The sequence below is a fragment of the Nocardia sp. NPDC049190 genome (assembly GCF_040648115.1).
GTDB lineage: Bacteria > Actinomycetota > Actinomycetes > Mycobacteriales > Mycobacteriaceae > Nocardia.
Map to the genome: position 1 here is coordinate 114884 of NZ_JBEZDE010000003.1, position 56247 is coordinate 171130.

Annotated in this window: 58 protein-coding genes, 1 other RNA gene and 2 pseudogenes (2 of these 61 only partly in view); 27 read left to right on the forward strand and 34 right to left on the reverse strand. The window is 66.0% G+C overall.

Annotated elements, in window-relative coordinates; translation table 11 throughout:
• Positions 1 to 368 carry the start of a DoxX family protein gene (locus tag AB0B25_RS04190; protein ID WP_357174424.1) on the reverse strand. The gene continues 697 nt to the left of window position 1, outside the view, so the window shows 368 of its 1065 coding nt (coding positions 1-368); its start codon is at positions 366 to 368; the stop codon falls past the left edge of the window.
• A 557-nt stretch (positions 369 to 925) separates the two neighbouring features.
• On the reverse strand, positions 926 to 2575 hold the full coding sequence (locus tag AB0B25_RS04195; RefSeq protein WP_357174427.1) for a class I adenylate-forming enzyme family protein: 1650 nt from the start codon (positions 2573 to 2575) through the stop codon (positions 926 to 928).
• Between the two features lie 544 nt (positions 2576 to 3119).
• Between AB0B25_RS04195 and AB0B25_RS04200 the strand changes: the two genes are divergently transcribed.
• Positions 3120 to 3890 (forward strand): DUF6319 family protein, encoded by a 771-nt coding sequence (locus AB0B25_RS04200; protein ID WP_357174430.1) that lies wholly within the window; start codon positions 3120 to 3122, stop codon positions 3888 to 3890.
• A gap of 1 nt (position 3891) precedes the next feature.
• Here the strand turns inward: AB0B25_RS04200 and AB0B25_RS04205 are convergent, their stop codons facing one another.
• Genes AB0B25_RS04205 through AB0B25_RS04215 form a run of 3 tightly spaced genes read right to left on the reverse strand, consistent with a single transcriptional unit; the run spans position 3892 to position 6556 of the window.
• A complete protein-coding gene (locus tag AB0B25_RS04205; protein WP_357174433.1) occupies positions 3892 to 5418 on the reverse strand; it encodes a GGDEF domain-containing protein in 1527 nt (508 codons plus the stop codon).
• Complete coding sequence (locus AB0B25_RS04210; RefSeq protein WP_357174436.1) at positions 5418 to 5987, reverse strand: hypothetical protein; 570 nt, start codon at positions 5985 to 5987, stop codon at positions 5418 to 5420. Before AB0B25_RS04210 ends, AB0B25_RS04205 begins: the two co-directional genes overlap by 1 nt.
• Positions 5984 to 6556 carry a pyruvoyl-dependent arginine decarboxylase gene (locus tag AB0B25_RS04215; RefSeq protein WP_357174438.1) on the reverse strand — a complete coding sequence of 191 codons (573 nt, stop codon included), beginning with the start codon at positions 6554 to 6556 and terminating at the stop codon, positions 5984 to 5986. Before AB0B25_RS04215 ends, AB0B25_RS04210 begins: the two co-directional genes overlap by 4 nt.
• A gap of 162 nt (positions 6557 to 6718) precedes the next feature.
• Between AB0B25_RS04215 and galK the strand changes: the two genes are divergently transcribed.
• The 3 genes from galK (at position 6719) to AB0B25_RS04230 (ending at position 10074) form a co-directional block, all read left to right on the forward strand.
• Positions 6719 to 7849, forward strand: a complete 1131-nt coding sequence (gene galK, locus AB0B25_RS04220; RefSeq protein ID WP_357174441.1) for a galactokinase — start codon at positions 6719 to 6721, stop codon at positions 7847 to 7849.
• Between the two features lie 257 nt (positions 7850 to 8106).
• Positions 8107 to 9804 carry a sodium:solute symporter family protein gene (locus AB0B25_RS04225; protein ID WP_357174971.1) on the forward strand — a complete coding sequence of 566 codons (1698 nt, stop codon included), beginning with the start codon at positions 8107 to 8109 and terminating at the stop codon, positions 9802 to 9804.
• A 12-nt stretch (positions 9805 to 9816) separates the two neighbouring features.
• Entirely contained in the window at positions 9817 to 10074 is a 258-nt protein-coding gene (locus AB0B25_RS04230; RefSeq protein WP_357174444.1) for a hypothetical protein, read from the forward strand.
• A gap of 210 nt (positions 10075 to 10284) precedes the next feature.
• Here AB0B25_RS04230 and AB0B25_RS04235 read toward each other — a convergent pair whose 3' ends face one another.
• The 10 genes from AB0B25_RS04235 to AB0B25_RS04280 form a co-directional block, all read right to left on the reverse strand.
• Complete coding sequence (locus tag AB0B25_RS04235; RefSeq protein WP_357174447.1) at positions 10285 to 10746, reverse strand: SRPBCC family protein; 462 nt, start codon at positions 10744 to 10746, stop codon at positions 10285 to 10287.
• A gap of 294 nt (positions 10747 to 11040) precedes the next feature.
• A complete protein-coding gene (locus AB0B25_RS04240; RefSeq protein WP_357174450.1) occupies positions 11041 to 12504 on the reverse strand; it encodes a PepSY domain-containing protein in 1464 nt (487 codons plus the stop codon).
• A gap of 331 nt (positions 12505 to 12835) precedes the next feature.
• Positions 12836 to 13399, reverse strand: a complete 564-nt coding sequence (locus tag AB0B25_RS04245) for a hypothetical protein (protein WP_357174453.1) — start codon at positions 13397 to 13399, stop codon at positions 12836 to 12838.
• A 49-nt stretch (positions 13400 to 13448) separates the two neighbouring features.
• Complete coding sequence (locus AB0B25_RS04250; RefSeq protein ID WP_357174455.1) at positions 13449 to 13586, reverse strand: hypothetical protein; 138 nt, start codon at positions 13584 to 13586, stop codon at positions 13449 to 13451.
• Between the two features lie 32 nt (positions 13587 to 13618).
• Positions 13619 to 15277 (reverse strand): acyl-CoA synthetase, encoded by a 1659-nt coding sequence (locus AB0B25_RS04255; protein WP_357174457.1) that lies wholly within the window; start codon positions 15275 to 15277, stop codon positions 13619 to 13621.
• Between the two features lie 174 nt (positions 15278 to 15451).
• Entirely contained in the window at positions 15452 to 17077 is a 1626-nt protein-coding gene (locus AB0B25_RS04260; protein WP_357174460.1) for an acyl-CoA synthetase, read from the reverse strand.
• Between the two features lie 198 nt (positions 17078 to 17275).
• Complete coding sequence (locus AB0B25_RS04265) at positions 17276 to 17776, reverse strand: winged helix-turn-helix domain-containing protein (RefSeq protein ID WP_357174463.1); 501 nt, start codon at positions 17774 to 17776, stop codon at positions 17276 to 17278.
• A 94-nt stretch (positions 17777 to 17870) separates the two neighbouring features.
• On the reverse strand, positions 17871 to 18503 hold the full coding sequence (locus tag AB0B25_RS04270) for a hypothetical protein (RefSeq protein ID WP_357174466.1): 633 nt from the start codon (positions 18501 to 18503) through the stop codon (positions 17871 to 17873).
• Between the two features lie 517 nt (positions 18504 to 19020).
• On the reverse strand, positions 19021 to 20250 hold the full coding sequence (locus tag AB0B25_RS04275) for an acyl-CoA dehydrogenase family protein (protein WP_357174469.1): 1230 nt from the start codon (positions 20248 to 20250) through the stop codon (positions 19021 to 19023).
• A gap of 32 nt (positions 20251 to 20282) precedes the next feature.
• Positions 20283 to 21674: an acyl-CoA dehydrogenase family protein gene (locus AB0B25_RS04280; protein ID WP_357174472.1), complete on the reverse strand. Its 1392-nt coding sequence runs from the start codon at positions 21672 to 21674 to the stop codon at positions 20283 to 20285.
• 443 nt (positions 21675 to 22117) lie between these two features.
• Here AB0B25_RS04280 and AB0B25_RS04285 point away from each other — a divergent pair, with 443 nt between their 5' ends.
• Together AB0B25_RS04285 and AB0B25_RS04290 are read left to right on the forward strand one after the other, a co-directional pair.
• A complete protein-coding gene (locus AB0B25_RS04285; RefSeq protein WP_357174475.1) occupies positions 22118 to 23326 on the forward strand; it encodes a hypothetical protein in 1209 nt (402 codons plus the stop codon).
• The gene (locus AB0B25_RS04290) at positions 23217 to 23780 is read left to right on the forward strand and encodes a recombinase family protein (protein ID WP_357174478.1); all 564 of its coding nucleotides are present in this window, start codon (positions 23217 to 23219) and stop codon (positions 23778 to 23780) included. Before AB0B25_RS04285 ends, AB0B25_RS04290 begins: the two co-directional genes overlap by 110 nt.
• Positions 23781 to 23952: 172 nt before the next feature.
• On the opposite strand, the gene AB0B25_RS04295 is transcribed toward AB0B25_RS04290, so the two are convergent.
• The 10 genes and pseudogenes from AB0B25_RS04295 to AB0B25_RS04340 form a co-directional block, all read right to left on the reverse strand.
• The gene (locus AB0B25_RS04295) at positions 23953 to 24522 is read right to left on the reverse strand and encodes a hypothetical protein (protein WP_357174480.1); all 570 of its coding nucleotides are present in this window, start codon (positions 24520 to 24522) and stop codon (positions 23953 to 23955) included.
• Positions 24523 to 24636: 114 nt separating this feature from the next.
• Complete coding sequence (locus tag AB0B25_RS04300) at positions 24637 to 25410, reverse strand: hypothetical protein (RefSeq protein WP_357174483.1); 774 nt, start codon at positions 25408 to 25410, stop codon at positions 24637 to 24639.
• Positions 25411 to 25567: 157 nt separating this feature from the next.
• Positions 25568 to 25891, reverse strand: a pseudogene (locus AB0B25_RS04305) (ATP-binding protein); the annotation flags it as partial.
• Positions 25807 to 26268, reverse strand: a complete 462-nt coding sequence (locus AB0B25_RS04310) for a hypothetical protein (protein ID WP_357174486.1) — start codon at positions 26266 to 26268, stop codon at positions 25807 to 25809. The gene AB0B25_RS04310 and the pseudogene AB0B25_RS04305, both read right to left, overlap by 85 nt.
• A gap of 482 nt (positions 26269 to 26750) precedes the next feature.
• Positions 26751 to 27656: a permease-like cell division protein FtsX gene (ftsX, locus tag AB0B25_RS04315; RefSeq protein ID WP_357174489.1), complete on the reverse strand. Its 906-nt coding sequence runs from the start codon at positions 27654 to 27656 to the stop codon at positions 26751 to 26753.
• A complete protein-coding gene (gene ftsE, locus AB0B25_RS04320) occupies positions 27656 to 28345 on the reverse strand; it encodes a cell division ATP-binding protein FtsE (protein WP_357174490.1) in 690 nt (229 codons plus the stop codon). Before ftsE ends, ftsX begins: the two co-directional genes overlap by 1 nt.
• 84 nt (positions 28346 to 28429) lie before the next feature.
• A complete protein-coding gene (locus tag AB0B25_RS04325; RefSeq protein WP_357174493.1) occupies positions 28430 to 28552 on the reverse strand; it encodes a hypothetical protein in 123 nt (40 codons plus the stop codon).
• A gap of 16 nt (positions 28553 to 28568) precedes the next feature.
• Positions 28569 to 29429, reverse strand: coding sequence for a mechanosensitive ion channel family protein (locus AB0B25_RS04330; protein WP_357174496.1), 861 nt, complete (start codon positions 29427 to 29429; stop codon positions 28569 to 28571).
• The gene (gene prfB, locus AB0B25_RS04335; RefSeq protein WP_357066196.1) at positions 29430 to 30545 is read right to left on the reverse strand and encodes a peptide chain release factor 2; all 1116 of its coding nucleotides are present in this window, start codon (positions 30543 to 30545) and stop codon (positions 29430 to 29432) included.
• 542 nt (positions 30546 to 31087) lie between these two features.
• Entirely contained in the window at positions 31088 to 31948 is an 861-nt protein-coding gene (locus tag AB0B25_RS04340; protein WP_357174498.1) for a helix-turn-helix transcriptional regulator, read from the reverse strand.
• A gap of 142 nt (positions 31949 to 32090) precedes the next feature.
• Between AB0B25_RS04340 and AB0B25_RS04345 the strand changes: the two genes are divergently transcribed.
• Together AB0B25_RS04345 and hisN are read left to right on the forward strand one after the other, a co-directional pair.
• Positions 32091 to 32687 (forward strand): NAD(P)H-dependent oxidoreductase, encoded by a 597-nt coding sequence (locus AB0B25_RS04345; protein WP_357174501.1) that lies wholly within the window; start codon positions 32091 to 32093, stop codon positions 32685 to 32687.
• 242 nt (positions 32688 to 32929) lie between these two features.
• Positions 32930 to 33715 carry a histidinol-phosphatase gene (gene hisN / locus AB0B25_RS04350; protein WP_357174504.1) on the forward strand — a complete coding sequence of 262 codons (786 nt, stop codon included), beginning with the start codon at positions 32930 to 32932 and terminating at the stop codon, positions 33713 to 33715.
• A 78-nt stretch (positions 33716 to 33793) separates the two neighbouring features.
• On the opposite strand, the gene AB0B25_RS04355 is transcribed toward hisN, so the two are convergent.
• Both AB0B25_RS04355 and AB0B25_RS04360 read right to left on the reverse strand, forming a co-directional pair.
• On the reverse strand, positions 33794 to 34237 hold the full coding sequence (locus AB0B25_RS04355) for a GNAT family N-acetyltransferase (protein WP_357174507.1): 444 nt from the start codon (positions 34235 to 34237) through the stop codon (positions 33794 to 33796).
• Positions 34158 to 35594, reverse strand: a complete 1437-nt coding sequence (locus tag AB0B25_RS04360; protein ID WP_357174510.1) for a hypothetical protein — start codon at positions 35592 to 35594, stop codon at positions 34158 to 34160. The genes AB0B25_RS04355 and AB0B25_RS04360 overlap by 80 nt, the downstream gene beginning before the upstream one ends.
• Positions 35595 to 35720: 126 nt before the next feature.
• On the opposite strand from AB0B25_RS04360, the gene recQ reads away from it, so the two are divergent.
• The 4 genes from recQ to smpB all read left to right on the forward strand — a co-directional run bounded on the left by recQ (position 35721) and on the right by smpB (position 39609).
• On the forward strand, positions 35721 to 37598 hold the full coding sequence (recQ, locus tag AB0B25_RS04365) for a DNA helicase RecQ (protein ID WP_357174512.1): 1878 nt from the start codon (positions 35721 to 35723) through the stop codon (positions 37596 to 37598).
• 84 nt (positions 37599 to 37682) lie between these two features.
• Entirely contained in the window at positions 37683 to 38762 is a 1080-nt protein-coding gene (locus AB0B25_RS04370) for a metallophosphoesterase (protein WP_357174514.1), read from the forward strand.
• A gap of 67 nt (positions 38763 to 38829) precedes the next feature.
• Entirely contained in the window at positions 38830 to 39072 is a 243-nt protein-coding gene (locus AB0B25_RS04375) for a hypothetical protein (RefSeq protein WP_357174516.1), read from the forward strand.
• A gap of 63 nt (positions 39073 to 39135) precedes the next feature.
• Entirely contained in the window at positions 39136 to 39609 is a 474-nt protein-coding gene (gene smpB / locus AB0B25_RS04380; RefSeq protein WP_327109688.1) for an SsrA-binding protein SmpB, read from the forward strand.
• 324 nt (positions 39610 to 39933) lie between these two features.
• Here smpB and AB0B25_RS04385 read toward each other — a convergent pair whose 3' ends face one another.
• Together AB0B25_RS04385 and AB0B25_RS04390 are read right to left on the reverse strand one after the other, a co-directional pair.
• Positions 39934 to 41193, reverse strand: coding sequence for an ABC transporter substrate-binding protein (locus AB0B25_RS04385; protein WP_357174518.1), 1260 nt, complete (start codon positions 41191 to 41193; stop codon positions 39934 to 39936).
• 50 nt (positions 41194 to 41243) lie between these two features.
• Positions 41244 to 42557 carry an ABC transporter substrate-binding protein gene (locus AB0B25_RS04390; RefSeq protein ID WP_357174521.1) on the reverse strand — a complete coding sequence of 438 codons (1314 nt, stop codon included), beginning with the start codon at positions 42555 to 42557 and terminating at the stop codon, positions 41244 to 41246.
• Positions 42558 to 43368: 811 nt separating this feature from the next.
• On the opposite strand from AB0B25_RS04390, the gene ssrA reads away from it, so the two are divergent.
• Positions 43369 to 43740, forward strand: a transfer-messenger RNA (tmRNA) gene (gene ssrA, locus AB0B25_RS04395).
• A 36-nt stretch (positions 43741 to 43776) separates the two neighbouring features.
• On the opposite strand, the gene AB0B25_RS04400 is transcribed toward ssrA, so the two are convergent.
• Complete coding sequence (locus AB0B25_RS04400) at positions 43777 to 44946, reverse strand: site-specific integrase (protein ID WP_357174524.1); 1170 nt, start codon at positions 44944 to 44946, stop codon at positions 43777 to 43779.
• Positions 44933 to 45382: a helix-turn-helix transcriptional regulator gene (locus AB0B25_RS04405; protein ID WP_357174527.1), complete on the reverse strand. Its 450-nt coding sequence runs from the start codon at positions 45380 to 45382 to the stop codon at positions 44933 to 44935. Before AB0B25_RS04405 ends, AB0B25_RS04400 begins: the two co-directional genes overlap by 14 nt.
• 11 nt (positions 45383 to 45393) lie before the next feature.
• Between AB0B25_RS04405 and AB0B25_RS04410 the strand changes: the two genes are divergently transcribed.
• The 11 genes and pseudogenes from AB0B25_RS04410 (at position 45394) to AB0B25_RS04460 (ending at position 51657) form a co-directional block, all read left to right on the forward strand.
• Positions 45394 to 45705, forward strand: coding sequence for a hypothetical protein (locus AB0B25_RS04410; protein WP_357174530.1), 312 nt, complete (start codon positions 45394 to 45396; stop codon positions 45703 to 45705).
• Positions 45706 to 45905: 200 nt separating this feature from the next.
• Complete coding sequence (locus AB0B25_RS04415) at positions 45906 to 46451, forward strand: hypothetical protein (protein WP_357174533.1); 546 nt, start codon at positions 45906 to 45908, stop codon at positions 46449 to 46451.
• Positions 46448 to 46693, forward strand: a complete 246-nt coding sequence (locus tag AB0B25_RS04420; RefSeq protein ID WP_357174536.1) for a DUF6011 domain-containing protein — start codon at positions 46448 to 46450, stop codon at positions 46691 to 46693. Before AB0B25_RS04415 ends, AB0B25_RS04420 begins: the two co-directional genes overlap by 4 nt.
• A complete protein-coding gene (locus tag AB0B25_RS04425) occupies positions 46690 to 48726 on the forward strand; it encodes an AAA family ATPase (RefSeq protein WP_357174539.1) in 2037 nt (678 codons plus the stop codon). Before AB0B25_RS04420 ends, AB0B25_RS04425 begins: the two co-directional genes overlap by 4 nt.
• Before the next feature lie 31 nt (positions 48727 to 48757).
• Positions 48758 to 48895, forward strand: a complete 138-nt coding sequence (locus tag AB0B25_RS04430; protein ID WP_357174542.1) for a hypothetical protein — start codon at positions 48758 to 48760, stop codon at positions 48893 to 48895.
• Positions 48896 to 48949: 54 nt separating this feature from the next.
• Positions 48950 to 49093, forward strand: a pseudogene (locus AB0B25_RS04435) (HNH endonuclease); the annotation flags it as partial.
• A 22-nt stretch (positions 49094 to 49115) separates the two neighbouring features.
• On the forward strand, positions 49116 to 49253 hold the full coding sequence (locus AB0B25_RS04440; RefSeq protein WP_357175035.1) for a hypothetical protein: 138 nt from the start codon (positions 49116 to 49118) through the stop codon (positions 49251 to 49253).
• A gap of 181 nt (positions 49254 to 49434) precedes the next feature.
• Positions 49435 to 49641 (forward strand): hypothetical protein, encoded by a 207-nt coding sequence (locus tag AB0B25_RS04445; RefSeq protein WP_357174545.1) that lies wholly within the window; start codon positions 49435 to 49437, stop codon positions 49639 to 49641.
• Positions 49638 to 50117, forward strand: coding sequence for a hypothetical protein (locus AB0B25_RS04450; protein WP_357174548.1), 480 nt, complete (start codon positions 49638 to 49640; stop codon positions 50115 to 50117). The genes AB0B25_RS04445 and AB0B25_RS04450 overlap by 4 nt, the downstream gene beginning before the upstream one ends.
• Before the next feature lie 128 nt (positions 50118 to 50245).
• Positions 50246 to 51088 carry a phage major capsid protein gene (locus AB0B25_RS04455; RefSeq protein WP_357174551.1) on the forward strand — a complete coding sequence of 281 codons (843 nt, stop codon included), beginning with the start codon at positions 50246 to 50248 and terminating at the stop codon, positions 51086 to 51088.
• Entirely contained in the window at positions 51088 to 51657 is a 570-nt protein-coding gene (locus AB0B25_RS04460; protein WP_357174554.1) for a hypothetical protein, read from the forward strand. The genes AB0B25_RS04455 and AB0B25_RS04460 overlap by 1 nt, the downstream gene beginning before the upstream one ends.
• Positions 51658 to 52130: 473 nt before the next feature.
• On the opposite strand, the gene AB0B25_RS04465 is transcribed toward AB0B25_RS04460, so the two are convergent.
• Positions 52131 to 53261: a helix-turn-helix transcriptional regulator gene (locus AB0B25_RS04465; RefSeq protein ID WP_357174557.1), complete on the reverse strand. Its 1131-nt coding sequence runs from the start codon at positions 53259 to 53261 to the stop codon at positions 52131 to 52133.
• A gap of 188 nt (positions 53262 to 53449) precedes the next feature.
• On the opposite strand from AB0B25_RS04465, the gene AB0B25_RS04470 reads away from it, so the two are divergent.
• Positions 53450 to 53614: a hypothetical protein gene (locus AB0B25_RS04470; RefSeq protein ID WP_357174560.1), complete on the forward strand. Its 165-nt coding sequence runs from the start codon at positions 53450 to 53452 to the stop codon at positions 53612 to 53614.
• A complete protein-coding gene (locus AB0B25_RS04475) occupies positions 53611 to 53787 on the forward strand; it encodes a hypothetical protein (RefSeq protein WP_357174563.1) in 177 nt (58 codons plus the stop codon). Before AB0B25_RS04470 ends, AB0B25_RS04475 begins: the two co-directional genes overlap by 4 nt.
• A 298-nt stretch (positions 53788 to 54085) precedes the next feature.
• Here the strand turns inward: AB0B25_RS04475 and AB0B25_RS04480 are convergent, their stop codons facing one another.
• Entirely contained in the window at positions 54086 to 54538 is a 453-nt protein-coding gene (locus AB0B25_RS04480; protein ID WP_357174566.1) for a nitroreductase/quinone reductase family protein, read from the reverse strand.
• A 190-nt stretch (positions 54539 to 54728) separates the two neighbouring features.
• Between AB0B25_RS04480 and AB0B25_RS04485 the strand changes: the two genes are divergently transcribed.
• Positions 54729 to 55757 carry an alpha/beta hydrolase family protein gene (locus tag AB0B25_RS04485; protein ID WP_357174569.1) on the forward strand — a complete coding sequence of 343 codons (1029 nt, stop codon included), beginning with the start codon at positions 54729 to 54731 and terminating at the stop codon, positions 55755 to 55757.
• Positions 55758 to 55820: 63 nt separating this feature from the next.
• Here AB0B25_RS04485 and AB0B25_RS04490 read toward each other — a convergent pair whose 3' ends face one another.
• Positions 55821 to 56247: the final stretch of a hypothetical protein gene (locus AB0B25_RS04490; protein ID WP_357174572.1), read on the reverse strand. Its footprint extends 518 nt past the window's final position; 427 of the gene's 945 nt are visible here — the last part of the coding sequence; the start codon falls outside the window, past its right edge; its stop codon occupies positions 55821 to 55823.

The window sequence follows — 56247 nt, forward strand, 5'->3', positions numbered from 1 at the left end:
AGCCCGAGGTCCTTGAGGAACGCGGTCCGCTTCGCCGACTTGCGCGCGGGGTCCTGCTCGTTCCAGAAGTCTTGTTCGGTGACGGCCGCGGGCACGACGGTCGCGGCGAGCACCAGAGCGGCCAGGCGCGGCGCCTTGCCCAGCGCCAACAACACACCGCCGGCGACCTGGGCGGCCGCGTTGATCTGGACCACGGTCGCAGGATCGGCGGGCAGCTTCGTAGCAATCCCGTCGGGGAGCTGCCGCTTCCCCTGTTGGACCAGTTCGGTCGCCACCTTGACCCGCGCCTCCGGGCGCCGCAGCGTGTCGACCCCATCCACGACGAATGCGGTGGCCAGTAATGGCCGGGCGAGTCGGCGCAACAACATGACAAAACCCCTTCTCTCGATGTCCGTACAGATCGGTTTCCCGGCGAACTCCCGGTCAAACACGCCGGCTCTCCGGTGCGGATCCGATGAAATTCACGGGAGTCAGCTAACTAACAGCATTGCTGTGTGGCCGGCGAAGCGGGCCCGGTGGCCAGATCGCGGGGAGTGGGTTTCGGCCCGGGATGTGTCCCTGCGCATCCACCGTCGCGCCCGGCACGGCCCGGACTCGCTCATGGTCCGCGCCTTGCCGAACTCGGCCCGACTGCAGGCTCGCCACCGGCGTGACGTCAGAGGTCGTCGCCTGTCTCCCGGACGGCCGCGGTGACGGTGGGACGGTGTGGTGGCCAGAAAGCCGGTGCTGAACGCGGTGGTGTGGCTGTCGGTCATGCCGGGGCCACACACTTCCTGGTCGCGGCCGGATGCTCGGACGACCATGATCGGCCGCGATGATCGAGAGCCGGCTTCGCGCGGCTCCGAGGCGCCCGGTGGCGCCAACGGCGCTCGCATGCTGTCGACTCACCGTCGGTTCGTGATGACGGCGTGTCGTATCCGGCTTCTCACACCTCGATCTCCGTGCGCACGACCTTGCCGGTCGCGTTACGTGGAAGTGCGGTCGTGGTGAGCCGCCAGTGTGCGGGCACCTTGTAGTAGGCGAGTCGGTCGGCGACGAACGCGCGGAGCTCATCCTCCTGTGTCGCGATGCCGCTGTCGACGACGACGAGGGCGGCGACTCGCTGCCCGAGTTCGGCGTCGGGCACGCCGACGACCGCGCATTCGCGTACCGCGGGATGTTCCTCCAGGCACTGTTCGATTTCGGTCGGATAGACGTTCTCGCCGCCGCGCAGGATGAGATCCGAACGCCGCCCGGACAATCGCAGCCGGCCGTGTTCCAGGATGCCGATGTCACCGGTGCGCAGCCAGCGGTCGGCGGTGATCGCCTCGGCGGTCGCTGCCTCGTCCTGCCAGTAGCCGAGCATCACGTACGGACTGCGTACGCAGATTTCGCCTTCGGTGCCGTCGGCGACGGTGTTACCCGTGCTGTCGCGGATCTCCAGTGTGACGCCGAGGACAGGTCGACCGACGGTGTCCGGAAACGCGGCGAGTTCGGCCGGACTCGCCAGCGTCGCCGCAGTGCTGCATTCGGTGAGTCCGTAGCTGGTCACCAGCGCGTTTCGCGCGACAGGTAGCTGATCGCGCAGTGCCTTCTGCAGTGCGGGGGACGAGGGCGCCGAGTTGAGCGAGAACGCGGCCAACGAGGACAAGTCGTAGGCGGACAGGTCGAGTTCGAGCATCCTGGTGGCCATGGTCGGCATAGCGCCCCAGTTGGTGATCTGTTCGCGCTCGATCAGCCGCAGCACCCGGTCGGCGTCGAACGATCCCTGGTGGATCACGGCCGCGTCGCCGGTGACCAGCCGGGGCGCCACCAGGTTGTGCAGGCTGGCGATATGGAACAGCGGCGAGGTGAGCAGGTAGCGGCGCCCGGTCGGCAGGTCGCCCGTCCCGGTGAGTTCCGCGGCGAGCGCGTCGTTGAACACGTGATAGTCGATGACCGCCAGCAGGTTTCGGTGCGAGTGCACCGCGCCCTTGGGGCGCCCGCTGGTGCCGCTGGTGTAGAGGACCACCGCCGGGTCGTCCTCGTCGATCGTGGCCTGCGGCAACTCGGCGGTGCGGTAATCGGCCAGCAGCGTCGGGACGTCGTGCTCCATCGTGAGCACGGGGATCCGAATGCCCAGTTGCGCCACCAGCGCGGCGCGCTTCGCATCGACCACGAGCACGGCAGGGCTGGTGTGGTCGAGGCCGTAGCCGATCTCGCGTGGCGCCCACCACGCGTTGTAGCCGACCGCGATGGCGCCGAGCGCCTGTGCCGCCCAGAACGTCAGAACCCATTCGGGTGTGTTCGCCGCGAGAATGCCGATACGGTCGCCCTTCCGGACGCCGTAACGTTCCCGCAGAGCCGTGGCCAGTGCCGCGACGGCGGCCGCGTGCTCGGTGAAGGACCAGCGGTGCTCCGTGGTGACCAGGTAATCGCGATCGCCGTGCGTGCTCGAAGCGGCGAGCACCGCGGCCAGCGAGCTGCTGCGGCGCCGCAGCACCGGCATCGGCACGCCCAGCACCTCCTCGACCACCATTTCGAAACGTCCGCCGGGCCCGGTCAGTCGGGCCGCCGCCTCCGCCACGGACTCCTGCGGATCGAAAGGCTTTGTCATATCGACTACTTCCTCGTCAGTGCGCGGGGTCGGTTCGTCATGACCGGGAGACCGAGACCTCGGCCGGTGGCTGGGCCGCACTCCAGTCGGTCGAGGGGACCGAGTCGGCCGGACCGCGGCACCGGTTCGATGTGCGGGATCGTCGGGTTGGGTTGCGAGGATGCTCGAGTACGCCGGGGCCGGTCGACCGCACACCGACACCATCCGTGCGCCGCCGTCGCGTGCGGGCAGGTGTCGCGATGATCGGTGCCGTCATTCACGGTCCTCGTGCCGGTGGTCGTCACCTACCCGTGGTGGCGCCCGAACCGGCACCGAACTGTCCAGCGCGGTCGGGCGTCGGAGTGACGTAGGTAACAGGTTGGAGCGTACGAAAGTTCCTCCTCGCGCGCCATCCCAATGCGGCCCACGGCATGTAGCCAAGGGTTCGCTGTCGGTGCTCCGTCACGTCTTCGCCGACTCGATTCGGTGGTGGCCGGAGAAACTGTCGGAGCCGTACGGCATCATCTGTGCACGCAGCCATCCACGAATACCGCTCGGAGTCATCATGCCGTCGCCCAGAACCAAGCCGCAGCCCTTGTCGGACAGCGAGATTCAACAGATCGCCACGGACATCGCCGGTGGCAGTCCGCCCATGGTGTGGTTCACCGCGGCTGCGGTCGGAGTGCCGGAGGGGCGGTCGGGAAAGGTGATCGCACTCGGCGACCCGGCGGACGGGGATTTCTTGCAGGTCCGGCCGACCGGCTCGAAGGATGTACTGTCCTTCTCTCCGACCGAGGTGACGCTGACCAAGCCGCCGCGCGGGGCGGCCGCCGTAGCCACTGCCCCATCGAAGTCGACAACAGGGAAGGAACCCACTGTGACTCAGCCGTCAACCGTGACGAGCATCGCGACACCGCCCGTGCCGGGGAGTGCCGTTACGCCGCCGAGTACCCCCAAGCCATTGGGGAGCGCGCCGGATTCGGGTGAAAAGGACGGTGCGGTCAAGGCCGCTGCCAAGCAGGGGTCGGCGGCGTCCAAGCCCGCCAAGGCGCCTGCCGCTCGGAAGACGAAGGCCCCCGAGGTCACCGTGACGCTGACCGGCACCGCCGACGGTGAATGGACGGTCGATGTGGTCAGCGGCAAAAAGCGGACGCTGCGCGGACTTCCGGTGAACAGTTCGGCGGTGGCGCAGGCCGCCAAGGTACTCCACCCCGAGGTCGCCGATGTAGTCGCCGGCATTCTCGACGCGGCGCGCGGCGTGCAGGAAGCCAAGGTTCAGCAGTTGCAGGCGGAGCTGGAGGAGGCCAGGCGCCTGCTGGAGGAGTTGAGCGACTGATTCACACCGCGGTGGTGGTGGATCGACCAGCCGGGTGCCCGATCGGGCGCCTCGGTTCGGCGGTCGCCTGCCGTACGTCGTCCTGGAAGGCGTAGCCGAGCGAGTACTCCTTCGCGAAATACATGGCCGCGTCCGCCTCGCGGATCAGGTCCTCGGTGCCGGTGTCCGAGCTGCGCGGACCGACGCACGCGATACCGATGCTCGCGGTGATCGGGATCTCGCCGGCGCTCAGCGCGAACGGTCGGACGAACGCGCCGATCAGGCGTTCGGCCAGTACCGCGGCTTCGTGCCGGGCGAGCTGGGACAGTACGACGAACTCGTCGCCGCCGTACCGGGACACCACATCCTCGCGGCACACCACATGCCGGATCCGGGCGGCCGCGGTCGCGATCAGCTCGTCGCCGACCGCGTGGCCGTAGCTGTCGTTGACCATCTTGAAGTCGTCCAAGTCGATGAACAGCAGGCAGATCGGCTGCTGGGTCCACTGTTCCGGATCGTGCAGCGCGCGCAGCAGCGCGGCCCGGTTCAGCAGGCCGGTCAGCATGTCGTGGTCGGCTTGATACTGCGCGCGTCGCTCGCTGCGGGCGCTGCGCACGATGGCGCGCTCGCTGCGCACCAATACACCAGTCAGCAGCAGCGCGAACAGCGAGGAGACCACCACACGGTCGAGCGGTTCCAAGCTGGACCCGACCGCAGGGACCAGCGCGGCCACGATCAGCGCGACCGCGATGAAGCTGGCACGCTGCCTGGAGTGGTGCGGATGGATTCGCCGGGGTGTCCCGAGCGCGGCCATGGTCGGGTGCAGTGCCGCGACGCCCACGGTGGCATAGGCGGCCAACAGCGGGGCGAGCAGGACCTCGCGCCGCACGGCAGTACCCACGGTCTCCAGGCTGTAGCCCAGGTCGCCGAGCAGCAGCGCGATCAGCCCGGCGTGCAACAGCCGCAGCGAGGTCTCCGAGCGGGTCGAGGTGGCAACCGAATGTGCGACCACCGTGAGCAGAATGGCGTCGAGCACCGGATAGAGTGCCGCCACCAGCGTGTCCATCATGGCGGCGTGCGACTGCAGGATCGGTGAGATGAGAAAGGTCCAGGAAGCCAGCAGCGCGCCGAGTCCGATCAATCCGGAGTCGAGCATCAGGTCGTAGTTACCGCGCACCTGGCATGGCCCGAGCCAGATCAGCGCGGCGAGGCCGACCCCGAGATAGCCGAGCAGGGTGAAGAGGTCATCGATCGGGTGGACCGAATGTTCGGACACGCCGCGCAGTGTGGTCCCCGTCGCGAACAGCACGGCGGAGGCGGCCAGCAGATACCAGGGCAGCGGATGGGTGGGCCGGTGGATGTGTAACCCGACGGCGATCATCGCGAGCGTCGAGCTGACGATCGCCACCATGGTCACGAAAGCGACCACCGGCGAGTCGACCGCCAGTTGTGTGGCGATCGCGGCCGCGCTTCCCCCCAGAAGCACTGCGTACCAGCGAAAACCGAGGCGCCGCCGCGGGCGAGCCGGATGCTCTTCGCTGCGTGTCATCAGCCCCCCTCGGTCGCTCCATCCCCTGTGAACCGGGCGGCATAGTAGATCTGTGAATCCTCTACCGCAACTTCGACATTCGCCTGCTCGTCGAGCGCCGCTCGAATGCTGTCGGCGAGCGAGTAGCGAGTGTTGTTGTACGAACAGATGTCCCAACCGACCGTCGCGCGTTCGGCAACCATGACCTGGACAACTGATTCGATCATGGCATGGAAAGCTGCCCCTTGTCGTGCACTTGGGACAACAAGGGTGAAACCGGCATAGTAGATCGCCGCGCGCGCCGCGTGTTCGGGATAGCGCGCCGCGAAGTAGTCCGGGCTGATCCACGGAACGGTCTCCAGATGCCTGGTCAGCGTGGTCACGCCGATGGGCTCGCCGGAGCCGAGGCGTGCCACGTGCTTGTGCACGCGGGGGTCGACCATCTCCGCATGGAATTCTTCGGGATGAAGCACCTGGCGTGCGATCGCCTTGGTCCGCAACGGGCCGAACGCCTCCTCGTAGAGGCGGGCGAACAGATCGATCCGCTCGTCCGGAATCGTCGTCTCGACGGTGACGTAGACCTCGCTCACCACGGGCTCCATGGCGCGGTGTGGTAGGCGGCGAGGACGAGCGCGCAGGTCGGATCGCCCGCCGAGGTGGTCTCGGTGGTGCACAGGTGCGGCGGGCCGAAGGGCCCCGGCCGGTGGCGAGTCATCGCGGTCAGGCTGGACCGGATCAAGTCGTTCACCTCTTCGGCGGTCTCGCCCTCGTGCTCCACGAAAAGCCCTGCGCCGGTGCCGTCGTCGCGCAGTGCCCAGCCGATGCCCGCGGCGGCGGTCGCGCCGGGCTCGTTCGTGTGCCGCACCGCGTACACGCAGTAGAGGCGGTCACCCCAGGAGATCGGGGTGCGCACCCGGCCGATGCGTTCCAGCGTGGCACGCGGCGGAATGACCGACGACAGTCGGATCAAGTTGGCCTCACCCACTCCCAGGCGGCGCAGCGCGGCGTCGAAGGCCGCCATGGCGGTCGGCCCGACCCCGGTCGCGGCGCCTATCTCGATCGTCAGCGATGCGCTCGGCATCGGCCCTGCCATCGGCGGGCCCCAGCGATCGATCCAGCGCCGTCCACTCGGACCGCCCAGTGGGGTGTTGTGCAGCATAATGCCCTCCGAAACAGCTCGACCCCGATGTGCAGGCTGACATCGCGTCAAAATCGACTGTGCGTCAGGAAGGCTCGCCGCGCATCTCGAGCGTCGCGACCGATCCTCGTGTGACCGGTCTCGTAACCTGACATGTGAGACGACGACAGCGAGGAACCAGGGTTGCGGACATGGGTGGCACCGGGGCGGGTCAACATCATCGGTGAGCACACCGATTACAACGAGGGCTTCGTCCTGCCGATCGCGTTGCCGCTGGTGGTGCGGTGCGCCGCCGCGGCGCGCGCGGACGGGCAGGCGCGGGTCGTTTCGCGGCAGCGCCCCGGCGAGCCGGTGCTCGTCGCGGTGTCCGAACTCGCCGCGCAGCGGGAGCGGGTGCCCGGGTGGTCGCGTTATCCGCTCGGTGTGATCGCCGGGCTCGTGCAGGGTGGCCATCGGATCCCCGGCGTGGACCTCGTCCTGGACGGCGCGGTGCCGATCGGCGCCGGGCTGTCGTCCTCGGCGGCGCTGTCGTGTGCGGTGGCGATCGCGCTGCGGGATCTGTTCGCGCCCAGCTTGACCGACCGAGCGTTGATCGATCTGGCCCGTGCCGCGGAGAACGACTATGTCGGCGTGCCGACCGGGCTGCTGGACCAGTCGGCGTCGATGCTCTGCACGGCCGGACACGCGCTGTTTTTGGACGTGCGTGCTCTCGCCGCCGATCCGTTGTCCGCGGCGCGCGGTGTCGCGTACGAGCAGATTCCGTTCGACCTGGATCGCTTCGGTCTCGAGCTGCTGGTGATCGACACCGGGCAGCCGCACGAACTGGTCCACAGCGGCTACGCCGAGCGGCGTGCCCACTGTGCCAGGGCGGCCACGGAACTGGGCGTCGCCGCCCTGCGCGATGTGGCGTCCACGGCCGTTCTCGACCGGATCCGCGACGACGTGACGCGACGCAGGGCCCGGCACGTGGTGACCGAGAACGCCAGGGTGCTCGCGGTTGCCAAAAAATTGCGAGGGGGTGCCGATCCCCGCGAGGTCGGCCCGATCCTGACCGCGGGCCACGTGTCACTGCGCGATGATTTCGAGGTCTCCACACCGGCTCTGGACGCCGCGGTCGCCGCCGCGCTCACCGCGGGGGCATACGGCGCGCGCATGGTCGGCGCGGGGTTCGGCGGGAGTGCGATCGCTCTGGTGGACCGCGAGCGGACCGCGGCCGTGGTGGCGGCCGCGCGGAAACACCTCGCTGCCGCGGGCTTCGCCGATCCGCGTACGTTCGTGGTGGTTCCCTCGGCGGGTGCGCACGCTGTCGGCTGAGCGAGTAGCCAGGTTTATCAGTGATTGTGCCTCGCGGGTGCGCCACTATCACCCACAGTAGGTATCAGTCGACGCCATTCGGCGGGTGACGAGGAAGTCGCGCGCCGCGCACAGCAGTACGACGCACGGTCTCGCAACCGCGACGAGCTCGCTCGACGCCCCGTTTTGCCGCTAGGAGGGACGCTGTGCCACTTGCCGATTCACCCGTTCTGGCCTTCGCGCTCATCGCCGCCGACGCGCGCCCGGTCGCCGCGACCATCCATGTCGACGCCGCAGCCACGCTGCGGCTGGACGCGGGAGCTGTCGACTATGCGCTGGTCGCCCTGTATTTCGTGTTCGTGCTCGGCATCGGCCTGCTGGCGAGGCAGCGCGTGTCCTCGAGCATCGACTTCTTCCTGTCCGGGCGGTCGCTGCCCGCCTGGGTGACCGGTCTGGCCTTCATCTCCGCGAACCTCGGCGCGGTGGAGATCATGGGCATGTCCGCCAATGGCGCCCAGTACGGTTTCCCGACCTTCCACTACTTCTGGATCGGCGCGGTACCCGCCATGCTGTTCCTCGGCGTGGTGATGATGCCGTTCTACTACGGTTCCAAAGTGCGCAGCGTGCCGGAGTTCATGCGCAGGCGTTTCGGCACCGGCGCGCACCTGGTGAACGCGACGAGCTTCGCGATAGCGCAGATCCTGATCGCCGGGGTCAACCTGTATCTGCTCGGCTCCATCCTGAACGTGTTACTGGGATGGCCGCTGTGGGTGTCGGTGGTCGTGGCCGCCGCGATCGTGCTGTCCTACATCACTCTCGGCGGCCTGTCCGCGGCGATCTACAACGAGGTGCTGCAGCTGTTCGTCATTGTGGCCGCTCTGTTGCCGCTCACCCTGGTCGGCTTGCACAAGGCCGGCGGGTGGAATGGGTTCAAGGACAAGATCTCCGCGTCGCCGGGCGGTGCGACGCAGTTGCACTCGTGGCCGGGTAATGCGCTGAGCGGATTCGGCAACGATGTTCTCTCGGTGATCGGCATCGTGTTCGGTCTCGGGTTCGTGCTGTCGTTCGGGTACTGGACCACCAACTTCGTCGAGGTCCAGCGCGCCATGGCGACGCACTCCATCTCGGCCGCGCGGCGCACCCCGATCATCGGCGCCTACCCGAAGATGTTCATCCCGCTGATCGTGGTGATTCCAGGCATGATCAGCGCGGTGCTGGTGCCGCAGATGGCCGAGTACAAAGCGGCGAAGACGGCGGATCCGGACTTCGAGGGCGACACCACTTACAACCAAGCATTGTTGTACTTGATGAAGGACGTGCTGCCCAACGGCTTGCTCGGCGTGGGGCTCGCCGGTCTGCTCGCCGCGTTCATGGCCGGCATGGCGGCCAACATCTCCGCGTTCGACACGGTGTTCAGTTACGACCTGTGGCAGCAATACGTGCGACGCGACCAGTCCGATGGGTACTACCTTCGGGTGGGCAGGCTGGCCACCGTCGGTGCGACCGTCGCCGCGATCTTCACCGCGTTCATCGCTTCCGGATTCAGCAATATGATGGACTACCTGCAGACGCTGTTCAGCTTCTTCAACGCGCCGCTGTTCGCCACCTTCATCCTCGGTATGTTCTGGAAGCGGATGACCCCGACCGCGGGCTGGATGGGCCTGGTCTGCGGGACCGGTTCGGCGATCGTGGTGTTCCTTCTGCACGAGGCCACCGTGTTCGAACTGTCCGGCCAGGGTGCGAGTTTCGTCGCGGCCGGTGTCGCGTTCGTGGTCGACATCGTGGTGAGCGTCGCGGTCAGCAAGGTGACCGAGCCCAAACCGGCAGCCGATTTGATCGGGCTGGTGTATTCGGAGACGCCGAAGGATGTGCGGACCGATCCCGAAGCCGATGCGCTGCCGTGGTATCAGCGTCCGGTCCTGCTGGCCGGCATCGCCCTTGTGCTCGTGATCGCCCTCGATATCTTTGTCGGATAAGGAGCTGGGTCGATGCTTTTCGATATCCGTACCATCGTCGCCGCATTGCTCGGGTGTTATGCGGTCGTCCTCGTCGTCACCGGTCTGGTGCATGACACCGCCGCCGATGAGGCCAAGACCGGTGGCATCAATGTGAATATCTGGTCCGGGGCCGGCATGGGCGTGGTGGCGCTGGTCTTCCTGGCCTGGGCGTTGCTTCGTCCGGTCCAGGCGCCGCCCGAACCGCAGGCGTCCGCGCAGGACGCCACACCGGGATCCGATGACATCTGATCAATATGGTGAGCAGGTCCCCACCGCCTTCCGGATCGCCGTCGACGCCGTGGAGTCCCAAGACCAAGTGCTGAACGGGGGGTCCGAACTCATGTGCCACTGACATCGAAATGCCGACCACCGCCACCGTGGCGGCTGATCCAGTGGCGTGAACATCGTTGGCGCCCCCGAATATCCGGAGGCGCCGCTCGCTGTCGGGGTGAACGTGGGTCAGGCGCCCCGGCGGGGAATGTCGCCGTGCCAAGCGCCGGTTTCGTGGCCGTGGCTCTCGACGAAGTGCTTGAACCGCTGCATGTCGCCGTGCACCCGGTGCTTCAGGACGCCCAGCTTGTCGGCGGCGGTCTCCACGAAGCCGTCCGGATCGACGTCCATCTGGGCGGTCACTCTGGTGCGGGAGTCGTCGAGCCGGTGGAAGGTGATCACGCCCGCGTGGTTCGGTCCGCTGTCGGATTTCCACGCGATCCGTTCGTCGGGATGCTGTTCGGTGATCGTCGCGTCGAATTCGCGCATCGACGGGCCGACGTGGATGCGCCAGTGCGTGTGCCGGTCATCGAGTTGCTGCACTGCCTCGACGCCCTCCATGAACTGGGGAAACGACTCGAACTGGGTCCACTGGTTGTAGGCGGTGCGTACCGGGACTTCGACGTCCACCGTGGCGGCCAATGTGCTCACGGACAACCCCTTCCTTCGCCTGACCCAGCGGCCGGGCGTTGTTCGGTCGGCAATCGCTCCCCGTGGGAGGCGACTCAGGTCATGGGCCGCTTACCCGAGCAGATCGAAGACAAACAAGCCACAGCGTGGTCGGTGCCGGATTGCGACAGTGCCGAACCGGGCGATGCGACGACAGTGGGGGCGGGCTGAGCGTCGGACGACCGATGGCGCAACCTCCGAAGATCGGGAGCGCCACCGGTTGTCGCCGGTGACGTCCTCCTTCCAGGCCCCGCGACCGGCGGGTCGATGGAAGGTCTACGCGGTGGCGCGAACCCGCCCGACGACACCGATCAGGACGTCGACAGCGAGGAACGCGAGCAGACTGAGTCCGACCAACGGGATGAACCAGCCGACCACCAGCGCGCCACCGAGCACCGGCACGAGTAGCCACGGTGTGGTCTTGCGCCACGCGCCGCGCCGTGGCGCCCGGCCCAGCGGGAAGCCGCCTTCCCGGGTCGGCCGCCGGCGCCACCACAGCAGGTAACCGCGCACGATCACAGTGATCAGCCCGAGCATCGCCGCGAGCAGCAACAGCTGATTGAGCAGTCCGAACAGCAGGCCCATGTGGAACTGGATACCCCAGTTGGTGAGCTTGGCCATCAGCGGCCAGTCGGCGTAAGCCAGCCGGTCGGTGACCGTGCCCGACGCGCCGTCGACGGCGACCGCATCGACGGTATAGATGCCCGGCATCCGTCGTTCCTTCACCACGAACGCCGCACTCGGTGTGGCCGGGACGACGATTTCGGCGGCCTGGACGACACCGTTGGAGCGGGCGATCTCGGATACCCGATCCAGCTGGGCGATCCGGTCCGCCGGGTCGGCCGTGGCGGGCATCTCGTGTCCACCGTTGTGGTGATCACCCGGATCATGGCTGGGCGCAACGGTTCCCGGCAGCACGGTGCTGACCTCGGGTGTGGTCCAGCTGAACTGCTCGCGCAGTTCGGTAATGGTCGTGCCCGCGTAGGTCGACCAGCTCATGCCGGTCGCCGACAGCAGCACTGCCAGCGGAAGCACCCACATGCCGACCGCGCCGTGCCAGCTCAGTGTGCGGCCGCGCCCGCTCTGTGTTCGGTCCGGCGCGAACAACCAGCCCGCCGAGTTGTGGTTGCGGCGTCCGCGCACCCGGCGCACCCACACGACGAGACCGGCCAGCGTGACGATCCACAGCCAGGACGCGGCCAGTTCGCTGTAGATCCGGCCGGGTTCGCCCAGGTGCAGATCCCGGTGCAACCGATCGATCCACGTGCGCAGCGGCAGCGCCCCCGAGCTGCCGTAGACAACGGAATCGCCGACCGGCCGCGCGGTATACGGGTCGACGAACACCGCCCGCCGTTCGGATTCGCCCAGCGACGGATCGTCGAACAGCACACGGGTAGCGTCCTCGGCGCCCGCTGCCGGGGCGACGGCGACCAGAGGCAGATCCGGCCGGGTGGCGACGGCCGCGGTGACCTGTTCGGACAACGGCTTCGATGTTTCAGCCGCCGCAACCGTCAGCAGGTCACGGGACACGATCGACTCGAGGGTCGGCGCGATCGCATACAGCGCGCCGGTGACAACAGCGACGAGGATGAACGGTCCGACAAACACGCCTGCGTAGAAATGCAGCCGCACGGCCAGCGCGTAGAGCCCGTCGCTGGCCGAAGGTCGGGGTTGTGCCGAGATTTCGGCCGTCGGCTCAGGTGACTCGGCGGCGGGGGTGGTGACGTCTATTGTGCTCATGGGTGTTTCATTTCTGCGGGTCGGGGACCGGACCGGTCGAAGGCCTTGTCGACGATGTGGCCGACGGCGGCTCGACGGCATAGGACAGCGCGTGTGTCGGATGGCGAGGGGCCCTGCCGTGGCGGACAAGCCGCTCGGTGTCAGGACACGGCTGCGGCGGGTCTTCACGCAGCGTCGCGAGTCGTTACGGCACGAGACACGGATACCTCGCCATCCCTACATCACCGCGCGATGCCGGGCAGGTGCAGGTGTGGTCGGCGCTCGGTTGCACGGTGAAATGCCGTGACCGTGAGCGGAACTCACGCACGAATGTCGCCGTGCACCGGACAGATCAGATACGGGCCGGGCTCGGCGGACCGCGGGTGCACAGGGACTCGGCGGCGAAAACACGCAGGATTATGCGGTCACGATTGCCGATGCGCACTGGCGCCGGACCCATGACGACGGGCGCTATGCGGCGTATCGCGGTGACGCGAGCCAGCGCCGCGGTCCCGATCCGATACGCGGTCTCCACGCCGTGGATCACGACGGCGGCCACGACCGCCGCGATGAGATGGGCGGTGAGCATGATGGGGGTCAGCTGCGCATCGCCGTGCTGCGGGTGCCCGGAGCTGAATCCCATGGTGAGGTGACCGAGCAGTTGACCGATCACCAGCGCGGCGACCAGCCCGATCGCGGTGTCACGCAGCGCGGTGAGTCCGGCGACCATGGAGCAGACCACAGCGGAACCGGCGGTGAGCAATGCCAGCGCAGTGGCGTTCGGTGGCATGCCGCCCGACGCCCAACCATGTGCCGCAACGGAAACGGCCCCGGAGATCGCACCGGCCGAACCACCGCGCAATCGCGCGACGGCTCCGCGACGCTGCGCGGTAGGCCGGTCGAACTCGAAACTCACCCGCTGATGATAGCCGACGAATTGCGCGCGACTCACGCTATCGCTCGCCTCAGAAAGAGGCCGACACCTGCGGTTTCCAGCCGGAAAACGGAATAGCCCATGGCGGTTCGGCCAACGCCTCACCGGTATCCCGGGCCATGATCAGGAGCGGGATGTCAGCGGGTGTCGCGATGCGTGTGTCACGCACGCGCGACCGCGTGGCCACCCTGCGCGCGGCGATCAGCTCGCGTCGATTTCCTTCTCGATCAGCGCCTTGCGCAGCAGTTTTCCGGTCGCGTTGCGGGGGAGTTCGTCGAGGAAGATGACCTCGCGCGGCACTTTGTAGCGCGCTAGGTTGGCCTTGACGTAGTCCTTGATCTCCTGCGCGTCCCGACGGGAGTCCGGGCCGGGAACGACGAAGGCACGTAGTCGTTTGCCGAATTCGCGGTCGTCGACGCCGATTACCGCGGCCTCGAAGATGTCGTCGCGACCGGCGATGAGGTTCTCCACCTCGAGCGGGAAGACGTTCTCGCCGCCGGAGACGATCATGTCGTCGTCGCGGCCGTCGATGTAGAGCAGACCGTCGTCGTCGAAGTGCCCGACATCGCCGCTGGACATCATGCCGTCCACGATTTCCTTGGTACGGCCGTCGGTGTAACCGCTGAACGCGAAGCCGTTGTCCACGAAGATGGTTCCGGTGGTGTTCGGTTCGGTGATCGGCTTGCGATTCTCGTCCAGCAGGACGATCCGGATGCCGACCGGCGCGCGCCCTGCGGTGGTCGGTGCTGTGCGCAGTTCTTCCGGGGTCGCGACGGTCATGACGGCGCACTCGGTGGACCCGTAGAGGTTGTAGAGGCTGTCGTTGAAGTAGTCCAGCGCGCGGATCACGATGTCCGGCGCGATGGCCGAACCCGCCGCGAAGACCACCTCGATGGTGCTCGGGTCGTACCGGGCCAGTATCTCCGGCTCCAGGTCCAGCATGCGTTGCAGCATGGTCGGCACCAGGACCAACGAGTTCGCTCGGTAGGCGGTGATGTTCGCCAGCGTCTTCTCCGGATCGAAACGGCGCTGCTGGAAGACCACCCTGTTGCCGAGCGCGAGACCGAGGGTGAACTGAGACAGACCGGTGCCGTGGAAGATCGGCGCTGCCATGAGCATGGTGCCGTTGGTGGGCAGCGGCACCCGGTCGATGAATTGGGCCGAGGCGAACGGGCTCACCCGGTCGCGCGGTGCACCCTTGGGGGTGCCGGTGGTGCCGCTGGTCAGGACGACCAGGCCGCCAGGCTTGGCCGGCGCGGGCAGCGGCCCGGTGTGGCAGTCCGCGCCCAGCGACTCGATGGTCGGAATCGACGGGTCGGCGTGATCTTTCTCGTCCACCCAGGTGAGCACCCGCGGGATCTCGGACGGGATCGCACCCATCAGATCGAGGAATTCGCTGTCGTGCAGCACTGCCTTCACTTTTTCGCGCTCGGCCACATAGGCGAACTGTGGTTTCGCGAAGCCGGTGTTCATCAGTACGCTGCGCACGCCCAGCTTGCCGGCCGCCAGCAAGGTCAGCACCATGCCGCGGTGGTCGCGCGCCAGCACGGCGATCACGTCACCCGGTTCGAGGCCCAGGTTCGCGAGGCCGCGCGCAAGTGCGTTGGACTGCTCGTCGAGTTGGCCGAAGGTCAGTTCGCCGCGTTCGTCGACGATGGCGCCCGCGTCCGGCCTGGTCCGCGCGGAGTGCATCACGACACCGGCGAAAGGGCCGAACTTGAGCACGTCGAGTGCCGACCGGACGGCGCGATCCGGGCGCAAGGGGTCGAACATCCGCCGCTTGAGCATGACATTCACGCCGAGGGCGAAATCAACCGCCCTACGAGCGGTTCCGATCAACGCGGGGAAGGACGGAGACATCGACAACAACCTTCCAGCGGTCCCACCTCAAACCCCGTGCGATGGCGCGGACCGCAACTCTGAGATCCAATGCTGCCGCTAACAGTAGCAAGCACCCGTAACCGCGTGTGTCAGCTATCCAATCGAATAATACCCGCGAGTTATCGGCGGGTCATGCACATGGCCTGCCGGCGCTCAAGACCGAACGTCGTAGTCCACCAGTGCGCGGCGCAGTAGCTTGCCGGTCGCGTTGCGTGGGAGGTCGCCGAGAAGGATCACGTCGCGGGGCACTTTATAGCGGGCCAGGTTGCTCTTGACGTATGCCTTGATCTCCTCGCCGTCGGGCGTGCAGCCGGGCTTGGGAACAACGAACGCGCGCAGCCGCTTGCCGAACTCCGCGTCGTCCACACCGATCACCGCGACGTCGAAGATGTCGGGGCGCCGCAACAGCAGGTTCTCCACCTCCTGCGGGAAGACGTTCTCCCCGCCCGAGACGATCATGTCGTCGTCGCGGCCATCGATCATGAGCAGGCCGTGCTCATCGAAGTGACCGACGTCGCCACTGGACATGTAGCCGTCGATGATCGGCTTGTGCCTGCCGTCGGTGTAGCCCTCGAACGGCGCGCCGCTGCGGACGAAGATGCGCGCGGTCGTGTTGATCGCGCGGATCCGCCTGTCGTTGTCGTCGTAGAGCCGCACCTCGCAGGTGATCGGCGGCCGACCGACGGTCCCGGGCGTCAGCGCCAGATCCTCCGGTTCGGCCACCGCCGCGACCGCGCATTCGGTCGAACCGTAGAGGTTGTAGAGCACGGGCCCGAACATCTCGGTTGCCCGGATCGTGAGTTCAGGGGACAGTGCCGACCCAGCGAGCAGGATCACCTTCAGCGACGACGTGTCGTACTTCGCGCGAATCGCCGGATCGAGTTCGACCATCCGGTGCAGCATGGTCGGCACCGCCACCAGCATGTCGGCCCTGTTGTCGGCGACCATCTTCAGTGTCGCCTCGGCGTCGAAGCGGCGGCGCACCACCACCTTGTTGGCGAGGGCCGCGCCGACCAGCCAGGCGGCCAGGCCGGTGCTGTGGAACAGCGGCGACACGATCACCTGGGTACCGCCCTGCGGGAACGGGATTCGATCGACCATCTGTGCGGTGGACAGTGGGGAGATCTTGTTGCGCTGAGCGCCCTTGGGCAAACCGGTGGTGCCGCTGGTCAGGATGACGAAGCCACCGGGCGCGTTCGGCGTAGGAAGCGGTTCGGCCGAGTTCGCGGCGACCAGGTCGGCCAGTGTGCGCGCGCCCAGGGGTAGTTCGGTGCCCTCGTCGAGCCAAGTGAGGAACCGCGGCAGGTCCGCGGGCAGCGCGTGGAGTAGGCCGAGGAACTCACTGTCGTGTAGCACCGCCTTGACCTTCTCACGCTCGCACACCTCAGCGAACTGCGCTGGGGCGAACCCGGTGTTCATCAGTGCCATCCGCACGCCGAGCTTGCCTGCGGCCGCCATGGACAAGATCAGCCCGCGGTGGTCGCGTGCCAGCACGCCGATTACCATGCCGGGGGTTATTCCCGCAGTCAGGAGCCCGCGGGCGATTGCGGTCGACTGTTGGTCCAGTTCCAGGTAGGTCAACGTGCCTGCCTCGTCGACGATGCCCGGAGCGTGCGGCCGCACCCGCGCGGAGTGCCGGATCAGCCCTGCCGCTGGGCCCAAGGTTCGCGATTCCTTGATTGTTCGCAGCAACTCCAGTGGTTTACGGAAATTGCTGATTCCGCGGGCTCGCAGGACTCCTAGCGCCTTCAGCGCCTCCAGCGTGTGTGCGACGTTCATGCCGGAAACCTCCAAACCCTCGCGCTGGTGCTCGACCTAGCGGACTGGTAGGGATGTCGACTACTCACCGTAGCAGTGCGGAGTGTGACAGGTCACTGGAAAATCGGACAAATAGGGCTTACTTCTGCTGGATCTGCTGCGGACGGGCGGGTAACGGTGTGCTCCACCAGACATCTCTCCGACTGAACGGGATCCGGGTCAGCGACGGGCGCTGGCCAGCGCGACGAGCAGCGGAACCACCCTGGTTTCGGGCACCTCGAAGCGCCCACGGCCCGCGGTGTGCAGCCAACCCACCGCGGCCAGTTGGCGCAGGTGGTGGTAGATCTGTCCGGACGTGCCGACGCCATCCACCTCGGCGAGTTCGGCGGCGGTCCTTCGCCCACCCATGATCTCGCGCAGCAGGCGCAGCCGCACCGGACTGCCCAAGGCGGCAAGGCATTCGGCGGTCTCGGCCCAGTCGTCCTCGATGAGGTCTCCAGTGGTGAACCCGGCCTGCCAGTCGCGCCGTTGATCGTTCGGCAGCCGCACCGATCCGGCGAAGACAACACCGCCGTCGGGCTCATCGGCGTTCGCGAACTCTTCCTGCAGGCGGGCCACCGCCCAACGGTCGGTATCCGCCGTTCCGGTCTCCGGCTGCCGCGCACCCTCCAAGGCGCTGAGTCGCCGCTCCAACGCGGCAACCCGCTCTTCCAGACTCACGATCCACAAGCTACGGAACTACGGAATCCCCGACAAGCCGACCACGCTCCGGCCCGGACGGTCGAGGCCGGAGCATCGGTCAGCTGTCGATCGGTCAGTTGTACACGGTCCCGAACGACGGAACCGAGATCGTGGCCAGCTTGTAGGCGTAGCCGTCCGGGTTGGCGTCGCTGACAGCAACCGGCCAACGATGCCACAGCGTTCCGTAGACCGCGGCGACGATCATGCCCGCGCCGGTGTCCACCGGACGCGTGCGGATGGTGGTGTCCGCCGGAACGTCGTTGTGCTCGGTGAGCACCGCGGTGCCACTGCGTCCGTTGGACAGGTTGATCCACAGCGCCTCGAGTTTGGCGCCGGTCTGATTCGGTGAGATCGTGCCCGGCCCGCCGAAGAACCCGAACTGGAATCCGTCCAGGCCGAGGGCGATGCCGGACCCGTACACGCCGGGCGAGCCGGCGCGCCCGATATCCGACTGCGCTGGAAACTGGAACGGCTGAGCGGGCAGAGCCAATTCCCGGGCCCCCGCGATCGGTCCGCTGGCGCTCAGCTGGTCCATCGCCTGCTCCGCCGCGGGGTTCCCGGCCGCGGCCGATCGCAACTTCTGCACGGCGATCCCCCAATCCACCGTGCCGGGGTCCGCGTCGACATTTCCGGCGAACATCGCGGTGAGCACCGCCGAAGCGGCGAAAGCGATAGCGAGGCGACGCGTCAAACTCAGTCGTGGCATAACCAGTTCTCCTCGAAGTGTCTGGTACAGCTCTGGCGGAATTCGTCCGCTGAATCAGTCATCCAGCGACCTAGGGCGATACGGTGCCCGTTCGGGCCGCCCCTGTCCAGGCTGATCGCCGATTTTCGTCATCGTGTCGCCCCGCGCACCGACGTATCGGTGGGGTCATCCAGGACGGGAAGGTGCGGATTCGCGGCAGGATCCGCGGGAGAAGAACCCTCAGTCGCCAGGAAGCCCCCAGGCGAAGCCTGCGGCAATCGCAAAGCAACTCAGCACGGCGATGACGACGATGATCCACATGGGTGCGAAGGCTACGGAGCGTTCGGCCCGTGGTCCAGAGTCGCACTATCGCCAAATATGGTGGTGCTCTGAAGGTTCGGGCCGCACGCTGTTCGGTGCGAAGCCGCCGGCGACAGAATATGGTTGCTGGCTGTCGCCGGCGGAAAGTTCTCGCTCGACGTCATAAACCCGGTGCGAATCCGGCACCGGATGTGCATCGGGCCCGTTGTCTACCAGACTATTTCAGCTCGGCACTGGTCTTCCCGAGCACTCGTCGCGCCACGATCAACTGCTGGATCTGCTGGGTGCCTTCGAAGATGTCGAGGATCTTGGAGTCGCGGCCCCACTTCTCCAGTAGGGTGCGCTCCGAGTAGCCGATGGCGCCGGCCAGTTCGACCGCCTTCAGTGTGATGTCGGTGCCGGCGCGGCCCGCTTTCGCCTTGGACATGGACGCCTCGAGCGAGTTCGGTTTCTTGTTGTCGGCCATCCATGCCGCACGCAAGGCGAGCAGGTAAGCGGACTCGTAATCGGCCTCCATACGCAGGAATTCGGCAGCGGCGGCGGGCTGATTGTTGGCCGGGATGTCATAGGAGATCTCGACTCCCGCGCCGGTCAGGATGGCGCGCAGTTCCTCGAGGGCGGCGCGGGCGACACCGACCGCCATCGCCGCGACGAGGGGACGGGTGTTGTCGAAGGTCTGCATGACCCCCGCGAAGCCCTTCTCCACGTTGACTTCCGGGTTACCGAGGATGTTGTCCTTCGGAATCCGGCAGTCCTGCAGCAGCAGAACGGCGGTGTCGGAGGCCTTGATGCCGAGTTTGTGCTCGAGCCGCGCCACCGACAGGCCGGGAGCGTCCCGGGGTACGACGAAGGACTTGATCGCCGCTCGGCCGAGGCTTTTGTCGAGCGTCGCCCACACCACGATGTGGGTGGAGCGCTGACCCGCGGTCACGAAGATCTTCTCGCCGTTGAGTACCCACTCGTCGCCGTCGAGCACTGCGGTAGTGGAGACGGCGGCGGAGTCGGAGCCGAACGCGGGCTCGGTGATAGCCATCGACGCCCACACCTTGCCGAAGCGCTTCAGCTGCTCGTCGGTGGCGACGGCGGCAATCGCCGCGTTGCCCAGCCCCTGGTAGGGAATCGACAGCATCAGGCCGACGTCGCCCCACGAGGTTTCCAGCGCGTTCAACAGTGCGGACATGTTGCCGCCGTTGCTGTTTCCGAGCAGCTCGGTCGCGTGGCCGTCGGTCTCGATGTCGTCGGCACGGCCACCCGCGGCGCCGCCGATCTTCTGGGTGCCGGAGTCGGCGAGGCCCTCCACCATGGCGGCCATGGTGTCCAGCTCGACCGGGTAGTCGTGCTCGGCGAGGTCGTACTTGCGCGAGATCGGGCGGAAAATCTCCTGCGCGACCTGGTGCGCCTGGTTGGCGCTGGCCCGCAGCTTCTTAGGGAGTTCGAGGTTGATCATGGTGAGGTCTCCTGGAAAACGGAACGAGCCGGTTAGATGAGCACGACGCCTTCGGCGACGCCGATGGCCCGCAGGTCGCGGTACCAGCGCTCGACCGGGTGTTCCTTGGTGAAGCCGTGCCCGCCGAGCAGTTGGACGCCATCGAGGCCGATCTGCATCCCCTTGTCGGTCGCGAGCTTTCTGGCCAGTGCCGCCTCGCGGCCGAAGGACAGGCCCTGCTCCGCACGAGAGGCCCCACGGAGGGTCACCAAGCGCATACCGTCGAGTTCGATCGCGATATTGGCAACGGTGAAGGCGACTGCCTGGCGATGCGAGATCGGCTCGCCGAACGCCTCCCGCTCGTTCACATACGGAATGACGTAGTCCAGCACAGCTCGTCCGGTACCCGCGGCGAGCGCGGCCCAGCCGAGACGGGCCAGTCGTACCGCGTCGGCGTAGTCCTCGGCGCGGGATCTGCCGTCCCCGTCACCGAGGATGGCGTCGGCGCCGACCGCGACGTTGTCCAGGATCAGGCGACCGAGACCCGCGCCACGCAGACCCATGCTCGGGTCGGCCTCCACCACCAGGCCTGCGGTGTCCGACTCGATGACGAACAGCGCGGGACGGCCGTCGAGTTCGGCGCCGACCAAGAACAGCTCGGCATCGGCCGCTGCGGGCACCAGGCTCTTCACGCCCGAGATGCGGTAGCCGCTCGGTGCGCGCACCGCCTTGGTCTGCAGGGCGAACGGATCGAACAGTGCCCGTGGCTCGCTGATCACGACCGCGGCCTGTGGCACGTTCGTGCTGGTGAAGGCTGGTAGATAGGTCTTCTGCTGCGCGGCGGTGCCCCACTGCGACAGCGCGACCGCGACGCCGCTCGGCGCCAGGATGGGCAGTGCCAGGCCCATGTCACCCTGCGCCAGCGCTTCGGCGACCAGCACGTTGGTGACCGCGCCGCGCTCGGCGGCCGCGCCGTCGAGTTCCTCGGGAACGTTGATCAGTGTGATGCCGAGTTCGGCGGCCCGCTCGAGCAACTCGCGCGGCGTCGCGGCGGCGCGGTCGGCGTCATAGGCTGCCGGACGCACGATCTCGGCGGCGAATTCCCGGACCGTCTCGACGATCATCTGCTGGTCGTCGGTCGGGGTCAGGTCGAAGGAGTCTTTGCCTTTCGACTCGTTGGCCGCGAGGCGCTGGGGAGCGCCGGTGCCGGCGACCTTGGCGAAGGCACGGGTGGCGGCGCCGATCGCGCGGAAGCCGGTCTTGGTGCCCTCGTAGGTGACGCGCTCGATCGGTTTACGCAGGTTGTACTTCTGGGCGAGGTCCGACCCGGTCAGGGTCGTCATGACCCGCATCGCCGCGCCCATCCAATCCCGCCTGGGTTGGTTCAGGCCGACCGCGGACGTGTCCGGACGTCGCTTCGTTGCGCTGTCTCGAGTGCTCATCATCACCTGTTCTCTCGGATGGGCGAGTGCGGTCTGCAGGCCAGCTACCTTACTCTTGAGTAATACTATCTTACTTCAGAGTAAGGAGAGCGTCGGCCCCAGCGGCTGTCGGCGGAACGTGAAATGGCGTTCCGTTGACAAATACCTGCCGCAACCACGGAGAACACCGCGCACGATCGACGCGGACCTGCAGCATCTGCGGACGGACGATGTTCTGCACGGTCTCCAAGGCCACGGGCCTGCCGTCGTGTCGCTCCTGCCTGCAGGTCTGGGCGACCTGCACGAAGTGCGGGGTCATGAAACAGATCCGAGGCGGAACCCGCCACAAGCCGCTCTGCGCCACCTGCGCCCAACCAGACCTTTCCCGATGGCATGCCTGCCCCGGCTGCGGTGAACACGGACAACTCTCACCAAGGCCATGCCGACGCTGCACGCTCGATCGGCGGATGCGGTTGCTGCTCGATGACGGAACCGGGTCCATCCGTCCGGAACTGCAGGCCCTGCACCGCAACTTCGCCACCACCTCTCGGCCTCGCACCGGCCTGCGCTGGCTCGCCGAAAACAGCACCGCCAGCAGCCTTTTGGCCGACATGGCATCCGGACCTCGATCGCTGGACCACACCACGCTCGACGAACAGCCTCACGGCCAGACGCTCGAGCAACTGCGCGCGATCCTGGTCAACACCGGTGCCCTGCCCGCCCGCGACGAACACCTGATCCGTCTTCAACGCTGGATCGATGAACAACTGGCCGCCCGCACCAGCGCCACCGACAAGGAACTGCTGCACCGTTACGCCGTCTGGCACCTGCTTCGCCGGCACCGCCAGCGGACCGGCGGCACCACCACCGACAACCAGGCCAAGACGATCAAGTATCAGGTCACCGCGGCGACCGTCTTCCTGGACTGGCTGCGCGAGAACAACCTCACCCCGACAACCTGCCGACAGAGTGATCTCGAACGATGGCTCGCGCTCCCAGCCGCGAGCAATCGTCAGTACCTCGGCCACTTCGTGCGCTGGGTCAGCAGACACAGCATCAACCCGCACCTGCACATGCGCGCAGTCCGCTGGACCGGGCCGACGCGACCACTCGACCACGAACAGCGCTGGCAACACATCCACCATCTTCTCGACGGCACCGGCATCGACACCTCCACCCGGGTCGCCGGTCTGCTCACGCTGTTCTACGCCCAAACCCCGACCGCCATCAGCCGCCTCACCACCGACGACATCCTCGTCGACGGCGACACCGTCCAGCTCCGGCTCGCCGCCACCCCGCTGACCCTGCCCCCACCCCTCGCGGAACTGGTCACCGATCTGATCGCCACCCGGCGCAGCGCCGCCGTCCTCGGCGAAACGGGCACCTCCACATGGCCGTTCCCCGGACAACGCCCCGGACAGCCAGCACGCGGAATCACCATCAGCCGCCAACTCAACCGGGGCTACGACACTGCTCGGCGGCACCGGGCGGAAAGGCATGTAGATGGACCTCGGCTACGCCCGCGTCTCCACCACCCACCAGGACCTCGAACGTCAACTCGTCGCGTTGGGCGAGCACGGGATACCGGAGGAACGGATCTACGCCGACAAGAAGACCGGCACCACGATCGACCGCCCGCAGTTCACCGAGCTGCTGCGCTACGCCCGGCCAGGTGACACCATCGTCGCGACCAACCTCGACCGGCTCGGCCGCAACCTGCGCGAGTGCCTCAACGTCATCCACGACCTCACCGAACGTGGGGTCGGGGTGAAGACCTTGCGCGATCCGTTGCCGATCGACACCACCGACACCTCAGGCATGGCCGAACTCTCCGTGGCGATGCTGGCGTTGTTCGCGCACATGGAGCGGGTGTTCATGCGCGAGCGCGCCGCTCATGCCCGGGAGGTCGCTGCCGCCCAGGGCAAACAACCCGGCCGGCCCCGCAAGCTCAGCCCCGCCCAGCTCGCCATGGTGCGGGCCGCACTGCGCGAGGACCAGCCCGTCGAGCAAGTCGCCGAAGCATTCGGGGTATCGCGGGCCACCCTGTACCGCTACCTCGCCGAAGCCGTCGACGCGCAACCGAGTATCAGCGAACCCAAAGGAAAGGACAAAGAGAGACGAACGGGGTAGTGGTGCAGATGCCTGAGATCCGACGGCTGGCTAGACAGGTGAATCGGGGCAACGGTTGCAGGCGAAATTGGGCCGTCACTCGGTGGCATCGAACGGTGGTCCGTACAGGCGAATTTGAGCATCACTGCGAAGCGTCTCGGCTGTCTAGCGCCGGCGCAGGTGGGTCGTGGTGTCAGAGAATCTGCGGTCGCGGCCAGACACCGCCCCGCTCGACGGCGTCAGTGAGGAACGTGGTGAAGTCGTCGGCCTGCCTGATCCATTGCTCCGCGTATGTAACGAGCGACTTCTCCGCAGGCGCGGTGGACGTCGACTGGAACACGTAGACACCCGGCTCCCGGTCGCTGCTGAGGCTAAACCCGAAGCCGTGCTGGTAGGTGCCGAGGCTGTGGGCGGTATCGGCATGCACCACAGCATCGGCGAAGTGGAAAAAGCCCTTGTCGTCGACGTCGGGACCGTAGAGATCCCGGACGTCCACGACGTCCGGGTCGAAGTCCACGATGTCGGGTCCGAACCCGTAGATGTAGAAGAGCTCGTTGTCCTTCTCGTCAGTGCGCTGCAGTCCTGCGTACTTCCAAAGGAACTCCACATAACCAGAGTCGCGAGACAGCCCGGGGTAGGAGTCGAAGAACGCCATCACCCGGGGTGCCAAGGTGAGATTGGGCGTCACCGGGTGGCGGGGTCCCGCTCCCACCCGGGTGCCAGGCAGCGCGCTGAACGCGGCAACGAGCGAATCGATGATCATCGGGACCTCCGAGCCGACGAGTGAAATGCGTGCCTCGACAACCGCAGCACAGCGCGCAGGCTTGCTCGGCGAACCGTCCGGTACCCGCCCAGCAGCCGCAAGTCCAGGCCCGAATCACATGGGGTCCAACAGGCTTGGCATGCCAAGCCACTGGTATGCGACCCATCCGAGCCACTCCTGGTCAGTTGACGGATAGCCCCCCGCGGCAGCGATATCCTGGCCTTTCTCGAAGGCAGTGGTTCGCCACGCTGGTGGGCGTAGATGCGGTGGTCGATGGTCGCGCACTGTGTCGAGCGCCAACCAACGTCCAATTAGGGTTCGCGCTGCTTGCTGAGCGTCGACTCCCAGTAGCCAGTCGACGATGTCTGGCAGACAACTATCGAGGAAGCCGTCTGGAAGATCGCCGACGTTCCGGGGATCTCGTGTATAGGCGAACCAAGGAACGGCAACCTCGTGGACCTTCCTTGCGAAATCCTCGAGCTGGCTGATCCGTTGCTGGGGTGTGGTCAGGTTGATCTCGTAATGTCGACCGTAGTCGAGCGCCCCGGCGAAGGTCGTTCTGCAGATCCAACGATTATCGGTCGCGATGTGGTTGGGTCTGAGCAGGTTGACATCGGTATGCCGAAGTCCATTGTCGTATACCAACAACGTGATGTTCGAGGTGCCGATGTACTCGCCCGTCCGGTTGAATTTGGACGGTTGAATCGAAATCTGCTCGACGCGTGTCCCCGCTCGTCGTTGTAGCGATGTCGACGATTTCAGCCAAGTATCGAAGCCGCAATCGGCAAGGTTCAGAGCAAGCCAGCGGCCAGCGGCGTGTATCACTTGCCTCGGTTGTTCCAAGGTGACCAGTTCGTGGGTGAGGCGAGCCGCCGTTTCCGTCCCCATCGCGCGACGGTAGCTCACAAGCCGATGAGGTGGTTCTTCTCAGGAGTGGGAGCTTTCTCATCTTGAATCCCCGAGATGTCGGGAGACTCCCGAATCACGTTGTGACCAGGTAATTCCAGACGAATTTCGGCGTCACCCTGGGGGTTTCGGTGGGCGGTCAGGGCTGGAGTTCGGGCGTCGGCGGTGCACTGTGTCGCTCGGCCGGGGTGGTCTGTCTGGTGGCTTGCGCGGTGCGGGCCAGGCGGTAGCTTTGGGTGTCGGTCTCGATGATTTGCCCGCCGAAGGTCAATCGATCGACAATGGCCGAGCACAGACGAGGATCGGTGAAGGTTTTCGTCCAGCCCCCGAACGACTCGTTGGACGCTATTGCGACGCTGTTCTTCTCCTCCCTCTCCGTCAGAACCTGGAACAGCAGCTCGGCGCCGCGGCGGTCCAGCGCCATATACCCCAGTTCATCGATGCAGAGCAGATCAACTCGGCCGTCGCCCCGGCCAGCGCTCCCGGCTTGCGCATCAACCCTTCCAGATAGTGATCGAGGTCCATGCGTGTCTGCGCCTTGCCCGCGATCCGCTCGTGCCGGGCGACCTCGGTCCGGCCCTCGTAGACGACCAGCATGGACGCGTGCAGCAGCACTCGCAGTTGACGGCCGATCAACCGGACCGGGACGCTGTAGCGGTTGGGGCGTACCGTGACCAGCGAGTACCTGTCAACACGCGGGGTGAACCACAGCCCGGTCTCGAACTCTTCCTGTGGAAGCCGTTTGAGCAGCGGTTTCTCGGCCTCAAAATGCTCGCCGATGGTCCGGGCTCGGGCACCGATCCGCCGGGCGTCATCGGTCGCGTCCCACTCATCGACCATCGCGTTTAGCTCATCTACCGAGTTCACACAAGGTACGCAGAGTGAGGGTGGTCTGGAGATCGGTAGCTTGCGTACGAAGGGGACGGGGCAGGACGGAAAATCCCAGCTCTCGCTCACATTTCGGGGTGGATTAGACCCTGGACCCTTACCCTGAGCTAATCCAGGGGGTAATCCAGGCCCTAATCAAGGGGTTCGAACAGTTCTACAGGCCGTGCCCTCGGTCGGGGCCGCGGCCGCGACCAGGTGCCCGGTAAGGCATCTCGGGAGCACGTCCGGTGGACGGAGGCTGGTAGGCGTCGAGAGACAACCTCTGCGGCAGACCGACCTCGAGCCGGACACCTGCCGGCGCATGTGGCGTGGGTTGTCTGTCGCCCGGAAACGCCGTGTGCCGAGCTTTCGGGTGTCGGAAACGAGCGCACGCGCTCGAGGTACGCGTCCGGCGAGGGCGCGTGCACTCGCCGGACGTCACGTCGGGCGAACGCTCACTCGCGGACGTAGTAGCGCAGTGTCGCGTAGGCGGTGAGCGCCGCGAACCCGATACCGACGGGTGCGATGACCAGCGCGGTCATCGCGATATCGTCGCCGGTGATGCGGGGGAACACCTTGCTGGCGAACAGGTCGCCCAGCGCGCGGTCGATCACCAGCGGGCGCGCGACGAGCAGGCCGATCATCGCGACCGCCGAGCCGGCCAGCGCGGCGACCACCGCCTCGAGCAGGAACGGTAACTGGGTATACCAGCGGGTCGCGCCGACCAGCCGCATGATGCCGACCTCGGTACGCCTGGTGAATGCGGCGATCTGCACCATGTTCGCGATCAGCAGCAGCGCCGCGAGCGCTTGCAGCACGGCAAGGCCGAACGCGGCGTTGCGCAATCCGTCGAACAGGCTGACCAGCCGGTCCACGATGTCCTTGTCATTGCGGACCATGCCGACGCCGGGCCGGTCGTAGAAATTCTCGTAGATCGTCGGATACAGCTCGGCATTCGTCATCTTCACCCGCAGCGATGCGGGCAGCGGCGTTTCACTGACGTATTTGGCCAGCTCGGGCTGGTCTTTGAAAGTCTTGTCCCTGGCCTCGCGGATCGCGTCGTCGCGATTGAGGAACTGGACCGATTCCACGCCGCTGGTCGCCTTCAGATCGGCCGTCAGCGATCGGCACGGGTCCTGCGAACAGTCCGGGTCGTTGGCCGAGACATCCTCGGTGAGATACAGCCGTACCTCGAGCCTGTCGAGGAAGTATTGCTCGGTCTTATCCGCGATCCGCACCGCGAGCAGGCCGCCACCGAGCATGGTGAGGGAGACCGCGGTGGTCAGGATCATCGCGATGGTCATCGTGACGTTGCGGCGCAAGCCTTCGAAGACCTCGCCGAACAGGAAACTCGCGCGCATTATCGGCCCACCCCGTAGACGCCGGTCGCCTCGTCGCGCACCAGACGTCCGTGGTCGAGCTCGACCACCCGTCTGCGCATCGCATCGACGATGTGGTTGTCGTGGGTCGCCATCAGCACCGTGGTGCCGATGCGGTTGATCCGTTCCAGCAGCATCATGATGTCGGCGCTGGTATCCGGGTCGAGATTGCCGGTCGGCTCGTCGGCCAGCAGCACCAGCGGTCGGTTCACGAAGGCCCGCGCGATCGCCACCCGCTGCTGTTCGCCGCCGGACAGCTCGGTCGGGAGCCGATCCGCCTTGCCGCCGAGGCCCACCATGTCGAGCACCTCCGGGACGGTGCGGTCGATGAACTGACGCCGCTTGCCGATCACCTCCAGCGCGAACGCGACATTCTGGTAGACCGTCTTCTGCTGCAGCAGCCGGAAGTCCTGGAAGACACATCCGATCCGCTGGCGCAGTTTGGGCACCCTCCGGTTGGGCAGCCGGTCGACCCGGAAGTCGGAGACCTGGATCTCGCCCGCCGTGGGAGATTCCTCTTTGAGCAGTAGCCGCATGAAGGTCGACTTGCCCGAGCCGGACGGTCCGATGATGAAGACGAACTCGCCCTTACCCACATCGACGGTGATGTTGTCCAGCGCGGGTCGCGTCGAGGTCTTGTAGGACTTGGTGACGTTCCGCATGGTGATCACGGGGAGCCAGTGTAGCCAGCCGACCCGCGTTTCCGCTGATGTCGAGCACGGGGGACGTGGTGGTGACAGCACGTCCCGCACGGCTCAATGGCTCGGTGACTCCGTAATCACCGCCGCGGGAATGGTGTTCACCGGCGTGGGCGTGGTGGCAACCTCATCCGGTCTGATGAAGACGTACAGCACGAACGTGGCGACCCAGGTTGCCATCAGGATCGCCGTGGATCTACGTGGTCTCACTGATTCCCTCCCGGCGCAACGCCGCGGCTACCCGCACCCGCAGTTCACGTCCGACGTCGAATTGTTTGCCTGGCAACGTGCGGGCAACCATCCGGATGTTCATTTGATCAACGGTGAGGTCTTCTACACCCATGACGGTCGGCTCGTCGAGCAGTAGCGGCTTCAGGCGAGCGTCTTCGTACGCCTTGGTGCCGACCTCGTGCAGGATCTCGTTGACCCTGGTGATATCAGCGCTGGCGGCCACCGGTACGTCGATCGCCGCGCGGGCCCAATCCTTGGACAGGTTGGTGACTTTCACGATCTGACCATTGGGGACGGTGATCACCTCACCGTCCGCGTTGCGCAAGGTCGTGATCCGCAGCGTGACGTCCTCGACCGTACCCTCGGCGTGCTCCGCGGATCCGGTGACCGCGATGCGGACCACATCGCCGAAACCGTACTGCCGTTCGGCGATCAGGAAGAACCCGGCGAGAATGTCCTGCACGATGCGCTGCGCACCGAAACCGAGCGCGGCGCCGAGCACGGCGGCGGGCGCGACCAATCCGGTCACCGCGAAACCGAGCCGCCGCAGCACCTCCATGGTGATCAACACGTAGGCGATGGTCAGCACCACCCAGGTGATCACCTGGGCCAAGGCGTGCCGGTGCTTGGCCGCCTCGGTCCGCACCAGCGCGTCGCTGCTGCGGAACTGAGCATCGATCTTGCGCGTGATGTGGTCGCGGACGAACGTGGCGAACCGGGCGAACAGTACTGCTCCGAGAACCAACAGCACGATCTCCAGGCCGGCGCCGCGCAGCCACGTGGTGAAGTCGGTCGAGGCGACCGCCTGGATTCCCACGACATTCATCTAGCTCGCCTGCTCTCGCATTCGCCAACGGATGCCGGACTCGATGAACCCGTCGATGTCACCGTCGAGTACCGACGACGGGTTGTTGACCTCGAAATTCGTCCGCAGGTCCTTGACCATCTGATACGGGTGCAGCACATAGGAGCGCATCTGGTTGCCCCAGGACGCGCCCTCGTTCGTCTTCAGCGCGTCCATCTCGGCGCGCTCCTGCTGCCGCTTGCGCTCCAGCAGTTTGGCCTGCAGCACCCGCATGGCCGAGATCTTGTTCTGCAGCTGGGACTTCTCGTTCTGGCAGGTGACCACGATGCCGGTCGGCAGGTGGGTGATGCGGACCGCGGAGTCGGTGGTGTTGACACTCTGCCCGCCCGGACCCGACGAGCGGTACACATCTACGCGGATCTCGGTTTCGGGCACCTCGATGTGGTCGGTGGTCTCGACCACGGGCAACACCTCGACCTCGGCGAAAGAAGTCTGGCGGCGCCCCTGGTTGTCGAACGGGCTGATCCGCACCAGGCGGTGCGTGCCCATCTCGACCGAGAGGGTGCCGTAGGCATACGGTGTTTTCACCGCGAATGTGGTGCTCTTGATGCCCGCCTCTTCGGCGTACGAGGTGTCGTACACCTCGACCGAGTACTTGTGCCGGTCGGCCCACCGGATATACATGCGCATCAGCATCTCGGCCCAGTCGGCGGCGTCCACGCCGCCCGCGCCGGAGCGGATGTTGACCAGCGCATCGCGCTTGTCGTACTCGCCCGACAGCAGCGTGCGAACCTCCATCGCCTCCACATCACCGTGCAGCGCGGCGCGTTCGGCGTCGGCGTCGGCGAGCGCGGCGACCCTGCCCTCGCCTTCTTCCTCCTCGGCCAGTTCGTAGAGCACCGGCAGGTCGTCGAGCCGCTGGCGCAGTTCCTCGACCCGGCGCAGCTCGCCCTGGGCGTGGGACAACTCGCTGGTCACCTGCTGGGCATGGTCCTGGTCGTTCCACAGGTCGGGGTCGGCCGCCTGATGCTCGAGCTCGTCGATGCGACGGCGCAGCTCCTCGATGTCGAGAACCGATTCGACCGTTTTCAGGGTGGCGTCGAGTTCGGCGAGATCAGCGGAAACGTCAGGATGCACGATCGCCAAGCCTAGCTGCCTCACTGAGACCGCAACACACGAGTGCGCGCGGTGTGATCGGCGCGGTCGGAGTGGGGATGCGGTGGCGCGGACGATCGGTTCGTGCCACCGCATCGGCGGCGCGCGATCGGCCTGGCCCCGACACCACGCGGATGCGATGCGATGAACCTCTTACGGCTCCCATTCTGAACGGTGACTGTAGTTGGCGCAGTTGGTGTTCAGAAGTTGTGGGGCAGCGGCGGGAAGGCCGCAGCCCCCTGTCACGCCCGACGCTTCGGCTCGCCACCCGAACTGTCCGTGCGCTGCTGCGGTTCGGGCTGCCCGGTGCTGGTCCCGGTCTCGAGGAGAGCTACGCGCGCGGCCTGCAGCAGTTCGTCGGAAAGTGGATTGCCTCGGGTGGCGCGGGCGACAGCTGGTTGAGCAGAGCCGTGCGCCGACTGAGGCCGACGGCCCCCCGCCCCACCACCATCGTGTGGTGGAAAGGTCGTCGGGTCGTGTTGATCGGCGACCGCAATCGAGGCGGTCGAGCGAAGCTCGTGGGGTCAGCCGGAGACCGCGCGCAATGCTCCGGGGCGGCGGCCCGTCAGGCTGTCGAGTGCGGCGGCAGTGGCATCGTCGGCCGGGAGATGGACGATCAGGCGCTGGTCGTCGTCGGCGGAGAGATCGAGGACCTCGTAAGTCAAACGGAGTGGACCGGCCTCGGGGTGTGCGAGCCGGGTGATACCGGTGGCGGGAGCCAGGCTGGGGACAGTATCGACACGATCAGCGAACGCGGGGCCGGCGGTGACAGTGAGTTCGTCGGCCAGGGCGGCGATATGCGGGTCGCCGCGGAACGGGCCTTGTTTCAGTGTGGCGACCATCTCGTCGGCGACATGCTCCCAGTCCGGGTACAGGGCGCGGATTCCGACGTCGGTGAAAACGAAACGGGTGAGGTTCGCCGCCGAATCGCCGCCGGCGAACAGGCCGGTCGGCGCCATCAGTCTGCGATAGCCGTCAGTGTGGGCGAGCACCTCGGTGAGGCGGTTCACGACCACGGCGGGCGCCGGCTCGAGCCGGTCCAGGATCGCTCGGATGGAGGGCCGCACGTGGCGCTGCGGCTGCGCACCACCCAAGCAGTTGAACCCGGGATCCGAGGCCTTGCTCAGGCGATGGAGGTGGACGCGTTCGGCGGGGGTCAGCCGCAGCGCATTCGCCAACGCGGAAAGCACCTGTGGCGAGGGACGCCGGTCGCGGCCCTGTTCGAGGCGCGTGACGTACTCGACACTCACCCCGGCCAGCGTCGCCAGTTCGGCCCGACGCAGCCCGGGGGTGCGGCGGCGCGGCCCGGTGGGCAGGCCGACCTGGGCAGGCGTCACCGTTTCGCGGCGGGTACGCAGGAACAGGCCCAGCTCGTTGTCACTCACCTTCCGAACGTAACAAGGAGGAACCGCCGGAGGGTGTCCCTGTCACTACCACTCTTGCGGCGGCCTCCCTGGCCTGCGTGCCGGGCGGCAGAGTGAGACCCGCGGCCCGGTCGGGTCGTCCTGTGAACCGAGGAGGAACAGCATGTCCAACGCCGTACCGAAGCTCGCGGTGATCATCGGCAGTGTCCGGGACGGACGCTTCGGACCTGTCGTGGCCTCGTGGTTCGCCGAGCAGGCCCGGCAGCACGGCGCGTTCGAGGTCGATGTCATCGATTTGGCCGAGGCGCACCTGCCGCTCGAACTGCCTGCCGTGTCCCCAGCGCTCGACCCGGATCCGCCGCGCCCGGCCGGCATGACCGACCTCACCAGACGGCTCACCGCGGCTGACGCCTTCGTGATCGTCACGCCCGACTACAACCGCAGCGTCCCCGCCGCGCTGAAGGCTGCCATCGACTGGCACTACACCCAGTGGGACGCCAAGGCGATCGGGTTTGTCGGCTACAGCGGAGCCAGTGGCGGCCTGCTCGCGATCGAGCACCTGCGCCAGATCTTCAACGAGCTCAACGCGCACACCGTCCGCAACTACGTCTCGTTCCCGCGCTACTACCTGCTTTTCGACGCCGCAGGTCGGCTGCGGGAACCCGACGACCCTGCGGCGGCCGCAGCAGCGATGCTCGACCAATTGCTGTGGTGGGCAAGTGCGCTGAGCACCGCGCGTGCAACTATCACGGCGGCGTGAGCAATGCGGCCCAGTGCACTCGATAGTGGTCCGGCATCTCGACGGGAGTAACGGAGTGATCGGACCGCGACGGCGGGTCCTCGTCGGCTTCGGCCCGCGCAGCCGCGAAGTCGGCCCGCTTGCGCTGGGGTGTCCGACCTGCCGTGGCGCTGGATCGGTGAACTCGGGTCGGGAACGATGCTCCGTGTACTCGGATGCCGGTGAACGTCGTCGGCAACTATCGGACCGATAGGGTGCGGGGCGTGGCTGTGTACTCCTCCGATCTCGAACTCGCCTTGCGACTGGCCGACACGGCAGATGCCATCACCCGGGCGCGCTTCGGTGCGCTGGATCTGAAAGTCGACGCGAAGCCCGATCTGACACCGGTATCGGATGCCGACTTGGCCGTGGAGGAGGCGATCCGGCAGGTGCTGTCGCAGACACGACCGGACGACGCGGTACTCGGTGAAGAGTTCGGCGGTGACGCCGAGTTCGGCGGAAGACAGTGGGTCGTCGACCCGATCGACGGCACGAAGAACTTCGTGCGGCGGGTACCGATCTGGGCGACGCTGATCGCACTGTTGGAGGACGGCGAGCCGGTCGTCGGTGTGGTGAGCGCGCCCGCGCTGGTTCGGCGCTGGTGGGCTGCCGCCGGCTCGGGAGCATGGTCGAACTTCGAATCGTCGGCGGCCACAGCGATCTCGGTCTCCGCGGTCGATGAGTTGAGTTCGGCCAGCTTGGCGTTCTCCAGCCTGTCCGGGTGGCGTGAGCGCGGCCTGCGCGACGAGTTCATCGCGCTGACCGACGATGTCTGGCGTGTCCGCGGTTACGGCGATTTTCTCAATTACTGCCTGGTTGCCGAGGGCGCCGTCGACATCGCGACCGAACCCGAAGTGTCCCTCTGGGATCTGGCCGCGCTGGACATCCTCGTCCGCGAGGCAGGTGGGCGCTTTACCTCCCTCGATGGCCGATCTGGTCCGCACGGCGGCGACGCCATCGCTACCAACGGCCTGCTCCACGACCTTGTCCTGGACCGCCTCCGGGGCTGACCGGCCTCCTGCCACGCACGGTGGATGCGCGGGGAGTCGGCTGCCCTGCGGGTGCGATCGGGATCACAACGAAATCCATCACTCGTAGGCAGAGTCCAAGAACTTCTCCATCAACACGACGTGGGTTGTGCCGCGGAACGGCGGCGGCAACGTTGTCTCCCGGACTTCGATGAAACCCTGTACGGCGTAATACTTTCGGAGAACCGCGTTGTCGGTGGCGGTGTCCAGGCGTTGCCGGGTGATGCCTCTGGCCAGGGTGTGGTCGGCGCAGAACTGGATGATGCGCGGCCCGAGGTCGCGACCACGATGCTCCGGGCCGACCATCAGGCCGTGGATATAGCCCGCCTCGGTCTCGTCGTCCGCGCCCCAGAAGTCCGGATCCCGCCAGACGAGGCGAACCGCGCCAACGAGCGTCGCGGACTTGTCGCGCCACACGAACCATTCACCACGTGCGGTTTCGTCTGCGACGCGCGTGGCAGGATATTCCCCGGGAATCCATTGCCCGATGCCGTTGTCGACCATCCACCGCGCCAACCGGTTCCGCAGCCCCGCGATGTCCTCGGCGTCCTCGACGCCGGCCGCCACCATGGGTGCCGATTCGACCACGATCTTTCCTTCCCAGCAGCACCGTTCCTCCATCGAACGTGAGTGCGGCACCAGCCGCACCGTCCGACCGGATCGACGGTACCGCGCCGATAGGGTTCGTTCGCGCGCGGATAGTCATGGCCGGGCGCGCCTTGGATTGGACGGCGATTGCTGGAAGCGGTATCCGCACGCTGCCGAGTTGTCCGGCCTGGGGCAATTCTCCAGTCGGCGTCGGAGCGATGCCCGGTGCTATCCCGCCGCATCCGGCGTGGCGGGGGGTGAGATCAATTCCTGCCGGCGGGCGCAGGCGACGCAGGCTGCCATCCATGCTGGTGACGAAGAGCGCCCACGATGCTGCGTCGGGCGCGATGCGGACCGAGGTGGCGCCGTCCGGTGGGTTGCGCACGGGCCCGGGTTTGATCAGGCCGGTGATGATGGCGCAGGTCGCGCCGGTGGTGGTGTCCACCTGGTAGACGGCGCCGAGGATGTGGTCGGCGACGAACAGGGCGCCGGCGCGCGTGGCCGCCATATCGTCAGGGAGCGCGACCAGATCGGGGATGCCCGAGACGAGGATGTGGTGGCCGGGATCGGTCAGCGGGATGCGATAGATCTGCAGCGTCATGGTGTCGACGTAGATCGACTCGCCATCGGCGGCGAGCGCAATGCCGTTGGACGGTGGCAGGCTCGCCCAATCTCGCTCGTACTCGCTCGTCTCGGGCCGATATCGGGAGATCCCGTTCGGGCCGCCGAGGCCGATGGTGGTGAACAAGAAGCTGCCGTCCGGCAGCAACAGCAGCCCGTTCGGACCGTTCAGCCCGGTCAGCAGGATCTGCACCGTGCGGGTCTCGGTGTCATAGCGCTGTAGTGTGCCCGGCGCCTGGCTGAGTCCGTCACCGGTGAGGAAGTACACGTACGGTCCCGCGACGCGAACCCCCGCCGGCCGCGACAATCCCGTCACCACTTTTTCCATCCACCCCGTACTGTCGACATGCGCGAGGTAGCCGTCCATGATTCCGGTGACGTAGAAGCCACCGGCGCCATCGGAGTCGAGGTTCTCCAGATTGCCGACGCCTTCGACAACCGTGGTGGTTTCCCACCCGGCCCCGCACGCGGCGGGAAACGCCGCGGCGTGTGCCGACGGCGTGGCCGCGGCGATCCCCGCGAGTACGGCGACGGTGAGCACCGTCGGCCGAACTCGGTTGCTGCCTTTTGCTGCTGCCATGGGCGTCAACCTAACAGCGCGGACAGCTGTGGGCAGATCGGTGAATTCCCGCGCAACGGGGCGAATCCGCACGTCAGCGGGTTGGTGGCCAGACAGCCGGCAGCCGACTATCCACATGTGGAGAACTGCGCCGTCGAGTACGGAGGGCGACCGGGCGTAGTCGTTTCGCCGCGGCAGGGTGCTCGTAGGATGGGCCGGGTGACTCCCCCCGATGACTTCGCGGCTCTAGCGCTCGACGACGATCCCGGTGTAGGCGCTGAATCCAGTGCAGCGCAACAGGTTCTGCGCCGAGTCTTCGGCTACGACAGTTTCCGCGGCGACCAGCGCGAGATCGTCGAGCACGTGGTCGGCGGCGGCGACGCGCTGGTGCTCATGCCGACCGGGGGCGGCAAGTCGCTCTGCTACCAAGTGCCCGCCCTGGTCCGCCCCGGCGTCGGGGTGGTGGTATCGCCGCTGATCGCGCTGATGCAGGACCAAGTGGACGCGCTCAGTGCGCTCGGCGTGCGTGCCGGCTTCCTGAACTCGAGCCAGTACCCCGACGAGCGCCGCGCGGTGGAGGCGCAATTCGTGGCGGGTGAACTCGATCTGCTGTACATGGCACCGGAACGGCTTCGCCTGGAATCGACCGCGCGGCTGCTCGACCAGGGCAAGGTCGCGCTGTTCGCCATCGATGAGGCACACTGCGTCTCCCAGTGGGGCCACGACTTCCGGCCCGACTATCTCGGCCTTTCCGTGTTGCACGAGCGGTGGCCGGACGTGCCGCGGATCGCGCTGACCGCCACCGCCACCGAGAAGACGCGCGACGAGATCATCCAACGGCTCGACCTAGGCTCGGCTCGACGCTTCGTCGCCAGTTTCGATCGGCCCAACATCCAGTACCGGATCGAGCCGAAGAACCGGCCGGATCGCCAGCTGCTGGACTTCATCCGCTCCGAACACAGCGGGGACGCGGGCATCGTCTACTGCCTCTCCCGCAACTCGGTGGACAAGACGGCCGCCTTCCTCAGCGAGAACGGCATCACCGCCGTGCCGTATCACGCGGGCCTGGACAATGGCACCCGTGCGGCGAACCAGTCGCGGTTCTTGCGCGAAGACGGCTTGGTGGTCGTGGCCACCATCGCCTTCGGGATGGGGATCGACAAGCCCGACGTGCGCTTCGTCGCACATCTGGACCTGCCGAAATCCGTTGAGGGGTACTACCAGGAGACCGGGCGCGCGGGCCGGGACGGACTGCCTTCCACCGCATGGATGGTCTACGGCCTCAATGACGTGGTGCAGCAGCGCAAACTGATCGATTCCTCCGAGGGCGACGCCGCGCATCGCCGCCAGCTCCAACTGCACCTGGACGCGATGCTGGCGCTGTGCGAGACGGTGAGCTGCCGCCGGACCCAGCTGTTGGCGTACTTCGGACAGCCCGGCCTGCCGTGCGGTAACTGCGACACGTGCCTGACCCCACCGCAATCCTGGGATGGCACCGTGGCCGCGCAGAAGCTGCTGTCGGCGGTACTGCGGCTCGAACGCGAACGCGGCCAGCGCTTCGGCGCGGGTCACATTGTGGACATCCTGCTGGGCAAACAGAATCCGAAGGTACAGCAGTACGGCCATCACGAACTGAAGGTCTTCGGCATCGGCACCGACCTGCGCGATGGGGAATGGCGCAGCGTGGTCCGGCAATTGCTCGCCGGTGGCCTGCTCGCCGTGCACGGCGACTACGGTGTGCTGACGCTGACCGAGGCCAGCAGCGAGGTGCTGTTCGATGGGCGCCGAGTGCCGCTGCGTCGCGAACCCGAGCGAGCGGCCAAACCCGTGCGCGCCGCGAAAGCCGGCAAATCCGTGGCCGCCGATCTGGCGCCCGTCGACGTGCCGATGTTCGAGAAGCTGCGCGAGTGGCGTGCGGCAACCGCAAAAGAGCAAGGCGTTCCGGCCTATGTCGTCTTCCACGACGCGACCTTGCGTGAGATCGCGGCTCGCAAGCCCGCGAGCCTCGCCGATCTCGGCAGCGTCGGCGGAGTCGGTGAGAACAAACTCGCGAAGTACGGCGAGCAGGTTCTCGAGGTGCTCACCGCCGGAAGGTGAGTTGTGCGAAGGTCCGGTAGCGTCCACTCCCCAGTGGGCGAGGATGGCTGCCGGGTGGGCGCGCGAAGGATTGTGGAGGCAAGCGTGAGTGATCGGGACATGGTCGGACGCCGCGAGTTTCTGGCCGGTGCGGCTACCCTCGCGGCCGGGGCGACGCTGGTGGGCCGCACGCCCGCGCAGGCGGTGCCGGTCGCGGAGGGAACCGTCAAGTTTCCCTTCCCGACCGGCCGTCGGGTACGCGTCCTGGTAACCGGGGACGCGGGCACCGGCACCCGCACCCAGTGGGCGGTCGCGGATGCGATGCGCGCTTTCCACGACCGCGAACCGATTTCGGTGGCGCTCGGCCTCGGTGACAACATCTACGAGCACGGCCCCGACAGCGCGGCCGATGTGCAGTTCGCCGACAAGTTCGAGCATCCGAACGCCGGCCTGGATTTTCCGTGGCTGATGGTGCTCGGAAACCATGACAACAGTTCCGTCCTCGCCGGTGACGGCGGCTGGCTGTTGCGCGGCAACGCCGAGGTGGAGTACCACGCCGACTCCCCACGCTGGTGGATGCCGAGCCGCTATTACTCGGTGCGAATCCCGGAGCACAACCCGGTGGTCGAGTTCTTCGTACTCGACGTCAACCCGCTGGCAGCCTACGTGCCGCCGATGTTCTCGCCGTACTGGGCGGCCGACGGCCAATTCATGACCGAGCAGGCGGCCTGGCTCGACCGGTCGCTCGCCGAGTCGACCGCCACCTGGAAGATCGCCTGCACTCACCACCCGTATCTGAACAACGGACCGCACGGCGACGCGGGGCACTACGAGGGACTATCGATCGAGCCGATCAACGGCGTGCATGTGCGGCGGTTCTTCGAGGACCACGTCATCGGTAGGTGCCAGTTCGTCGTCTCCGGGCACGACCACTCGCTTCAGGTGCTCGAACCGACGGTCACCTCCAAGGGCACCAGGCAGATCGTGTCCGGCGCCGCCGCCAAAACAGTCGGCGCCGAGCCGCGGTTCACCACGAGCGCGGGGCACGCCGCGGTGTTCGAGAACTATCACGAGCTCGGTTTCATGGTGCTCGACCTGACCGAGGACGCGGTCGACCTGCGCGTCCACACGGTCGACGTGGCGACCGGGGCGGGCACCGAGGCGTTCCGCCGACGCCTGGCCTGAATGCCAACCGTGGTGCGGCGCGCGGGAATGGCGACGGGCCACCGTCGCAGCGGCTACCGTTCTGGCCATGGCACCGGGTGATAGCTCCGACGACGGCGGAGCCGACATTTCCTCCGGCTCTCCGGGAGGCGAACCCGTGGACGCGCCGCCGCACGTCCGCGGCAGGACCGATCCCTCCGTGGACAGCGTGTGGCTCGGACTTCGGTCAGCACCGCTTCCGTCGCTACGGCACGGGCCGCGGTGGTCGACGGTGATCCTGGCGAGTGCGTTCATAGCGGTCCTGGTGCTCTACATCGTGGTGCGACGCTAGCTCGGCGGGCTGGCGCGACCTGCGGGAATAATACGATTGCCGCGTCACTTAGAGTTGACCGTTATGAAGGAGAAGGGGCGCAAGGTCATCGCGACCAACCGTCGGGCGCGGCACAACTACACGATCCTGGACATCTACGAGGCCGGGATCGCGCTGGTCGGCACCGAGGTGAAGAGCCTCCGGGAGGGCAAGGCGTCGCTCGTGGACGCCTTCGCTACCGTCGACAACGGCGAGGTGTGGCTGCGTGGGCTGCACATCCCCGAGTTCAGCCACGGCACGTGGACGAACCACTCGCCGCGCCGGGTGCGCAAGTTGCTTCTGCACAAGCGCGAGATCGAGCGGCTGGTCGGCAAATCGCGCGAGGGCAACCAGACGTTGGTGCCGCTGTCGATGTACTTCTCCGATGGCAAGGTGAAGGTCGAGCTGGCCCTGGCCAAGGGCAAGCAGGACTACGACAAGCGCCAGGACTTGGCGCGGCGCACCGCGGAACGAGAAGTCACCCGCGAGCTGGGACGGCGTATCAAAGGCATGCGCTGACCACCGGTGCGTGTGCTCGTGGATTCGTGGCGTGTGCACTGCCTACGGTGTCGCGTTGTCGTCGTGCGCGAGACCTCGTCGGATACCGGTTGGTAGCCGCTGGTGTTCGGCCCCGGAGCGTTCGGCCGATCGTGAGGTGGGCCGCTGCGGTTGGCTGTTTCCGCTGCGGTTCTCTGTTCACTGCTGTCGCCGAATGTGATCGGCCAGTGGTACCCCGGCGGCGACGTGCGGCCGGCGACGGTGCTGCTCGGCGTTAGGTTCTTCGTCAGCAGCGGATCGTGCTGACCGCGGTCGTGCTCGTCGCCACGGCCGGAAGCGACCGAATCATCGGGTACACGGTTCGTGCAGGGAGATCCGCTGCAGCGTAGGGCTGCGGTAGTCGGCGGCCACCGTGCGCGAACCGAGCGACGTGGTCGCATCGGGGACGTTGATCACCGCGCGCTGCGCCGCGATGTCGGGTTCGTCGCGTCCATAGCTCTGCGGAGCCGCCATTCCTTCGGAATCCACGGTGAGCCCGGCGAGTAACTTGCGCAAGGTCGTCCGGTCGAGTTCGCCCGACTCGGCCGCCTTGGTCAGCAATGCCTTCATCGGATATGACATGGCCCAGCCGATGTTGTAACCGAAGTCGGTCGGTTCGGTCGGTGCCGCGGCCCTGGCGCGCTGGGCTCCGGTGCTGTTTCCGTCCCAGCCGTCGAACGGCGACGTGTAGTTGTACATCGTGGTGAGCGCGCGGGCGGCAGACGTATCGAGCAGCGAACTGTTCCAGGTCGGCGTCGACCCGAGAAAACGGCCGGTGTAGCCGGATTTCGCGAGTTCGCCCACGATCTCGGCGGTTTCGGTGGGGCCGGTGGCCAGCAGGACGAGATCCGGTGGGTCGGCCAGGATTTCGGCGATCGGTATGTCTTGATTGCCGACCTCGGCGTCGGGACCGGTGTCGATGCGCGCGGTGATCGTCGCGCCGTTGTCCAAGGCCCACCTGAGCGCGCCACTGGCATAGTCGCCGCCGTAATTGCCGCGGTAGGCGACCACGCCGAGCGTACGTGGTCGATAGTAGTTCTGTGCGAACCAGTCCAGACCAAGGACCGCTTCGGTGCAGTAGGAGAAACCTTCGTCCAGGACGAGACCGCGATCGGTGGATCGATATTGCCAGCCTGACCAGAGTGTGCCCGCGCCGGTGATTAGGTTCGCCTCGTCCATCTGGGCCAGGACCGCGAGCGTCTGCGCGGTACCGAAACTCATCGCGAGCGCGAGCACGTGCGGCGCGACGTTCCCGAATTCGGTGATGTGCCTGCGTGGATCGTAGGCGGTGTCGCGGGTGTAGGTCGCGATGTCGATCTCGTAGCCGCCGATTCCACCCTGCTTGTTCACCTCGTTCCAGAAAGCGAGTTGCCCCTCTTGCAGTGATTTCCCGAGTGGGGCAAAGGGTCCGTTGTTCAGATCGGATAGGACGCCGAGGTAGAGGCAGCCCTTGTTTCGGTCGACCGCGTTCGGGCACGGATGGTGGGTGACGCCGGGCGTCGCCGCGGGCGTCGACATCGAGCAGGCGCCCGTCGACACGAGCCCGAGGACGAGCAGAACGGTCACGATGCGACGTAGCCGATGACGGCTACTGGATAATCCCATGTCTCGCTCTCTTACGGCTGCACGCAGGGCTCGGTGAGGGTGATGCGTTCCTGAGTCGGGCCGTGATAGTCGGTCACCAGGGTCCTGGCCCCCAGCGGCGCGGTCTGATCGGGCATCTCGATAATTGCCCGCTGGCGGGACAGGTCGGGCGTGGGTGCGCCGTAGACATATTCGGGTATCGAACCGTCGTAGTCGACACGCAGGCCGTTCACCGCTTCGCGCAGACCCTTGCGGCTCACCTTGTTTTCGATCACGGCTCTGGTCAGTACCGCCTTCATCGGGTAGGAGAACATCCAGCCTGCGCTGTACCCCCAGGTCGATGGCTCCAGGGTCGCCGAAGCACGCGCTTTCTTGGCTCCCGCGCTGGTGCCGTCCCATCCGTCCAGCGGCGAGGTCATGGTGTACCGCGTCGTGATCGTACTGGCCGCAGGGCTTTTCAGCAGACCACCGTTGTAGGTCGGGCCGGAGCCGAGGAACCGTCCGCGGTAGCCGGCCAGTGCTGCCTTGCCCATGATCTCGCCCGCCTCCGCCGGGCCTGTGGCCAGCATGACGAGATCCGCTCCCGCGGACAGGACCTTGGCGACCGCGGCATCCTGGTTGCCGACCTGTGTGTTCGGTTCGGTCTCGATCTGAGCCACCAGGTCGACTCGGTTGGCCGAGGCCCACTTCTTCGCACCGGTCGAGTAGTCGCCGCCGTAGTCGCCCTCGTAGCTGACAGTGGCGATCGAGTCCGGCGTCTGCGTGTTCTCGGAAATCCAGTCCAAGCCGATGATCGCCTCGGAACAATAGGAGTAGCCGGATTCCAGCAGCAGGCCTTTGTCGCTGTTCTCGAATTGCCATCCCGACCAGAGGGTTCCGGCGACGGCTATCATGTTCGCCGCGTCCATCTGGTCGAGCACCTGCTGGGTCTGCACCGTGCCGAAACTCATCGCGAGTGCTAGCACGTGCGGCTCGATGCGCTGATACGCCTCAGCGTGCTTCCGCAGCTCGTAAGCGGTGTCCTCGGTGTAACTTGCGATGTCGACCTCGTATTTGCCGCCGATTCCGCCGGCTTCGTTCACGGACTTCCAGAATGCCAACTGGCCGTTGTTGATGTCCTTGCCCAGCGCGGCGAACGGTCCACGCGTCAGATCGGACAGTACGCCGAGGTAGATACAGCCCTTGGTGGAGTCGACAGCGTTCGGGCAGGGTTCGGACGTGACGCCTGGATCGGCTCGCGCGGAATCGCCTCGCACGGAGGAACAACCGGTGAGGATTACCAGGCCGGTGATCATGGTGAGTGCGGACAGGCGCAGCAACCTGTCCCGAACGGTGGTTACTGCCACAGTGTTTCCTTAGTCCGATATCGAGACCCGCTGCTCAGAGCCGAGCGCACGGCTCGTGCAGTGTAAGTCGCTCCGGTGTCCGGCTGTGGAAGTCGTGTGCCAGCATCCGGGAAGACCGGCCTACTTCCGAGTCCGACGGAGCAGCTGACCACCGCAGACGGCGTGGGTGAGAGAGTTCGACGACCTCGAAAAACACTGGGGGGCTTCATGGTCAGCTCGTGGAGGGCCGGGCCGGGCGTTGGCCGCGGCGCTGACCGCCGGTCAGGGATGTCGTGACAGACCTGCACGAGCACGGCAGGGATGTTCGCGGTGGTGGCGATATCGCGCGGCAGTTCGCGGCCGGCCGTACTCACGGCTGATGGGATTGCGCACCCGAAGGTGCCGTCGGGTCGGCAGGCACGCTCGCGGCTGTGTACCGGACCGCACCGGTTACACCGAGGTCCGGTTCACCGCTCAGTCGAGAGATCACTGTCATCTACGTGCGCGACGGTGCGCTGTTCGTGACTCGCGCTCGGCCGCTCGACGGACTCGGTCCAGTCATAGCGAGCGCAGAAAGTAGCCGATCGTCCAGATCGGCGACGGCTCGTGCCCTCGTGGAATACGGATCGACATTGCGCGGTCAGGATGGTCCAGAGCCCGTCTCGGTCCCCGCCGAAGGGCCGTCGGTGGCGGTAGGAACGTGCCCTGCGTCGGACGGTGGTCAGGCGTGGAAGGTTGCTTGTCAGGTGACGTCCGACACCGCCGAATAATGGGATGATCCCGGATCTGGGCGATGTTAGTATGAACAGCCCGGCACGGTGCCGGGGCGTACGGGGCTGAACGGTTTCGACTGCGTACGTAGATTTAGGGGAAGCGTGTCGGTGCAGGCAAGAGACCACCGTAAGCGTCGCTGCAACCAATTAAGCGCCGATTCCAATCAGCGCGAGTACGCCCTCGCTGCCTAAGTAGCAGGTCGTCTCTGTCAGTCCGGGTTCGTCCCTCGACCCGGGTACTGGCATCAGCTAGAGGGACTTACCGTCCGGGTCGGTCGCGGGCCAGGGCGGAACATCGAACAGCGACTGGGATCGTCATCCGAGCTTGTTCGCGAGACCCGGAGATCCGAGTAGAGACCCAGCGGACTGCACACGGAGAAGCCCTGAAGACGCGGCGGAGGACCCGGGTTCGATTCCCGGCAGCTCCACGACAGGCCCCTCACTTGCATCGCAGGTGAGGGGCCTTTTTATGCCGCTTCGGCGGTATCTTCCGGGGCTGTGCCCACATTTTGCCCACACTTCCCAGAGGCAGCGCGGAGGCCTTCGCTCATCCGCTCGGCCACGTCGTCCAAGTCGTCCTCGAACAGGTGTCCGTAGTTGTCGAGCGTCATCGTGGCCGTCTTGTGCCCGAGCTGGCGTTGCACTGTCTTCACGTGTGCACCGCTGGCGATCATCAGCGACGCGGCAGTGTGCCTCAACTGATGCGCAGTCACCCGAGGGAACGTCGCCGGTCCAGTCGGGTTGCCGTCGTCGTCGATCGGTATCGACGCCTTGATACAGCGGCGGACAGCGCCCCCGAACCAGTGCGTCGTCGTCGGTGGGCGCAGGGGTTCCCCGTCCGGCCGCGACCACAGCAGGGCCTCGTGGTCCGTCTGCGCGGCCACCACCGGGCACAGCATCTCGGCTATCTCGCCCGGTATCGCGACGGTCCGAATCTCCCACGTCTTCGGCGAGCCGATCACGCTACGCGAGTTCACCTTGGACGCGGACCGGATTACGCGAATCCGTCGCCGGTCCAAGTCGACGTCACGCGGCCGTAGGGCTGCCATCTCGCCCCATCGCAAGCCGCTGTAGGCGAGCAGCATCACGATTTGCGGGTGCTTCGCTTCCGCGGCGAGCGCGGCCACCTGGTCGTGCGTGAGGTAGTTGTGTTCGACCAATTGCCGGCGGGGCAGCGGCATGCCCGCAGCCACGTTCGCTGGTACGCGCTTCTCCTCCACTGCCTCATCAAGGATCATCGAGAAGACTGCATGGATGTCCGCGACGGTGGACGGCGCCCGCTGGATACTGGCGATCCAGTCCCGCACCTCAGGTCGTTCGATGGACATGAGCTGTCGCGCTCCCCACTGGGGTTCGACATGCACGCGCCAGATGGAATCGACACGTTCCGCCCATGACGGTTTGATGTGCACTTGCCGAGCTATCCACTTCGGCCCGAGCTCGCCAACCGTCATGCGCCCCAGCGATGGGGAGATATAGGTGCCTTCCATCTTCTTGACCTCGACGGTGTTCGCGAACCGCTCGGCGTCGAGCTTGCGCTTGAACCCGCGCTTGTCCGTCTGCTTGCCGTCCGGCTTCCGATATCTGACGCGGTATCGCTTCCCGGACTTGGTCTCGTAGCTCTCAATCGTCGCCATCGGTGGACGCCCCCTGTCTCGTAATTGCGTCCGACACCGCCCATTTCGGTCGAGACCGGATCATGAATTGGAACTGCCGCTGGGGATCGTCGTACGCGCAGGGGAGGGCATCTCCACGCAGCCATTGAAATATGTGCTCGGCAGTATCCGAGTGTGCGGTGGTGCTTACCCGCTCGGTTCGGTCGGCGGAGTCCGGCATCAATAGCGTGAGTGGGGATATTTCCAGCGCGGCCGCCAGGCTGACCAAATCGTCTGCGTCTATTCGGCGTTCGCCTTTCTCGATTCGGGAGAGGCCCAGTACGGGAATCGGCCGGCCGAGGTCGTCGAGGCGGCGTGCCAGATCGGCGAATCCGAGGTTGAGCCGTTCTCGGTGCGCCTTGACGTTCCCGCGCACCGTCTCACCGGTAGCGCCGAGTGGGTTCCGTTTCTCTGCCATGACCACTGAGGATGGCCTATCAAAATGATTCCGTCAACCATCGTCTTGACTCCGCAGAGTTCGGTGTGCATCATCATAAGCGAATCGACGATCGTGTCGATCGGCAACGCCATCATTTTGATAGGAGATCGATGGGTGAAGACAGGATGGCCACATCCGCCGACGTGGCGAAGTTTCTGAGGACGACCACCGCGCGGCTGGCAAACGACCGCTACCACCGCCGAGGCATCCCGTACGTGAAGTTCGGGGCTTCGGTTCGCTACAAGTGGCGCGACGTTCACGACTGGATCGAGCAGAACACCGAACGGCCAGGTGCAGCCTGATGCTCGATTCACTGCCCCGAAACGGGGGCGACCCGGCGAGCGGGTGGAGCCGCTGCCGGGCCATCGAAACCAATCCACACCAGAGGAGTAGTTCCATGTCCACGTTAGACCACGCCACCCCGTTCGGAGCCGGTGACCGGGTACGTGCTGCCGTCCTCGATCACAAGCGGCAACCGACCGGTGCCTACCGGTGCGGCGTCGTGATCGACGGCGACCGCGCGGACGGCTACGTGTCGGTGAAGTTCGAGGATATCGGCTTACCGGTGGTTGTTGACCCGCTCGATCTGGCGGCCCCCGACGACGGTGTTGATCGCGACGACAAGAACAACCAGTGGATCGACCTGCACTGCGCAAGCTGCGGCGCGATCGTGGGCACCATTCCCGCGCCGGCGCCTACAGTGCCGATCCGGTGCCAGCAGTGTCGGCGTGCCCCCGGCTGCGCGAGCTGGTGCCCCGAAGGAGACGGCCACGGCCGCGAGCTGTTCGACGCGGACCGAACCTGCTACGGCCGAGAGCAGGTCGTCCCGATGACGATTGAACCGTCGCCAGGCCTCGGCATGATCGCCAACATCGAGGTTTCCCCCCTGCGACGATTCGGCGGCCGAGACAGCGTGTACCTCCTGGCTAACCAGCGCCACGGAAGCAGCGACATGGACCTCACGGCGACCGAGGCTCGGCAGGTGGCTGCCCTTCTGCTCGAGGTCGCCGAGCAGGTCGAGAACGAGCAGGGCGGTGATCGCCGTTGACCCAGATCAACGAGTCTCGAGGCGTGGCCTATCCGGTCACGCCTTCGGGCGTCCCCGCAACGGAACTGTACGAGGACAAGTTGGATGCGGCGGTTCTTGCCGCTGCTCGTGCGCGTGGATTCCGGCTTGCGGTCCGCTGTCAGCGCTGCGGGCAATGGGTCGTTGCTGCGGAGTCCGTTGCGTTGCATCTCGGTCCGGTATGCCGTCGCAAGGTCACGATCGAGAAGGGAGCTGCGGCATGACCGATGCCTATGAACGCCTGGTGGAAGCGCTTCGTGATCACGGCTGCACCGTCGACGACAAGGGCGATCACGGCTCAGCGTCTACACCGGGCCACAGTTCCCAGGACCGGGGTACGACATTCCGCAAGACCGAGGATGGTGCGGTCGTCTACTGCCACAACGGCGACACCGAACAGGTCCTAGCCGACCTCGGCCTGAGCAAGGCGGATCTGTTCGACTCCCCGAGGCCCCGCTACCAGTACCCGGACGGCCGGATCGTGGAACGCCGATACCGTGACGACGGCCGTAAGACGTTCCAGCAGTTCGGGAATAAGACCGGCACCGCGCTGTTCGGGTCCGATCGGCTGCCGGATAACCGCGGTGTGCCGGTACTGGTCGTCGAGGGCGAAAAAGACGTGATCGCCGCCGAGGCAATCGGCGCATTCGCAGTCAGCCAAGCCCAGGGCGCGAATACGCCGCCGGGCAAAGCGGATTGGTCCTCGCTGCGTGGCCGCCCGGTGCTCGTCGTCGCCGACAAGGATGATCCAGGTCGTGATCGCGCCGAGAAGGTAGCCGGACATCTGGCGGGCATCGCCGCGCGGGTGACAGTGGCTCAGGCGAAGAGCGGCAATGATCTGGCCGACCATGTTGCCGCCGGTCATGATGTGGGTGATCTGGTGGTCCTCGCCGAGGTCCGTCCGGCCCGCCGGTTGAAGGTCACCCGCGGGTCGGAGGTCACTACCAAGCGCATTCGGTGGGTGGATCCCGACTGGATGCCGGCCGGTTCGCTGGTCCTGCTGGCCGGTCGTGAGGGGCTTGGCAAGTCCACCATCGCTGTCGAGAAGTGCGCTCGTGTGACGCGCGGACAGTTGGAAGGGGAATGGTTTGGGCAACCGCGGACTGTGCTGTACCTGCATACCGAGGACGCCCGGGAATTCACTGTGGCGCCGCGGTTGCGTGCTGCGGGTGCCGATATGGACCGGGTGCTTTTCGTGGACGTGCAGACCGACCACAGCGACACCGGCACGCTGATATTGCCGGCCGATGTCGACGCGCTCGAGGTACTGGTGGCAGAGCATGAGGTGTCGTTCATCGTGCTCGATGCTGCCACGTCGGCTATGTCGTCGGAGCTGTCCGGTAAGGACGATCGGCAGGTTCGTCAGTTCCTTGAGCCGCTGGCCCAGCTCGCCGCGCGCCGTGACTGCGTGATTCTCGGGTTGGCCCATTTCGGGAAACGCGACGGCAACGACACCGGCAAGCTGATCCTCGGGTCTATCGCGTGGTCTCAGGTCGCGCGGTCGGTGCTGTCGGTCGCCAAGGATGAGGAGACCGGCAATCTGATCGTCACGAACACCAAGGCGAATTTGGCGCCGCGGGTGCGGTCCATGGAAGCGGTGATCGAATCTGCGACCATCCCGACCGACGACGGTACGGCCGAAGTCGGGGTGCTGCGGTGGCTCGGCGAATCCGAGCGTGACGCTCGGGAATTGCTCGCCGGTGACGGCGCCCCGGATGCCGAAGAGCGCACGGCCGCCGAGGCATGGCTCGAGGACTACCTCACCGAGAATGGTCGTTCTCCCGCGAAGTCGGTCAAGGCCGATGCCCGCAAGGAGGGCCTGTCGGAGGCAACCGTCAAGCGCGCCGCGAAGTCTCTGGGCGTCGTCTACGACGTGGCTGGCTTCCCCCGGACTTCCCATTGGTCACTGCCTATGCAGTCAGCTCAGTCGGATCTCGACACACATACACGTGAGCTGAATGAGCCCACTGAGCCAACTGGGCGTGACCAGCGGAAACACCGTGAGCCGACTGAGCCGAAATTCCAGTCGGCTCACGCTCCCGTGAATGAGCCCACTGGTGAACCGACTGAGTCCTTGTCACCCGTCCGCACCCTGGGTCTGGACACCTTCGGACAGCATCCCACCGGAAACACAGCAAAACCGGGTGACGCGTGCGCGGTGTGCGGCAACAGCATCGGCTATGGCGGGCTCGCCACCGGACTATGCCGACGCTGCCAGGACTCGACCACGGTCACGCTCGACGAGGGCGCGGCGTGAGGCGAAGAACACGAGCAGGAAGGAAGTAACCATGTTCTCTCGATACCCAGAGGTGCGGCTCAGTCCGCGCAACGACCTCGCCGACTCCGAAGCACCCCGCGACGACGAGAAGACCGAGCGGAAACGAGGCGACGAGCAGCAGGTTCACCCGTTCTGTCGAGGCGGATAGCAGCGATCGTGGTGAGCACCGAGCGCGAACAGGAAAGAAGGAGCCATGTCCGACATGACCAAGCGCAGCACCACCAACCGCAACCGGCATCGGGCCTACATACGCCGCACCAATCCACCGTGCGGCCTGTGCGGGCAAGAAATCGACTACACGTTGCCTCACCTCGACCCGGGCTCGTTCGTAGTCGACCACATCATCCCGATCGCGAAAGGAGGTACAGATGAGCTCGCCAACAAACAGGCAGCTCATCGAATACCGACTCTGCAATGCCCAGAAGTACGACAAGGTCGCCAGCGAGACCGCCAAGAGTGCCGTGCCGACCGCGCCGCGAACGTATGTCACCTGGCGCACTTGGTGACCACCTGGGGGGCGTCTCCGCATGGCGGCCCGGCGCCATCTCCGACCTAGGCAAGCCCTTCCCATTCATTTTTTTCCACGGGGGGAGGGGGGGTTCGGGGAGGAGGGCTTGCCTAGGTCGGAGACGGCAGACAGAGGCAAAGGGAGCCGTCCCCCAGGTCAATCGAGAGAGGAACACGCCGATGAGCGCTGAGCAAGACATCAACGATGGCCTACCCGAGTACCACCGCGCCCCACCGGACGTCGTGCCGCTGCGCAAGCTGCCTGTCGACGACATCCCGGTCGGCACGGTCGAAGTCGTCCACTACGAGATGACTGCCGACGGCATCGAGCGAGTCACCGAACACACCTACGTCACAGCACCGTTCACAGGAAAGGACACACCATGACCGACACCACCCCGACCGCCGAGGCGACCGAACAGACCGACCCGACGACCGAGCAGCACCAGGCCCCCGACACGGAGGCGGCAGAAACCGACGCGGAGCACCAGACCGGCAACCGGGAAGCAGCGAAGTACCGGCGCCAGCTCCGCGACACGGAAGCAGAACGCGACAGCCTGCGCGAGCGCGTCACCACCTACGAGCGCGCCGAGGTCGAACGACTCGTAGCCGACCATCTGGCCGACCCCGCGGACCTGTGGGTGTCCGGTGTCGAACTCGACGCGCTGCGCGGTAAGGATGGCGCGATAGACCAGGACAAGGTGAAAACGGCAGTGGCCGAACTGCTCGAGCAGCGTCCGCACTGGCAGAAGCGGCTCAAGCCACTCGCCCCGCCGGCCAGCCTCGTCTCCGGTGCGACGGGCACGTCTGACCGACTCGGCACGTCGTGGTCGGATGCCTTCTCCCGATCGCGTGGCGACTAGCATGTGAGGTGAACGGTCCAGTCAGGCCAGGTTGCCGAGGACCGTTCACGCTCGCCCCAGCGGGGCACCCGTAAGCGGCTTGTAGCCCACGGATTCCCCTGTCCCGCTACATGATTGCGAGCATCCCAATGCCTCTCTACACATCAGCGTCCGGTATCGGTGGTCTGCTGCCACAGCAGATTCACCAGCTCATCGTCCAGCCCGTCGAGCGCGAGTCCGTCGCATTCCAAGTCACGAGCGTGCTGTCCACCGACACGAACACCAGCAAGTTCCCGATCGTCACCGAAGACCCGGCCGCAGCCTGGACACCGGAAGGTCAGGAAATCACCCCGGACGATCAGGAATTCGACGAACTCGAGGTAACGCCGAAGAAGGTCGCCGCGCTGACCATCGTCTCGAACGAGCTGGCCGCAGATTCCAACCCCGCCGCACTCAACATCGTGGGCGCCGGTCTGGTCCGCAGCCTCACAGCCAAGCTCGACGCAGCGTTCTTCGCCATGACAACGGTCAACGGTCCGGCCGGCATCGGCTCCACCACACACCAGTTGGTCGACACCAGCGGCGGTATCACCAACACTGATCCGTTCGCCGAGGCGATCAGCAAGGCCGAGAACGTCGGCGCCAGGATCACCAGCTTCGTCGCTTCCCCGACAACCGCACTGGCCCTGGCCAAGCTCAAGGAAATCACCGGCAGTAACCGGCCGCTACTGGGACCGGACCCGTCCATGCCGGGAGCGCGGACAGTACTTGGCGTGCCGCTACTGGTCTCGCCCTACGTCACAAACGGTGACATCTGGGCGATCCCGCGGGACTTCACGTACACCGTCCTGCGCAACGACACCACGCTGAGGATCAGCGAGGACGCTTATTTCTCGAGTGACCGGGTGGGTGTGCGTGCCACAATGCGCGTCGCGTTCGGGTTCCCGCACCCGGCCGCGGTCGTCCGTCTCGGTGAACCGGACGAGAGCTGATGACCGCGGCTGTCGATCAGGACGAATTCGCCGCGCGGGCATCCCTGCCTGATGTGGTGCACGGCTACCGCTTCGACGGTATCCGGCCTAACGGCACGATCGGTTTCTACGGTGGACCCGAGGCGGTAGCGCAGCCACGCATCGGCGACCGACCGAAAGAAGACCGAGCACGCTGGACGCCTGCGGCATTTTGTGTGAGGCATAGGCACATTGCGCCGGATTGGGATTGCTGGTGCGGGTGGCACATGGTTGCCGACTTCACCGAGCTGTCCGGATACAAGACGGAAGGGCTCGGGTTCGACGTGGTGCGCGGTCGCGACGACATCACGGCTCGGCCTGTCATTGCTGAGGTGACCGCGCGAGGGCCGAAGCTGCCCGGTGTCAACCTCAACGATCCGCCGTCGACGGTCCGCGCGACATGGCTACGCCTCGAGGGCCGTATCTGGATCCACGAAAGCGTCTCACGTCCGATCGTGCGCGCGGCACGTCGGCGGTACTCGTACGCCCGGATCGAGAGGTACGGCAGCGTCGCCGAGCTGGCGACCGCTGTCGAGGCCGGCGAGAACTGACCGTGACACAGCGCGACCCCAGGGACACCACCCCGTCCCTGGGGTCGGCTGCTGCCACGGGTAGGTGCTGCTAACGAGGGTCCTTACGGTTCCCCGGAGTCCGGTGCCACCTGGGCGTCTACCCCCGCTCGGCGTTCCTGGCCGCTCCATCGGCTTAAGCGCTCCAGCCCGCTACGGGTCTGGGGATTTCGGGGCTGGCGGACTTGTCGGTGGTCATAACCGACGGTTGCCCAAGGCTTCCCGCACCCGCGCGTGAGGGGCGGACGGGCCCGGAACTGAGGGACATCCTGTCCATCAGCGCGCGCGAGGCAGACGTTCAGCTTGAACGTCTCCTCCTCCGCCCCACGCGACGTTAATAACGGATTCGTCATTTTCGGCAGACCGAAGGGTGTCGGTCAGACTGACACCCCTGCCGATGGCCTCAGTTCAGCTGAGGTCATCTGCTGGTCAACACCGCACCACGTGCTCAGGCATCAGGAGTTGGCCTTCGTCGAGCCCGCGATCTCCTGCATGAGCATCCGAAGCGTGAGTGAGTGTTTCTCCGGTGGAAGCGCATCCAGTGCAGTCCGAGCGGAGCGGACACCCTCGAAGTGGTCCCCCGAGCGGACGAGCATCAGACCTCGGTGCATGTCTAGATGCGTCGCGAACCGCGGCAGCTCGGCCGGCAATTCGCGCCGCGCCTCATCCTGCGCTTCAACCGCCAATTTCTCATTCCCGAGCCGGGCCGCGAGTAGCGACAGGAAGACGTTCATGCGCCACCACGGCACGGCGTAGTCGGAGGTCTGCTCACCATCAGAGCCAGCACGGTCGAATACGCGGCGCCCGGTTTCTACCAGAGCGCGTGCCGTGCGCTTGTCCCCACGAAGCACTGCGGCGTGCGCCTTGCCCATGATCGCGTTCAGCCGACCGAGGCTCGGGCGATCGGACAGCGCAATGGCCTGGTCTGCGAACATATCCGCGATGGGCAGCGCAGCACCTTCGTAGCCGAGAGCGATAGCCGCTCGCCCACGCACCCATACGCGGGTTTCTTCGTCCTCGGAGCGGTCTGCGGCTTCGGCGGCCATCCGATACCACTGGACCGCCTTCACGCCATCGCTACCGGGAAACGTCTTCGCGTACAGGGTCATCAGGCGCGCAGCCGCGGCCCACATCTGCGGGTGCTCGAGCTGCTGCTGCAAGACGGCCAGGTCGACTACGAGGCGACGCTGAATTTCCGCCGCGCCCATCGACATGTAGTCGGCGCCGTACGTGATCAGTTTGTCTTGCCAGGCGTCCACGCTTGGGCCGCAGTGATTCAGTCGGGCGGAGAAGCCGGTTGCGAGTAGATCGGACGCCACAATTGGCGCGATGCTCGTCGCTGCTGCCTGTGCGAGAAATTTCCGTCGGTTCACGTCGTCTTCCATGATCGCCATAGGGACGTCCAGCACTGCGGATAGGTGGCTGAGCCAGAACGGGCTAGGTTGCGATCTTTCACTCTCCCACCAGCGCGAGATGTAGTTGCGGGTGATGTTGCAGCCGGAACGTTTGGACAGCTCGTCGGCAAGTTTGCCTTGCGACCATCCACGTGCCTGCCGCAGCTCCCGAATCAATGAGCCGATCCCCATCGGATCATCATCCCTCCACGGTGGGTGGGTGCATGGCAGGATGCCACCCCTTATGCCACTAGTGACTCGCATCACAGTGCGGGAACCTCGAGGCAGCCCCGGCGCCGGGACGACGCCCCCGACGCGGTACCCCCTCGGCGCCGGGCGCTACCCATCCACACCGAGCAGCGCCACGAGGGGTACAGCGAATGCCCGAAGAACTTGCAGTTGTCCTGATCGTCACGGCCGTCGTCGTCGGCATGCTGATACTCCTGTTCTGGGTTCTGCCCTGGCTAATCGACCTCGGCGGCGAACCAGACGAGTCGATTCCGGTGAGCGAGATCATCCAACGCGTAGAGGACGAAGCGCTGTGACGGCACCGGAGGACGACCGGGACCGGCCCGCCGCGTGGCTGGAGCACCACGACGGGACATGGAGCATGGTGGATGAGTTCGGGATCCCCGGCCCGCCGTTCAGGGTGGTCGACGGCCGCGCGGTCCCGGTCGACGAGGACCGGTTACGTCACAAGAGGGGTACTCGATCGTGAGTACCCCTCTTCGCGTTTCGGGGGGCGAACTAGTGCGCGCCCTGAGTGGACAACCTCGGTGATGAGCACCGTGGTTGCCGCCCACATTTTGCCCACAATTGCCCACGAATCAGCGTGATCCAGTGTGAATCACAGTGATGTGTTTTTGCTGTTAGGACGCAATCCGAGGCCCTGACCAGCGCATCAAAATTGTTTCGAATCCGACTGGGGGCACGTACCTCGATGAGCGCTGGCCGGTGCCGAGCTGCGCATGTCGGCCCTTGATATCAGCGACCGCATTGGTGATCGCGTGGTTCGATCAGCCGTGCTCGACGCGGAATACCGCGATTCGATCTGCCGCCGCGGCCACTCCGTCCGGAGTGGGCGTATCGGCCAGCCCGGTGGTCACGAAGCGCTTGCCGACGCTCTTCGGGCTTGTCGCAACCAGTTCGCGTAGGAGCGGGCGGCGTTGCGCGACGGGGATCTCGACCAGTCGGGCCGTCGAGGATTGTCGTCCTCTGGTCAGCGTGACAGAGTCCGCGGCCCGCACGTTGGCTACCCATGCGGCCTTGGGGAACGCCTGGAATATGTACCGGCCGCCGTCCAGGCTGTTCACGGCGATCGGGAAGGTGCGCAGCTGCCCGCTGCGTCGGCCCTCGACCGTGAGCAATTGCATGGGTCCGAAGGCGATTCCCGCCTGTTGCAGCATGACGATGATCTTGTTGAAGGTTTTGGTCGTACGACGGTAACTATTTGCACTCACAGTTTCCATGCTATCCGATAAAATATGAGAAACATATAAGTGATAATGCATATATAGCGATGAGCGGTTGGACCAAACCGGGGACAGTGGCAGCGCGAATCTTCAGCGATGCCGCTCCAGGGCTCCGGCAGTAGCCGGAGCAATCTGCAATGCCATTGGCGGAAGTGTCGACAACATGGACGCGAGAGGGTTCCCGACGGTGAGAGCACTGCGATGGACAGATACGGCAACACTGCGCTGGGTAGTCGGTGCACTGGTCGCGGCAAGTCTCGTAGGCGCGATGAGCACCGCCACCGCGGCACCCGGGACGGCCCGGGTTGTGTCGACGGAGGACGTGAACAACCGACAGCAGAATGTCATGGTGTTCTCGCCGGCGATGGATAAATCGATCCTGGTGCAAGTCATCCGCGCCGCGGATACGACGAAGCCGCGGCCTACGATGTACTTGCTCAACGGCTCCGGAGGTGGCCCGAATCAGAGCGGGTGGGACGCGCAGACCGATGTCGTGAGTTTCTTGCGCGATAAAGATGTCAACGTCGTAACCCCATTCGGCGGCAGCAACTCCTACTACACCGACTGGGTGCGTGACGACGCCGTCCTGGGACACAACAAGTGGCAGACGTTCATCAACGAGGAGCTACCGCCCGTTATCGAGGCGTTTTTGGGCGCCAACGAAAACCGTACGTTGGTCGGGGTGTCGATGAGTGGTACCTCGGTACTGAACCTGGCCATCGCCAAGCCCGGTTTCTGGAAGAGTGTGGCATCCTACAGCGGTTGCGCGCAGACCTCGGATCCCATCGGGCAGGAATTCGTTCGGCTGACGGTGGAGAACTGGGGAGGTGGGCAAAGTGTCGAGAATATGTGGGGCCCGCGCAGTGGACCGTTGTGGCGCGCCAACGACCCGCTGGTCAATGCGGACCGGTTGCGTGGTACCGAAATATATTTGAGTACCGGCAGCGGTATTCCGGCGGTGCCGCATGACAGTCCGGCCGACCCGCGGGTGCGGGATGGTCGGGTTCCGCTGCCGGTACAGATCGCCTTCGGCGGGCCGATCGAAGCCGCGATCCATTTCTGCACGGTGAACCTGACGAATCGGTTGCGCGAGCTGAATATCCCGGTGACGCTCGACGATCGGCCGGTCGGTACGCATTCGTGGGGCTACTGGGAAGATGACCTGCACCGCTCCTGGCCCTTCCTCGCCGAATCGATCGGCAGCCGCGTGGAATGAGCGGGGGCGCAGGCGGCAGCGCATGCACTCGAGTCGGATGGCACGCCATCTGCGTCGAATGCGCTAGGCGACGTCCGATTGGCTCGCTCCGCCCTCGTCGCCTGCGGCCGCAGCAGCGGCCAGCATGCCGACCTTTGCCGGTAATATGAGCACCGAACTCACCTTGAATATTCTGACGGCATCGTCGACCGAGAGACGATTCACGCCGACGGAAACATTGATATCCGGGTAGTGTGTGCGCACCGCGTCCGCAATGGACGAAAGTCGATCTGCCACCATCGTGGGGTCGCGCAAAGATTCTTGACTCATTCCTTCGAAACCAGGGAAACCATCGGTCACGAGGTGGACGTCGGGAGTGTTGATGACGTCCTCGTAGACCTCGAACCGTGCGCTGACGATGTGGGAAGTGTCCAGAGGCCCTCCAGTCGTTCCCACATGGTTGGACGTACCATCTTCGAAAGTCGCCGCCGTACTGGTCTCAGGGGTCATT

What these genes read in the sequence shown, in the direction of transcription:
- AB0B25_RS04255 (WP_357174457.1), bottom strand. Translation starts at nt 15,277, where the DNA reads ATGTCTCCGTCCTTCCCCGCGTTGATCGGAACCGCTCGTAGGGCGGTT.
- ftsX (WP_357174489.1), bottom strand. Translation starts at nt 27,656, where the DNA reads ATGCGCGCGAGTTTCCTGTTCGGCGAGGTCTTCGAAGGCTTGCGCCGC.
- AB0B25_RS04260 (WP_357174460.1), bottom strand. Translation starts at nt 17,077, where the DNA reads ATGAACGTCGCACACACGCTGGAGGCGCTGAAGGCGCTAGGAGTCCTG.
- AB0B25_RS04280 (WP_357174472.1), bottom strand. Translation starts at nt 21,674, where the DNA reads ATGATGAGCACTCGAGACAGCGCAACGAAGCGACGTCCGGACACGTCC.
- AB0B25_RS04270 (WP_357174466.1), bottom strand. Translation starts at nt 18,503, where the DNA reads ATGCCACGACTGAGTTTGACGCGTCGCCTCGCTATCGCTTTCGCCGCT.
- AB0B25_RS04345 (WP_357174501.1), top strand. Translation starts at nt 32,091, where the DNA reads ATGTCCAACGCCGTACCGAAGCTCGCGGTGATCATCGGCAGTGTCCGG.
- AB0B25_RS04205 (WP_357174433.1), bottom strand. Translation starts at nt 5,418, where the DNA reads ATGACACGCAGCGAAGAGCATCCGGCTCGCCCGCGGCGGCGCCTCGGT.
- AB0B25_RS04325 (WP_357174493.1), bottom strand. Translation starts at nt 28,552, where the DNA reads ATGGCAACCTGGGTCGCCACGTTCGTGCTGTACGTCTTCATCAGACCG.
- AB0B25_RS04200 (WP_357174430.1), top strand. Translation starts at nt 3,120, where the DNA reads ATGCCGTCGCCCAGAACCAAGCCGCAGCCCTTGTCGGACAGCGAGATT.
- AB0B25_RS04450 (WP_357174548.1), top strand. Translation starts at nt 49,638, where the DNA reads ATGACCGACACCACCCCGACCGCCGAGGCGACCGAACAGACCGACCCG.
- AB0B25_RS04330 (WP_357174496.1), bottom strand. Translation starts at nt 29,429, where the DNA reads ATGAATGTCGTGGGAATCCAGGCGGTCGCCTCGACCGACTTCACCACG.
- AB0B25_RS04425 (WP_357174539.1), top strand. Translation starts at nt 46,690, where the DNA reads ATGACCGATGCCTATGAACGCCTGGTGGAAGCGCTTCGTGATCACGGC.
- AB0B25_RS04455 (WP_357174551.1), top strand. Translation starts at nt 50,246, where the DNA reads ATGCCTCTCTACACATCAGCGTCCGGTATCGGTGGTCTGCTGCCACAG.
- AB0B25_RS04470 (WP_357174560.1), top strand. Translation starts at nt 53,450, where the DNA reads ATGCCCGAAGAACTTGCAGTTGTCCTGATCGTCACGGCCGTCGTCGTC.
- AB0B25_RS04375 (WP_357174516.1), top strand. Translation starts at nt 38,830, where the DNA reads ATGGCACCGGGTGATAGCTCCGACGACGGCGGAGCCGACATTTCCTCC.
- AB0B25_RS04275 (WP_357174469.1), bottom strand. Translation starts at nt 20,250, where the DNA reads ATGATCAACCTCGAACTCCCTAAGAAGCTGCGGGCCAGCGCCAACCAG.
- AB0B25_RS04355 (WP_357174507.1), bottom strand. Translation starts at nt 34,237, where the DNA reads ATGGTCGACAACGGCATCGGGCAATGGATTCCCGGGGAATATCCTGCC.
- AB0B25_RS04480 (WP_357174566.1), bottom strand. Translation starts at nt 54,538, where the DNA reads ATGGAAACTGTGAGTGCAAATAGTTACCGTCGTACGACCAAAACCTTC.
- AB0B25_RS04240 (WP_357174450.1), bottom strand. Translation starts at nt 12,504, where the DNA reads ATGAGCACAATAGACGTCACCACCCCCGCCGCCGAGTCACCTGAGCCG.
- AB0B25_RS04400 (WP_357174524.1), bottom strand. Translation starts at nt 44,946, where the DNA reads ATGGCGACGATTGAGAGCTACGAGACCAAGTCCGGGAAGCGATACCGC.
- AB0B25_RS04215 (WP_357174438.1), bottom strand. Translation starts at nt 6,556, where the DNA reads ATGCTGCACAACACCCCACTGGGCGGTCCGAGTGGACGGCGCTGGATC.
- AB0B25_RS04410 (WP_357174530.1), top strand. Translation starts at nt 45,394, where the DNA reads ATGGCCTATCAAAATGATTCCGTCAACCATCGTCTTGACTCCGCAGAG.
- AB0B25_RS04445 (WP_357174545.1), top strand. Translation starts at nt 49,435, where the DNA reads ATGAGCGCTGAGCAAGACATCAACGATGGCCTACCCGAGTACCACCGC.
- AB0B25_RS04465 (WP_357174557.1), bottom strand. Translation starts at nt 53,261, where the DNA reads ATGGGGATCGGCTCATTGATTCGGGAGCTGCGGCAGGCACGTGGATGG.
- AB0B25_RS04405 (WP_357174527.1), bottom strand. Translation starts at nt 45,382, where the DNA reads ATGGCAGAGAAACGGAACCCACTCGGCGCTACCGGTGAGACGGTGCGC.
- AB0B25_RS04310 (WP_357174486.1), bottom strand. Translation starts at nt 26,268, where the DNA reads ATGGTCGATGAGTGGGACGCGACCGATGACGCCCGGCGGATCGGTGCC.
- AB0B25_RS04285 (WP_357174475.1), top strand. Translation starts at nt 22,118, where the DNA reads ATGCGGTTGCTGCTCGATGACGGAACCGGGTCCATCCGTCCGGAACTG.
- AB0B25_RS04195 (WP_357174427.1), bottom strand. Translation starts at nt 2,575, where the DNA reads ATGACAAAGCCTTTCGATCCGCAGGAGTCCGTGGCGGAGGCGGCGGCC.
- AB0B25_RS04430 (WP_357174542.1), top strand. Translation starts at nt 48,758, where the DNA reads ATGTTCTCTCGATACCCAGAGGTGCGGCTCAGTCCGCGCAACGACCTC.
- AB0B25_RS04440 (WP_357175035.1), top strand. Translation starts at nt 49,116, where the DNA reads ATGAGCTCGCCAACAAACAGGCAGCTCATCGAATACCGACTCTGCAAT.
- AB0B25_RS04295 (WP_357174480.1), bottom strand. Translation starts at nt 24,522, where the DNA reads ATGATCATCGATTCGCTCGTTGCCGCGTTCAGCGCGCTGCCTGGCACC.
- AB0B25_RS04460 (WP_357174554.1), top strand. Translation starts at nt 51,088, where the DNA reads ATGACCGCGGCTGTCGATCAGGACGAATTCGCCGCGCGGGCATCCCTG.
- smpB (WP_327109688.1), top strand. Translation starts at nt 39,136, where the DNA reads ATGAAGGAGAAGGGGCGCAAGGTCATCGCGACCAACCGTCGGGCGCGG.
- AB0B25_RS04230 (WP_357174444.1), top strand. Translation starts at nt 9,817, where the DNA reads ATGCTTTTCGATATCCGTACCATCGTCGCCGCATTGCTCGGGTGTTAT.
- AB0B25_RS04300 (WP_357174483.1), bottom strand. Translation starts at nt 25,410, where the DNA reads ATGGGGACGGAAACGGCGGCTCGCCTCACCCACGAACTGGTCACCTTG.